We start from the raw sequence: 57,671 nt of genomic DNA, 5'->3' as shown, positions 1-57,671 counted from the left end.
GGAGAAAATTATGTCGCTTTCTTGCTAACCGGTTTAATTCCATGGTTGTGGTTTTCAAAAACGATTAGTCATACAATGAGCAGCATTTTACATGGTAAGGAGTTGATGAATCAGCTTTACATTCCAAAGTTATTTTTTCCATTAACATTCGTCGTACAAGATTCAGTTAAACAGATTATTGTATTTATTCTGCTATTAAGTTTCCTTTTTCTTTACGGTATTTCACCATCACTAGTTTGGTTACATAGTATCCCAATTATATTTGTTCAATTTTTATTGATTATTGGTTGCTCATTGATTGCGGCATTGTTGGTTCCTTTTGTGCGTGATATGTCTTTTATTATTCCAACAGGGTTGCAATTTATGATGTTCTGTTCGGGCATTTTTTTTAGCCATCACGACATTCCAGAGATTGCGATTAATTATTTTTTCTTAAACCCTATGGCTGTTATATTAGTGGCATTTCGTGATGTTTTAGTAGATGGAGTTACTCCAAACTATGAACGGCTTGGTTTTGTTGCAATATTTAGTATGGCTTTGATTGCGCTGGCTACATTAGCATATAAAAAGTTAGAATATATCTTGCCTAGAGTGGTTTTAGAATAATGGCAAAAGAACAAGACAAAATTATTGAACTAAAAAATGTTGGCGTAACATACAAAGAACGAAAATCATTTTTTAAATATGAATATTACCAAGCGTTGAAAGATGTTTCTTTTGATGTATACAAAGGTGAAACGCTAGGTGTTATCGGTAGAAATGGTGCTGGTAAATCAACATTATTACGTTTACTTGCTGGAATTATTAAGCCTGATAAAGGTGCGGTGATTCACCATTGTAGAAGTGTTTCTTTGATGGCATTGGCTGCAGGATTTGATCCTAATTTATCTGGTCGTCAAAATGCAATTATTAGTGGTATGTTAATTGGCTATAGCAAGAGGGATATTATAGAAAAGCTTGATGAGATTAAGCTATTTTCTGAACTGCAAAATTTTTTTGAAAAACCAGTTAAAATATATTCTTCAGGCATGAGAGCCAGGCTTGCATTTTCAATAGCAATATATGTATCTCCAGATGTACTTCTGATTGATGAAGTGCTAGGTGTTGGTGATGTAAGTTTTAAGCAAAAAGCAGAGCAGGCTTTGGAAGAAAAAATTGCATCCGATATTACTGTTATTATTGTAAGTCATTCAGAGCATCAAATAAGTCGCCTCGCACCAAGGGTTGTATGGATTGATGCTGGTAAGGTTCGCAAGCAAGGTTTAGCCGAAGAGGTCTTTGCTGAATATAATTTAAATAGTAAATTCTCAACTTTTGGCCTTCAGGTTGAAAAATTTACTCAAAATTATGATTATTTATTTTGGTTTGAACAACTAGAGGTTGTAAATGATCAAATTCGTTTTAATTGTGTTGTCATCGACCAAAAAGATAGGCAGTTAGGCCATTTTACTTCGATGGTACTTGATAAAAAAATATCAGAACTTAAAGGACCAACTCAAACACCTGGTTATAAAGCTCGTTATCCACATTTACAACAGGCTACTAAGGCTCGTTATCATAATGGTTTGATAAATATTGGCCAAGAAACCATATTAATAATAGAAGCCGATGGAGTCGAAGCTGAATTATTAAGAATTAAGATTAAATCAAGTTAAAGGTATATTATGAAATTATTAGTGACAGGTGGTGCTGGTTTTATTGGTTCTGCCGTTGTGCGTCATATTATTCAAAAAACGCAAGATTCTGTAGTTAATGTTGATAAGCTTACTTATGCTGGTAACTTGGAATCTTTGACTTCCATCGCTGGAAATAATCGTTACATATTTGAGAATGCGGATATTTGTGATAAAGCTGAAATGGAACGTATTTTTTCACTGCATCAACCCGATGCGGTAATGCACTTGGCTGCAGAATCCCACGTAGATCGTTCAATTGATGGACCGGCAGAATTTATCAAAACTAATATTTTTGGTACTTATACTTTACTTGAGGCTACACGTAGTTATTGGAACAAACTAGATGGTGATAAAAAATCAGAATTTCGGTTTCACCATATTTCTACAGATGAAGTATATGGAGATTTAGAGGGAACTGATGAATTATTTACGGAGAAAACACCGTATGAGCCATCATCACCATATTCAGCCTCAAAAGCATCAAGTGATCATTTAGTTCGTGCCTGGTTACGAACTTACGGTTTACCAACGATTGTGACTAACTGTTCTAACAATTACGGACCGTACCATTTCCCTGAAAAATTGATTCCACTAGTAATTCTTAATGCATTGGATGGCAAAGCATTGCCGGTTTATGGTGATGGCATGCAAATTCGTGATTGGTTATTTGTCGAAGATCATGCCCGTGCTCTTTATAAAGTTGTGACAGAAGGAAAAATCGGTCAAACATATAATATTGGTGGTCACAATGAAAAAGCAAATATTGAAGTAGTGAAAAATATTTGTTCATTACTAGAAGAGTTAGTTCCAAATAAACCAGAGGGTGTAGATTATTATCAAGATCTTATTACTTATGTGAAAGATCGCCCTGGGCACGATGTTCGTTATGCAATTGATGCGAGTAAAATCGAACACGAACTTGGTTGGAAACCGCAAGAAACCTTTGAAAGCGGTATCCGTAAAACAGTTGAATGGTATTTGAATAACAAAATGTGGTGGAGTCGTGTGTTAGATGGATCGTACAGTATGGAACGCTTAGGAGTAGGAGAACAACAGTGAAAGGTATCATTTTAGCCGGTGGTTCAGGTACTCGCTTATACCCACTTACACGTGGTGTATCTAAACAACTTTTGCCAATTTATGATAAGCCGATGATCTACTATCCACTCTCAACACTAATGCTAGCTGGAATTCGGGATATTTTAATTATAACCACACCTGAAGATCATGACAGCTTTGTCCGGTTACTTGGTGATGGTAGGAATTTTGGCATAAATTTACAATATGGTGTCCAGCCAAGCCCTGATGGATTAGCTCAAGCCTTTTTGATTGGTGAAGAATTCATTGGTAATGATTCGGTATGCCTAGTACTTGGTGACAATATTTTTTATGGTCATACGTTTAGCCAGACGTTGACAAATGCTGCTGCAAGAAAAATGGGGGCAACCGTATTTGGTTATCAGGTTAAAGATCCGGAACGTTTTGGTGTTGTTGAGTTCGATAGCAATATGAAGGCAATTTCTATCGAAGAAAAACCCGTCAAACCCAAATCTAATTTTGCAGTAACCGGGTTATATTTTTATGATAATCGAGTCATTGAATTTGCAAAACAGGTAAAACCTTCACATCGAGGCGAGTTGGAAATTACTGCGATTAATGACATGTATTTAAAAGATAGTTCTCTCAATGTTGAGTTACTAGGCCGTGGTTATGCGTGGCTAGATACAGGAACTCATGAAAGCCTCCATGAAGCATCTTCATTTGTACAAACAATAGAGCATGTTCAAGGCTTAAAGGTGGCATGTTTAGAAGAGATTGCTTGGCGCAAAGGATGGTTAACTGATTCTGAGATAGAGATGATTGCAAAACCAATGCTTAAAAATGAATATGGTAGATATTTGTCAAAAATAATATCAGGATAAAGATACTGTGAATAAAATTTGTTATTTACATCTAGGTATGCCTAAAACAGCATCGACCTCAATTCAAGACACTTTATATAAAAACAAAAAAAAAATAAAGGAAAAATTTGGGATTCATTATTTTTTTGAATGTATTGATGGTTTGGAAAGTTCAACGAATTGCGGTTTGACTTTAATGAAAGCATTAAGGTTTTATAATCGAGAAATTAAAATAAAATTATTTTCTGGCTTTTTAAATCCTAGTTGTGATAGAGATATAGATCATTATGAAAATTTTATAAGGCAATTGAAAGAGAATGAAAAAATACTAATCTCTAGTGAGATTTTATTTTATGAAGATAGTTCAGTCTTGATTGAGTTAAATAAGATAATTTTAAGTCACGGGTATGAAATAAAACCAATAATATATGCCAGAGAGCCTAGTTCATATTTATCTAGTATATTTCAGCAAATGATAAAAGTAACACCTCCCAATAGAAGCTTAACTGTGCAATTAAAAAATCAATTATGCCATATGGAAAAAATAATAAAGCTATATGATGGTCAATTGATTTTAAGAGAGTTCAATAAAAAAATATTTCATTGTGGTAATATCATTTCCGATTTCTTGAATATTTTAGGTGTAAATGACGGTTATGATGAAATCGAAGAGGTTAGGTCAAATGAGGGTTTAAGTAGACTATCAGTATCAATTGGTTACATGTTGCATAAGCATCAGATTCCAATGGATCTTGATATTGAAAAAAGGTATGACCCAGTACATACATTTTTTCTAAATGAATTAAACTCTAGCGTATTAAATAAACATTCTAAATTTGAATTAGTTAATAATTGCTTTGATGAAGAGTATGGAATCTCAAAATATAACAGTATTTTGATGTCAAAATATAAAGTTTCATTTGATGAAAAGCAGAAGTATAAAAGTGTTGATTTTGATGAATTATTAACAGTGTGTGATTCGAATTTGATTGAATTGTTGGAGGAGGCTGAGAGTAAACTAAATGATCTAGGGTATTTAGTAAATAGAGTAAAGTATAAAAATAAAATGAATACTTATGAGTTGCTTTTAAGGATAAAAAGCACATATAAATTAATATATGGGATCAGAATGGAAATGTATTTATCTAGTTTAGAGAAAAAAAATATAAAAATATATACCACTCATTATAAAAAGGATCAAATAATCGACTCAGGCATAATTACTCCAATTCATGTTGGATGTAATACTTCAGATAATTCTTATTATGAAGTTGATGATTGTTCTGGTGATAATATATCACAAAGAAATGCAACTTTCTGTGAATTAACTGCCCATTATTGGGTTTGGAAAAATAAATTAGATTCTAATTATATTGGGTTTATGCATCACCGTCGCCATTTGTGTTTTAATGAAAATAATCATGATAAAAAAAATGCATGGGGTTTAATGTGTTATCAAGAAATCAATGATGATTACATAACGCGTTGTGGTCTTGATGATAAGACGATTCAAAAATGCTTAATGAATAATGATATATTGATTGCAGAGCAATGGGATGTGAGAATAACCGGAAATAAAAACAATTATGATCTCTATAAAAACACTAGTTTTTTACATATTGAAGATTATGATAAAGCTTTAAATATTCTTATACACAAATACCCCGAATATAAATATTATGTGGATGAATATAATAATAGTCATTCTGGATTTTATACAAATATATTTATCATGCAAAAAGATATATTTGTAGAATATGCCGAATGGATTTTTTCTATTCTTTTTGAACTGGAAAAATGCATCGACACATCAAAATATTCTGATGATGAAAAACGAGTAATTGGCCATGTGGCTGAAAGATTAGTCGGAATTTATATGTTAAAACTTCTACGTGAAGGTAAGTATAGAATTAAAGAATTAAAAAGGACAATAGTACAAGACACAACACCTAAAAATAATAAATTATCTAAGCTAGATGTTAAAATAAAAGCAATAGCAAGCTTTACTCAAGATGAAAAATATGTACCAATTGTTGTTAATTTTAATGAGGATTATGCTTTTGTAGCAGCTGCTTGTATGCAGTCAATAATATGCAATATTTCTAGTAATCATAATTATGAAATATTTATTCTAGGTAATAAGATTAGTGATAAATCAATCCGTCGATACCATGAAATGGTAGAGTTTATTCCTAATGTCGTATTGTCATACATTGAAATTGGTAATCAATCATTTGTTGAACAGCTTCAAACAAATCAATACTTTTCAGTTGAAACTTATTTTAGATTATTTATTCCAAAGATTTTTTCTAATTTTAAAAAAGTAATATATTTAGACGTAGATATGATTGTTAATAAAGATCTATCCGAGCTATTGCAAGTGAATTTAAGTGATGCATGTATTGCTGCTGTACCGTGTTATGTAATGAAAAGTTTTGTAGAAAATAAAGTAGTTTCAAATAATGAAACTGGGAATTTATCCGCTTCTGATTATTTAAAGAATATATTAAAAATAGAAAATACGCATAACTATATTCAAGCTGGTTTGATTGTTTTTGATAATTACAAATTAAATGATTTTAATTTTATTGAGAAAGTTATTTCAGAGGTTAATTGTACTTATTGGTTTTTAGATCAGGATATTATTAACAAAATATTGTCTGGAAGAATAAAGACATTGCCATATAACTGGAATGTTATGCATGGAAATGAAGATGTGACTCAGTTCATAAAATTACTTCCTGAAAATGAAAAGCATAAATATTTAGAAGCAAGAAAAGAACCTTATATAGTGCACTATGCAGGACCAGCTAAGCCATGGGATAATAAAGATGTTGAGTATTCTGATTTATTTTGGAACTATTTGCAAAAAACAATATGGTTTACTGATATTGTTTTCTACTCTCTGCATTCAGGCAATAATAAATCATCAGGGGCTATATCAATCTATAAAAAAATCGCTAGAAAAATATTTGAAATGATTTTTCCTTACGGATCAGAGCGAAGAGTGATTTTTTCTCGATATTATAAACGCATTAGGGGTCTTTGAGATAATGAAGGAAAGGGTTTTAATTACTGGAGCTGGAGGTTTCATTGGTAAATCTTTAGTTCGTTTTTTATCTGAATTAAATTATGAAGTTATTTGTTTAGATATTTGCCCATGCCCAAAGTCTTTAGAGTTTTTTAAAAAAACGTGGTACCAGAAAAGTTTTATTGACTCCGACATTGGATGCATATTAAAGAGTGTTTCACCAAGTGTTGTTATTCATTTAGCAACCACTTTATTTCCTAATGAATCATTAAAATCTCCTTTGAAAGATTGTTACGAAAATCTTTTTAAAAGTTTAATTTTTTTTGAAGAGTGCTATAAAAATGGAGCGCGTAAGATTATTTACACATCATCTGCCGGAACGGTTTATGGGGAAAGTAGTGATGTGCTATATGAAAATAATCCAACATATCCCAATATTAGTTATGGTGTGACGAAGTTATGTGTTGAACATTACTTGAGAATTATATCTGACAAATATAATAAAAGTTCTATCAGTTTACGTATATCTAACCCATTTGGTGAAGAACAATCCATTATGGGTAATCAGGGTGTTATTCCTATTTTTTTAAATAAAATCTTTAATAAACAACCAATAGAAATATGGGGTGATATAAATGCAACTAGAGATTACATATACATTGAACAATTAGTCAATGCATTTATAGCTGCTATTGATTACCAAGGAACATTCAGAGAATTTAATATAGGTAGTGGAACTAGTTATTCACTAAAGGATATTATAAACATTATTGAGATTGTTTTAGATAAAAAAGCCAAATTAATCATGTCTAATAGAGAGTTTAATAAGCCTAAAAATGTTTCATTATCAATAGATAGAGCTGTTTCAGAATTATCTATTAAAAGAGGTGTGAATATTGAGCATCACATTGCCTCATTGGCTAAATATCATGGTTTTATAAAATTTTAGGTTTGAATATGAATGACAGGAAAATATTAATTGTTGGTGCCGGTTTTAGTGGTGCAACGATTGCTAGAAAATTAGCTGAGCATAATTTTAAAGTAACGGTAGTTGATGAGCGCACTCATATTGCTGGAAACTGTTATGATGAAAGAGATTTAAAGACAGGCATAAATGTACATGTTTATGGTCCACATATATTCCACACTGATAATATAAATGTATGGAATTTCGTAAATAGTTTTGGTTTTTTTAAACCGTATATTACTAGAGTCAAGGCAACTTCTAATGGGCAAGTTTATTCATTGCCAATCAACTTACATACAATTAATCAATTTTATGGTAAAGCACTAACACCAAATGAAGCTAAAAATTTAATATCTAAGGTATCAGACTCTTCGATTAATGAGCCTAAATCATTTAAAGAACAAGCCATTAAATTTGTTGGTCGTGACTTATATGAAGCCTTCTTCAGAGGTTACCCAAAAAAGCAGTGGGGACTTGATACTGACGAGATACCTGCTTCAGTGTTAAAAAGGCTTCCTGTTCGATTTAACTATGATGACAATTATTTTAATCATCAGTATCAGGGGATTCCTGAAAATGGTTATACCTACATTTTTAAAAAAATGCTTGATCATGAGAATATAGAAGTTATTCTTAATACAAAAGTTAACTATAGCTTAATATTGGATAAGCTAGATGGTGCCTATGAGCATGTTTTTTTTACAGGGGCTGTAGATAAACTTTATAATTATAAATTTGGGGTGTTAGAATACAGAACTTTAGATTTTGAGAAGTTTTACGTTAAGGGAGATTATCAAGGTTGTGCTGTGATGTCATATTGTGATGAGGAGATTCCGTATACTCGAATTACGGAACATAAATATTTTACTCCTCACGAGCAACATGATTATTCGGTATGTTATAAAGAGTTTAGTCGATTAGCCGAAAGAAATGACATTCCTTATTATCCAGTTCGGCTAACTAATGGTAACGCCTTGTGGGAAAAATATGAAGAGCTAGTAAGAGGTGAGATAAATATTACATTTGTTGGTCGCTTGGCAACATTTCGCTATATGGACATGGATGTTTGTATTGCCGAGGCATTATCTGTGGTTGATGAATATATAAAAAACAATGCGTAAATTAATTTGTATAATGGTGTCGTTTAACCGGATTAGTAAATTACCGATGGCGATTGGTAATTGTCTGTCTAATGGTGCGGATCATATAATTATTGTGGATAATAATTCTAATGATGAAGTTATCGATTATCTTAATTCGATCAAAGATAGCAACAACATTACAGTTATATTTAATGATATTAATGTAGGCGCATCAAAAGGGTTTATGCAAGCAATAGAGTCTTTGAATGAGGTTTGTGATGTTAAAAATAGTGATGTCATTTTTTTAGATGATGATTCTTATCTATCTAAAGATTTTAAATCTAGACTTTATTACGATGGCGCAAACTTTATATCACCTAGAGTGGTAGATGAGCGTGGTCATATTTTAAAAATGAATCTTCCACTTGTTAAATCGCCATCATCATTTCTTGATGTCCTATTCTATTTATTAAGACGACCAGTGCCTGATGATATCACTAAAAATGTAAATATTGTTTCTGCTTCATTTGTTGGTTTGACAATGCCTGCTGATTTTGCCTGTGAGAATAAGAAAAGCATACCTGAAGATTTCTTTATATATTTTGATGATGTTTATTTTACTTTGAAACTAATAAATGATGGGTATTCAGGAAAATATATTCCATCATTAAATATAATACATGAAACCACAGATTATAAACGTGTTAACTCTGTTATTGTGATTTATCATCTTTTTAGAAATGCAGTTGTAACTCACAAATATATGACATCTTGGTGGTGGATTATTATCTTTGCTAAATTTATAGCTTATAGTGTGGTTATTTTAATTCGTGCTGAGGCAAAAATAGAAATGCTCAAGTATATGTGTTTAGGTATTGTGGATGGAATTAAGCGTATTGGGCGGTAATGATAGTAAAATAATCGTCTTTATTGTAAATGTAGGTTGGTATTTTAATCTGCATTGGTTGGAGCGTGCAGAGTATTTTAAGTCATGTGGTTATTGTATTCATATTATTGGTAATTTTAATGATGTGGAGGTTAAAGATGAGTTAACAGCTAAGGGTTATGTTTGTTATCATTTGGCTATTAAACGAAAAAGTATTAATCCTTTTAAAGAGATTACTAATTTAATTCAGCTTAAAAATTTGTTATCCACAATAAAACCAGATTTGATTCATAGCATTACAATTAAACCAAACATTTATTCTGGGATATTGAATAGGATTATTTTTAATAAGCCAATAATTTACAGTGTTACTGGGCTGGGGGCGGTTTTTAGCTCTTCTAAACTTAAATTTTTCGTGCTGAGGTTCATTGTTGTTAAATTGTATAAACTTGTGTCTGCAGAGAGCGCGCATTTTATTTTTGAGAACAGTGAGGATTACGATTTTTTCAAAAAAATAGACATTTTAAAATATCGTAATGGTTCAGTTATTAAAGGGGCTGGAATTGATTTGATCAAGTTTAAGCCTTCCATCCCACCTATGAATAAAACTATTCTTTTTGCTGCTCGTTTATTAGAAGATAAAGGGTTACGGTGTTTGATAGAGGCGAGAAGGCAACTAGAGGAAAAGGGATTTCAATTATCATTGAATGTCGCAGGGATCATCGATAGTGATGTATCATCAGCGATTCCAATTAAGCAAATTGAACGGTGGTCACAATCCGGTGATATTAACTGGTTGGGTAATGTGAAAGATATGCCTAATTTAATCAGTATGAACGATGTCGTTTGCTTGCCTACAACTTATGGTGAGGGAGTTCCTCGGATTTTGATTGAGGCAGCTTCATGTCAGCGGGCTATTGTGGCAACTGATGTTGCTGGTTGCCGAGAGATTGTTTCTCATGGTGTCAATGGTTATCTAGTGACCCCAAATGATGATATGTTACTTGCCTGTTTTTTGCAGAATTTACTTGAAGATACAAATAAACTGCTTGAATTTGGAATAAATGGAAGAAAAAAAGTAGAAGAAGAGTTTTCTCAAGAGGTTGTTTTTGAAAAAACTCTGCATATATATCAGAAACTTTTAGGAGAATAGCCCGTAGGTGCATTAAGTAAAATACGCTTAATGCATTCCACATCGAAATTATGACAACATACATCAAGTTTTGTCAGTAGATCTTCCATCGCATCACAACTCAGCTTTTCTTCACATGCTGCCATGATTTTTTGATGGCTGGTGCCCTCGACATTCTCTCCGATAAGTAGTTCTTCGTAGAGCTTCTCTCCTGGGCGTAAGCCAGTAAACTTTATTTCAATATCGCCTTCATCACTTTTGCTATCGTAGAACTCTTTCATACCCATCAAGTGGATCATACGTTTGGCCAGGTCGACGATTTTTACTGGCTCTCCCATATTCAGTACAAAAACCTGTCCATTATTACCCATAGCACCAGCCTGAATCACCAACTGTGCAGCTTCTGGGATCAGCATGAAATATCGGATGATATCAGGGTGAGTAACGGTGACTGGCCCACCTTCGCGGATCTGTTTTTTGAATAAGGGTACAACAGAACCTGAAGAGCCTAAAACATTACCGAAACGTACCATGGTAAAAATGGTTGCACTATTTTTATCGGCTAGGGCTTGCAGAACCAGTTCTGCCATCCGCTTGCTTGCACCCATGACATTGGTTGGTCGCACTGCTTTATCCGTTGAAATCAAGGTGAAGTTTTTTACACCCGCTTCAATAGCTGCATTGGCGCAGGCTAATGTGCCAAAAACGTTGTTGCGAATGCCTTCGATAACATTATCTTCAACCAGGGGTACATGTTTATAAGCCGCGGCATGGTAAACCGTTTCAACCTGATGAGCTTGCATGAGTTTTTTGACGCGGTTTTCTCGTTGTACCGAACCAAGTGCCGCAACAATTTTCGTGTTGAGTTTTAAGTTCTGTTTGATTGCTTGTAATTCCTGATCGATGGCATACAAGTTATATTCGTTAAGTTCAAATAACAGTAAGGTTTTAGGTTTTTGAGCTAAGATTTGTCTACACAGTTCCGAACCAATCGAACCTCCCGCGCCAGTGACCATCACAGATTTCTCCGTAATGTTTTTTTGTAGCAGCGCTAAATCAGGTTCAACTGGTGCGCGCCCCAGTAAATCGGCAACATCGAGATCTTGCACATCAGTCGCTTTTGCGCGTCCAGCGGCAATATCTTCCACAGAGGGGACTGATTGAATTTCAATTGGCCAGTGGGAGAGTCTTTCGAGCAGTTTTAGGCGCGCTTGTCTACCGATATTGTTAATCGCAATCAGTAATTTTACTGGTTCATAAAGATTACGTAGTGATTCAAATTCACGGCTGTGATGGACTCGTACTCCAAAAATAATTTCTCCCGCTTTGGCTGGATCATCATCTAGGAAAATTACCGGATGATACTCATCGCCCTGAATTAAGGCATAAGCTAAATCACGTCCGGTTGCACCTGCACCATAAATAAATACATTCGGTTTTTGACGTTTGTAATAGTGGTAGTAGAGGGTGCGGATGAAAATTCTGGGGCCGCCTAGGGTGAGCGTTGCCAGCCCAGCGTAAATGAAAGGTACACTACGAGGAATAAACGCACCAAAGAAAAAGCCACTTAATGCTAGGGTTACCGCAGATATAATGACAGATAAAAAGATATAACCGATGGCGGGTAGCATCATGTAACGCAACACAGCACGATACATTCCGAGCCGAATAAAACAGTATAAAGTGACGCCAGTCGTCACCAGCATACTCAGTAGCTCAGCCCAACCAAAAGCAAATACGAAAGTATCTAAACGGAGTGCGATGGCGGCGTAGAGGGAAAATATTAGTGCCAGCACATCATAAGCTACGGTAATCATACGTTTATGATGGCGCTGTGCGTTTAAGAGTAATTGTATGGGGGTAAACATTACTTCGCAGTTTGCCTTATAATTAGCCAACCCAACAGGTTGATATTGTTATGTGTATTTATTGGTATCGCTCGATTGTAGTTGGCTTGAGAGGCGTTTGCTAGACTGATGATGCCGCTCATTGATAGGGTTTTATAAAAAGATAGGTAAAATGGGATCAAATAATCAGACGTTATTAAAAATTCTTGTGACTGGCGCTTCGGGTTTTGTTGGCTCCCACGTGCTGAGTGTGGCGCATAATAAGGGTTATCAGATGATTGCTCAGTCACGTAGTCAGCAACAATATAAATATGCTTTTGAGCAGGTATTACTTGATATCACGCCAGAGACAGACTGGCAGAGTGCGTTGGTAGGTATCGATTGTGTGGTTCACTGTGCGGCTAGAGTTCACCAAATGGCGGAAACAGAAGCTGATGCTCTTAAGGCTTATCGTGATGTGAACACGCTAGGTACGCTGAATTTGGCGAGGCAAGCTGCATTGGCTGGCGTTAAGCGCTTCATATTTTTAAGCTCGATTAAAGTTAATGGTGAACAAACCAAAGCAGGGGCTGCTTTTCAGCATGACGATGCACATATTCCAGTCGATCCTTATGGCTTAAGTAAGTTTGAAGCTGAAGTTGGCTTGAAAAAAATTTTGGCAGAGACCGAAATGGAAGTGGTGGTTATTCGTCCTACTTTGGTGTACGGACCCGGTGTAAAAGCCAATTTTGCTTCGTTACTCAACTTGGTTTCAAAAGGTCTTCTACTGCCATTAGGTTGCATTACGCATAATAAACGCAGCCTTGTTGCTATCGATAATCTGGTTGATTTAATCATCACTTGTATTGATCACCCTAAAGCGGCCAACCAAGTCTTTCTGGCTTCGGATGATCACGATATTTCCACCTCTGAAATGGTGCGTGAAATGGCCATCGCATTGGGCAAGCCCACTTGGCAACTTCCGGTGCCGATTTGGTGCTATAAGCTAGCGGGCAAACTTTTCAAAAAATCAGAGGTCGTCGAGAGATTAACCGGCTCGTTGCAGGTTGATATTACCCATACCAAGCAAACGCTTGGCTGGAATCCTCCGCAAACCTTACAGCAGGGCTTTCAGCAGACCGCCGAAGCCTTTCTTTATTCAAAAAATAATAGTGGTAAATCATGATCCGTTTATTCGATTTTCTGGCCGCATTTTTTGGCCTGTTGTTTTTATGGCCAGTGCTGTTAGTGGTGACTATCCTCGGTCTGTTTGATACTGGCTCACCAATTTTCGTGCAGGAGCGAGTCGGGCGTAATAAAAAGCCGTTTAAGCTGATAAAGTTTCGTACCATGTCGGTGGATACTCACTCCGTTGCCTCACATCTCGCGAGTACCTGTTCAATTACTAAATTGGGTGCCTTTTTACGTAAAACTAAGCTGGATGAACTGCCACAACTGATTAATGTGCTAAAAGGGGAGATGAGCTTGGTTGGCCCGCGTCCGAACTTGTTTAATCAAGAAGAGCTTATTCAACAGCGTGATACGCTTGGGGTATATAACGTGTTGCCAGGTATTACTGGCTTAGCGCAAGTACAAAATATTGATATGTCAACGCCTGCGCTTTTAGCTAAAACCGATAAGCAGATGATTGAGACTCTTACGCTCAAAGATTATTTCTGCTACATATTAATGACGGTAACCGGCAGTGGCTCAGGTGATGCGGTAAAGTAGAGTCATATAGAAGATAGAGTGCGAACTGGTGACCAGCTTGTGTTCGAGCATGCTTTTAATCGCAGGCACAATCAGTAGGGAACGGAGCGCAAATCTGATAAAATCCGCGCCTTCCAGTAATCAAGTTGATAGAGCTGGATTTACCTAACACTAGGAACTATTTTGACCAATAATGATATTTTGCGCCGTGTACGTTACACCTTCGATTTGAAAGATGAGCTAATGGCTGAGATTTTCTCTTTAGCCGATTTTGCTGTGACCAATTTACAAATCACGAGCTGGCTGAAAAAAGAAGATGATCAATCGTTTGTGAAACTGAGTGATGCCGAGCTTGCCGCCTTTCTCAATGGTTTGATCAATTTTAAACGTGGTAAGCGCGAGGGTGATCAGCCCAAGCCAGAAGAGTCGAAGCCAGAGCAGCCACTCACCCATAATATGGTGTTTCAAAAGTTGCGCATTGCGTTGAACTTGAAGTCGGAAGAGATTATTGAAATTCTGCAACGGGTCGATTTTCGTTTAAGCAAGCATGAACTGAGTGCATTTTTCCGTAAGCCGGACAATAAGCATTACCGAGAGTGCAAAGACCAAATTCTGCACAATTTCTTACTCGGCCTGCAGCATCAATTTCGTCCAACGAGTGACGAATCTGCGCTATAACCAGAGACTGAATCGCCACTACTTCACTATTGGCACGCTACATTTCCTGGCTTTTCGCTGGGTGTGGTGTGGTTTTCGGCAATAAAAAACCAGCTTGTTCAGCTGGTTTTAGCATCCATCTTATTGCGCGGCTTTAACCCGGATCTTACTTTTTGCCACGTTGGTTTGGTTCAGCGCCGCAATCGCCGCTTTGGCTTCGGCCGCTTCGGGCATTTCCACGAAAGCAAAGCCTTTTGATAAACCGGTTTCTTGATCTAACACCAGCGTGCATTCTGCGACTGAGCCATGTTCAGAGAACAGTTTACGAATTTCGTGCTCTGTTGTGCTGCGAGCAAGGTTGCGAACTAACAGTTTCATAGTGGTCCGTTGAGGTAGGGATAATCGCAATGATTGTCTCAATAAAGCCGGTGACGACCAAGCGATAGTTTGGCTTTAGCATAAAATATCCCCTTCCTACTTGAAGCTGCAGTGGTGTTGGCTACGCTCGTTCACCCCAATACATTGACTGAAAGAGTGATGATATTGCGTGGTAAACCGCGGCCTTGACCGCGGTTTTTGCGTATTTTGGCTTGGCCGTGGCGGAAAAACGCTATCATCATTGGGGTAATTGGTGTGCGAAGGGGCAAGGGTATGCAAGTGATCCATCATGGTGGTAAAGATAGCGTTACTGGTTCATGTCATGAATTGCGGGCCGATGGGCAAGCCGTGCTGATTGATTGTGGTTCGTTTCAAGGTGCGGATGAGCGCCCGCTGGCGGTCGAGTTTGCGCTGGATCATCTTGATGCTTTATTACTGACTCACGCGCACATTGATCATATTGGTCGTTTGCCGTGGTTACTGGCGGCTGGGTTTCAGCAGCCGATTTATTGCACCGCGGCCACCGCAGAGTTAGTTCCTCTGATGTTAGAAGATGGCCTTAAGCTGCAATTTGGCATGTCACCCAAACAATGTGAGCGAGTACTTACTCAAGTGCGCCGTTTGTTGCGAGTGCAGGAGTATCATCAATGGTTCGACTTACCGATCAAACATTCGTCAAGCAAGCATTCATCGATCAAGCAACCATCGAGCAAACATTTACCTAGTAAGCAGTCAGTCAATCAGCCACTGGCGGTACGCTTTCAACCAGCAGGGCATATTTTGGGCTCGGCGTATCTGGAAATTTGTCTCGCTAACGGTGAAGTGGTGGTGTTTTCCGGAGATTTAGGGCCAAGTCACACGCCACTGCTGCCCGATCCACAACCCCCAGAGCGAGCTGATTATCTATTTATTGAAACCACTTACGGCAATAAACAGCATGAAGATGTGCAAAGTCGTGGTGAACGGCTGCGCGCGATTATTGAGCGCTCACTGAGTGATGGTGGGGCAATTTTAATTCCGGCGTTCAGTGTTGGCCGCACTCAAGAGCTGTTGTTTGATATTGAACAGTTGATCTTTAGCGAGCAGATTGCTGCCAATTTGCCGATTATTCTCGATTCTCCGATGGCACAACGTGTGACACGTTCTTATCGTCGTTTTAAGCAGTTGTGGGGGCAAGAAGCCAAAGCGCGGCTGCAAATGCAGCGCCATCCGCTGGCGTTTGAGCAATGCATTACGGTGGAAGATCACCGCACGCATCAACGTTTGGTTAACCGTTTGGCTTCAACCGGCGAAGCCGCGATTGTGGTTGCTGCATCGGGTATGTGTCAGGGTGGACGCATTATCGATTATTTAACCGCGCTGCTGCCCGATAGTCGCACCGATGTGATTCTGGCCGGTTTTCAAGCTGAAGGCACGCTAGGGCGAAAAATTCAAACCGGTGAGTCACCAGTGTTGATTGATGGTGAGCCGGTGCCAGTCAATGCGCAGATCCATACCATGTCGGGTTATTCCGCCCACGCCGATCAAACCGATCTGCTGCGTTTTATCATCGGCATCGCGGTAAAACCGAAACAAGTGCATCTTATCCACGGGGAAGCAGCGGCCAAACAAGCATTCGCTGCCGAGTTGACTAAGCTTGGTTATAGGGTGGTTTGAGTCGTTGTACTACTTAACATTGCTAGCGGGGGGTGAATAAGCGCACTGGTGTTGGGTGATCGGTTTGGAATATAAAAATTGATGTTGGTCAAGTTTTTCAATCGGGAAGGAAATACCGAATGCTCCCATACGAAAATATATTCACTTCATGCCTGGTAAATTAAAACAAACAATCCTACTACAGCCATGATTGTTATTCAGTGTCACAGGGTTAATTACCTGCTTAATTTTTAATGAAAATTATCTGTGCGAATTAAATAAATATTTAAATATATCCAATAAATAATGGCTTCTACGTCTTAATGATAAGAAGCGTAATAAAAGTAATTATTTCAGACATTCTGTCTCATAAATGAGAAGGTGCTGCTAAAGTTACGATTACCACAACAAATGAGCATACTTTCGATGGACATCTTGTAATAGATTGATAGCATTAATTAAGAAGTGCTGATTTTGTGATGTCACTTCAAAATATATTAATAAATTGAAAAGGAAAATCTTATGTTGACTAAAGCTTATGTAAAAGCGCGCTTGCTGGTGGAATCTTTTGCTCAAGACCAACGTGGCGTGACCGCGATTGAATACGCGATTATCGGTGTGGCGATCTCTGCCATTGTGTTGGCTGTGTTTAGTGGTGAAAATGGATTAAAAGATGCTCTAGAAGGTGCTGTAAGTTCGATTACTAAAAATATTAATGATGCAAGTGGAATTGTTCCTGACGGCAACTAATTATTCATTGAGTGTTTTAATATTTTTAGCATTGCTACTAATTGCTTTCAGTGATATTCGCACTAGAAAAATCAGTAACACTACGCTGCTTATATTGGCATTGTTATTGCTATTAGGCTGGTTTAGCCAGCCTAACTGGCAGATTTGGCCTTACAGCTTAACCATCCTGCTGGTCGGTTTAGGCTTGTTTAAACTTGGCGTATTAGCCGCTGGTGACACTAAATTGCTGGCGGTGCTCAGTTTAGGCATTGATCCACTTTATATGCCGTTAACCTTAGTCGGGATTGCCATCGTCGGCGGATTGATGGCTCTGGGCTATTTACTGTATGGCTTGGTGACCGATTTGCAGCAAGTGCGTCAGCGCGGCATCCCTTATGGGGTACCGATTTGCTTGGTCGGTGGCTTGGCGGTCTATGTGTCGGCACTTTGAACGATACCCGGTTAACTTGTGCAAGATGGATGCGCTTCACTTGGCGAGTTAATTAAGAATAATCTTATTAAACAACTGGTTAATCTTGCTGGTTGTTTAACTATTTTAACCCTTTTTCAGTTTATGGTGGTGTCGCTTTATTGCCATAAATGGGCTTGTCTTCGATCGGTGTAAACCAAACGGAAACGGCATTTCGCATCATGCTGTGCCTGCGCTAGGGTTTGCCATTCATCGAGATAGGTTATCTTTTTCTCACTTGGGACGGTGAAATGAATTCCAAGCTTTTAATTGCACTCGCGATCATTGTGATTGGTATTGGTGGGTATGGATTACTCACTCCTGCGCCCGCGCCGATTGCGGCCGATCCTGTTGCCCCTGTGGTGGTGGAAGTCGCTCAACCGGTCAAACAGTATCAAGTCTGGTTCGCTAAACAGTCACTGCACAAAGGCCAGCTTATTACGCGCGCCGATCTTGAATTGCAGCGGATTGATGAAGAGCAAGCGCTGCGCCTTGGTGTCACCGAGGATCTGGCATTCGATTTTGCGGCCGAGCAACGCATCAAGCAAGATCTCGCCGCTGGGCAAGTGTTGTGGCCTGAGCTGTTGGTTAAATCTGATCACGCGGCTTATGTCGATCTGATTTTAAGCCCACAGCGGGTACCGTTCGCAATCCAAGTCAATTCTGAATCGGTGGTGGGTGGCGTGATCCGTCCTGGTACTTTGATCGATATTTTGGCGCTCTCTTCGTTAAAACAAAATCTCGCTACCGATGAAACGGTGCGCAGCTTTGAAACCGTGTCTCTTACGCCGGTGTTGATGGGAGTCAAAGTCTTACAAGTTAACCATCCGGATCAGCCAACCAGCGTGATTGTCGAATTGACCCGTAAGCAAGTCGCGACCTTAACCATTGCTCGCCACATTGCCCAGTTAGAAATTCATCTTTCCACTGGCGATAGTTTAGCCAGCGAACTTTCCGCCAACGCCGGCGATGTATTAACCGATTATAAAGCGATTCAGGAGTTTCGTGCCGGCAGCACGACAATACGTTAAGGATAAAAAATGATGCAGCGTTATGTTTATGGCTTATTGGCGGTGCTGGTCAGCGCAATAGCCCTGCCGGTTGCGGCGCAAAGGATACTCAATTTAGCGGAAGGGGATGCGCACACCTTACGCACCCAGCAAGAGATCCAATCGGTATTTATCTCAGATCCTAAAATTGCTGATTATCAAGTGATTGACCGGCAAACGGTGGTCATTTTCGGTAAACAGGTGGGAAACGCCAGTTTATTGGTGTTCGGTGACAACAGCGAAACTCTCGCCAGTCGGCGTTTAGTGGTCAACACCAGCATGGTGCATATTCAGCAGCAAATTGCGATCAAATACCCTTATGCGGAAGTCTCTATCGCCAATTTGGGTCAGCAAGTGGTGCTCTCCGGTACGGTCGCGACCGAAAAAGAGCGCGACGAAATTAATATTTTGGTCGGCGAATTATTAGCGAAAAGCTCGAAAGATACCGATGTCGAGTGGGATATCGGTGATGACCAAGACTATAAGTTAGAATTTATGCAAAGACGCCGTTTTGAAGGCGTGGTCAACAATATTGAAGTGGCGACGACTAAGCAGATCAATGTCAAATTGTCGATTGCCGAAGTTTCCCAATCGTTTATGGAAAACTTTGGTATTCAGATGAACAGCAGTGGGCAAAGTAGCGGGATCTTCGTTAACCCACTCAGACACTTTAGCAGTAGTGATATCGTGACCTTAATTACCGCGATTGGTGATGACAGCGTCGGACAAATTCTTGCCGAGCCCAATTTATCTGTGATCTCCGGTGAAACCGCGAGCTTCTTAGTCGGTGGTGAGTTACCGGTGGTGACGATTATCGATGGCGGCACCAACGTGTTGTACAAAGAGTTTGGGGTGCGATTAGAAATCATGGCCAAAGTGCAACGGGATGACAAAATACGCTTGGCATTAATGCCAGAAGTCAGCTCGCTAGATAGCCAATACGCCAACGCGACTTACAATTTGCCAGCGTTAAAAACTCGCCGTGCCCGCACAACGGTTGAACTCGGTGATGGGCAGAGCTTTGTGTTGGGTGGCTTGCTCAATAAAGAAGAAACCGAATCGCTGCGTAAAATTCCTTTTATTGGTGATATCCCAGTGCTTGGTGCGCTATTTCGCCATAGTGAAACCACGCGTAATAAAACCGAATTGGTGATTGTTGCTACGGTGAATTTGGTGCAGCCGATTGAGCCTAACAGTGTGCAATTACCGAGTATGCAGCGCACTTCAACCCTTGAGCGCTTTTTTGCCCTACCGGCCGCCAACTCAACCATTGACCAGCAGCTTAGCCAGCAGATCCTAGCGACAGGAGGATTTAAGCAATGAAACATCCGATCTTGATCATTATGTTGTTGAGTTTAACCCTGGTAGGTTGCAGCTCCGGCTGGCCAGATAAGGCTGGCCCTGCGATTGATATTTACCCAGTACACAGCAGCTTAGCTTTGCGTGCGGATGGAAAAAATCATGCGCAAGCGCAAGCCTCTTTTGAGCAATTTTTAGCCGAGCAGCGTCATCAGTTACTTACCCAAAATAGCGTGCTGTATTGGCGCACCAACAGCGGCGAAAAATTTGCCCTTAACGCGCAAAAACAGCTGCGCAAATTAGGCGTGGCACCGGAAAGTGTGCGGCTAGAAAAAATGCCAGCCCAATTTGGCGATCGGTTTGATTTCAAAATCGAGATCGTTACTCATCGGGTCGTGGTGCCGATTTGTGCTGCGGCACAAATTGGTCAATTTGGCCAAGAAGGGAGTGGCTGTGCGAGCGAGTCGCTACGCTGGCAATCGATGGTCAACCCGCAAAAAATGTTAACTAATCATCGCTCCGTCTCACCAGATACTGCAGTAGGGGAATAACGGCCATTATGTTTGATTTAGTCGATCTATTAAGTAAAAAACAAGCCACTGAGGTGATTGAGCAGCAAAAAATCACCACGGTCGTGTTTTATCAAACGGAACAATGCCAAGAGTTAGTGATGGAGGCGTATCGCTTTGAAGGGATAGTGCCACCGGTTGCAGTAAAAAATTGCGATGAAGCGATAGCGGCTCATGTGCGTCAATCGGATATCGAAATTGTGATCATTGAGCTTAATGACAGTCACAATATCAGCCAAGATGCCGAGCGCATTAGCCACCTACTGCCAAACCATGCTTCGGTGATTATTATCGGTAGTGAAGATGCGATTTCGACCATTCGTAATCTAAAAAGCATGGGCTTTTACTATGTGTTTTGGCCAGTGACCAAGCAAGAGCTGATTGATTTTGTGAAGAGTGTTTATGATAACCGTCAGCGCAGTAGTCATCGCGGTCCGGGTCAAAAACGCCGCGCTAAATACGTGAGTTTGCTCGGTAGTAAAGGTGGGGTAGGCACCAGTTTGATCACTGCCGAAATCGCCTATCAGCTCTCTAGTGTGCGCAACACTTCTTGTTTAGTGGTCGAGCAGCATTTTCAAGGTGGCAACTTAGATATTTTGCTCGGCATTCGCAAAATGGAAAAGCGCCGCATCCAAAAAGGGGCGTTTTCTTCTTCGCTCGACAGTGCTTCAGCACAAAGCTTGCTGTATAAGCACACTCCAATGTTGTCGATGTTGGCACTGACTTCAGAACATCTTGATACGCTATCGTTGCTTGATTATAGCAATGCGGTGGTCGACCAACTTTCGGAAGAGGTAAACTTTATCCTAGAAGATTTATCCGCTTCGGTAGGTTTTGCGGTTGAAGCTGATAAATTTTTATCTCAAGCCGATGTGATAGTGCTGGTGATTGAGCCGACGGTCTCTTCGGTACGTGAAGCAGCAAGATTAAAAGAGCGCATCAGCAAAGCCAATACCAATCCTGCTCTGCGTCTACTGACAGTGTTTAATCAATCCTTGCCGGTTAAATTGCACTCCGCGACCAAGCAAGATGCGGAAAGTATTTTAAAGCAGCCCATCGATATCGATATTCCATTTTGTGACACCATCAACCATACCGTATTAGAAAATCAGCGTTTGGTGACTTCTAAGTTAAAAGCGGCTGAGCCGCTACAAAACCTCACTGCGTTGATCTTAGGTGAAACAGTCAGTAGCAAGGCTGGTATGTTGGATGCACTTAAACAGAAGTGGTCTCGTAAATGATCGGCGCCAAAGCAATCTACGTTGGCCTGCGCAAACAAATTTTTGATGCGTTAGAGCCGGAAGCGATTGCTCAAATGAGCAAAGAGCAGCTCGCCAAGCAACTTGACGGCGCGGTGGGTTTATTGATCGAACGCGAGCGCTTAACCGTGCCGAAAGTGATCCGCGCTGAGTTTGTCAAAAACTTGGTCGATGAACTGGTTGGGCTCGGGCCATTACAGACCTTAATGGACGATGATTCGATCAGCGACATTATGATTAATGGCCATCAAAGCGTGTTTATTGAACGGGGTGGTTTGGTTGAAAAGGCGCAAATCGATTTTATTGATGAGCGCCAACTGTTGGATATTGCTAAACGCATCGCGTCTCGTGTTGGACGGCGGGTCGATGAATCCTCGCCGACCTGTGATGCGCGCTTACAAGATGGCAGCCGGGTCAATATTGTTATTCCACCGATCGCGATAGATGGCACCGCGATCTCGATCCGTAAATTCAAAAAGCAGAGCATTGATTTTACTAAGCTGTGTGAATTTGGCGCGATGAGCCCAGAGATGGCGCAAGTGCTGATGGTCGCAGCGAGATGTCGTCTCAACATTCTGATTTCCGGTGGTACTGGCTCAGGTAAAACCACCATGCTGAATGCGCTATCACAATTTATTGGTGAAAATGAACGGATTATCACCATTGAAGATGCCGCGGAATTGCGTTTACAGCAGCCGCATGTGGTGCGTTTGGAAACTCGGACTGCAGGGATTGAAAATACCGGCATGATTAACCAACGTGATCTGGTGATTAACTCACTGCGGATGCGTCCGGATCGAATTATCGTCGGTGAGTGTCGTGGTGGCGAAGCGTTTGAAATGTTGCAAGCGATGAATACCGGCCACGATGGTTCAATGTCAACCTTGCACGCCAATACACCAAGAGATGCTTTAGCTAGGGTTGAGTCAATGGTGATGATGGCAACCAGCAGTCTGCCGCTAGAAGCGATCCGCCGTACCATTGTCAGTGCGGTAGATCTGATCATTCAGATCAGTCGCTTGCATGATGGTAGCCGTAAAGTGATGAGCATTACCGAAGTGGTGGGGCTAGAAGGCTCCAGCGTGGTGTTGGAAGAGATTTTCCGCTTCCAACCGAGCGCCCGCCAAAGTGAAGAGGGTAAAGTTAACGGGCATTTTATTACCTCGGGTTTAATGCAGCGGTCGGTGCTGTATGAAAAAGCGCGCTTCTTTGGCTTAGAAGATCATTTGACCAAGGCATTTCGTGCGCTAGAGGAGAAATCCGTATGATCTGGTTGCTGCTGCTTGGAGTGGGGATGGTTTTGCTGCTGGTTGGGATCCGGCAGCGCAAATATGATCGCTATGATTATTTGGCTGAAATGGCGAAAACCGTACACGTTGATTCGATGATCTCTGAACATCAAGCGATTGATATCAAATCGCTCTCTTACCGTACTTTACAGGATCGGATTGAGCAGTTCTGGAAAAACTTGAGTAAGCAATTGGGTAAATTAGCTCTGCTGAAAGTGGTTGGTTTTATTGCTGGGCTAATTTTGTTTGGCATTGAATTTAATCAACGTTTTGTGCGTGGTTCCGTGGCGATTGTGGTGGCGTTCTGGGTGGTGGCTGGGGTGACGTTTGCGTATTTCTGGTTGCAAAAACGTCAGCAGACTGAGTTTGAAGAGAGCTTTCCTGATGCTTTGAGCATGCTCAGCAGTGCAGTTTCTTCTGGTGAAAGTATTACTCATGCGATCATGTACGTGGGTAATTCGCTCAACAGCGAAGTGGGGAAAGAATTTAAAATTATGGGCAAGCGCTTGCAGCTTGGTGAATCGCCCGATGATGTATTCCGTAAAGCCTGTTTGCGTTTTCCATACCCTTCTTTTCATTTTTTTGTGATCACCTTGCGCGCCAATATGCAGCGTGGTGGGCAGTTGAAAGACGTTATTTTGCGCCTCAATCGGTTATTGTTTAATGCCCGTTCAGTTGAGAAGAAGAAATTCGCCTTAACTTCAGAAGCGCGAACCTCGGCCAAGATTGTTGCTGCTATCCCCTTTTTCTTTCTATTCATGCTGCAATACCTTAGTCCAGAAAACTATGAGTTTGTGATGTTTGATCCGGCTGGGCGGCCAATCCTTTACTACGTCCTGATCAGTGAAGCGATAGGGATTTCGATTGTATGGGGGTTAATGAAGAGTGTTCGCTAATTTTTCATGGGCCGCGATTGCCAAGGCTGGGCCGCTGTTTCCTATCGCCATACTGGCGTTTGGAGTGCTGCTGCTGATCATCTCGATGCGCCAAGAGAAGAAAAGCCAATTTTGGAAAGATTTTTATCTGCACCAAGCAAGCCGTCAGAGTGAACAAAAAATCACCCTGCTGGAGCGTTTATCGGCCACATTGAATCGGTTGTTTTCTTCAGATAAAACGCTGCAACAGCAGAAAATGTTAGCTGCGGGTTTTTACCATCCGCAATTGGCAACTTATTTTATGCCACTCAAATATGCCTTGTTGGTGCTTGGTGCGCTAGGCATTTATCTGCTTTCGCTAAAGGTCAGCTGGTTAGCCAATCAGTTATGGTTGGTTATGGCGCTATGGTTGGTGGTGAGTTTGATTTTTCCGGATGCTTATCTAGCGATGCGCGCTAAGAGCCTCAGCCATAAAATTTCCAACAAGCTGCCTTATCTACTCGATTTGATGGCGGTTTGTGTGCAAACCGGTATGACGATTGAAGCGGCGATCAGCTACCTCGCCAAAGAAATGAAGGGCTTCGATAAAGATATCAGCTACTTATTAGTGAAAACCGACGATAGATCAAGACTGGTTGGCTTAGATCTGGCGTTGGATGAGTTATACGCACGGGTGCCGTCGAATGAGATGCGCAGTTTCGTGATGACCTTAAAGCAAAGCTTGCAGTATGGCAGTTCGATATACAGTGTGTTGACGACCTTGTCGGCCGATATCCGTGAAGTGCAAATGCTGCACATCGAAGAGAAAATTGGCAAATTGGCGGCGAAAATGTCTATCCCATTGATTGTATTTATTATGGTGCCGATTGTGATTTTAATTGCGGCCCCAGGCGTGATGAGGATGATGATCAATGCATAAAGGAATCTTGCTGCTCAGTCTCATGCTGCTTACTGGTTGTAGCAGCTTGTTGCCTCTTGATAGTGCCAGTAAACCCGCTACTCAGAATTACGGCCAGCCACTGGAGTTTGATGAAGAGCAATTACTGATCAAAACCAATAATCAAGCCGGTTTGATAGCGCTGTATAAGCGTCAACTGCAGCAACAACAAAACCCAACCACCCGGTTTAAATTGGCACAAGCTTACTTTGATAGTGGTGATCCCGAATCAACCTTGTTTACGCTCGCCCCGCTGACCAGTGGCAGTACGGCTTTGCCGCGCGACGAACTGTTTTTTCTGCAAGGGCGCGCGCAATATCAACTCAATTTAGCCGAGCCGGCACATGAGTCGTTGCTGGCTGCGTTACAAGCGAACCCTGATAGTGGCAAAACACTCAATTTGATTGGGATCTTGTATGCCCAACAAGGCGAGCGAGTTAAAGCTCGCGCTAGTTTTAACCGTGCGCGTGAACTGATGTTTGATGATGTCACGATTAAAAATAATTTAGCTCTGCTCGATATTTTTGAACAGGACTACCAAAGTGCGGCGGCACGTTTACTGCCAATTTATCTTAATGGTCAAGCTGATCAAACGGTTACTGCCAATTTAGCCTTAGCCATGGCACAAATTGGCAGCTATGAGCATTTGCGTTCTTTCTATGGTCAGCAATATGGTGATCAAGAGCTTTATCAGTTGTACCTTAACTTGCGTCAAGTGCAGTTGATCAATCCAGTGACTGAGGCGGCAACCACGGAGCCATTGACCAGCCATGACTCGTTAAGCCATTCATCGGTCAACCTACAAGCAGAGGAGCAAGTCGATGCGTCTTTTGTTTTCTAAAAAGCAATCTGGGGTGGCAACCATTGAGTTTGTTGGTGGTTTTTTTGCCTTTTGGCTGATGTGTATGGCTTGGGTCGAAATGAGCTTTCTCTCTTATGTTTCCAGCCTAGGTGACTTAGCGATTGCTAGCGCAGCCAGAGAAACCAAAAAAGTCGATGGTACTTATTATCAAGCCCAGTTTAAAACCATTTTAGAGCAGCAAGACAGTTTATGGTCTCATATCGTGAGTGCTGATAAATTTCAATACAGTATCCAGTTTGTGAAGAAATTAGATGATTTGCACGATTATGAGAAAAATTGCCTTGGTGAAGATGGTGATCAACTGAATTGTAATGATCCTAAAAATATGGCGATTGCGGTATATAGCATAACTTATGATTATCAGCCGATTTTTAATTTCTTTTTAAATGATAAAACGGTGTTTGCTCGGGAAGCTATTGTTATTCAGGAGTATCAACGTGAAAAATTTACCCGTTAAATTACAACAAGGTAATTTTACCGTCGAGTTTGCGATTATTGGCGTATTCTTTGCTCTGCTGTTGGTATTTAGTGCGGATATCGTCGTCAAACTGGCTTATAAAGGTAAACTAGAGCGGCTTTCTTATTCTGCGGCAGCGATTATTAAAGAGCGTACCGAAGTTTATGATACGGATCATTTTGACTTTGAACCTAGTAAAGAGATTGGAACTGAAGCAACGCAGTTATATGACATTACCTTGGCATCATTAAAGCGTACTACCAATAATTTTGACCCGGAAAAATTTGGTTTTCAGATCCGGATGATACGTGAAAATAAAAATGTACGAGCGCCTTTTTCTGGAGGTTACATCAATTGTAACAATACTCAATCCTTGCAGGATCTCGACTTTATTACCACCTTCGGTCGCCATGCGACACTTTATGAAGTGACGCTCTGTTATGACACGCCAAGTTGGTATGGGAATTTAATTGGCCAACAATTTTCACGTGTCAGTAGTCGCTCTGTCAGTATGGGGAGATAAATATGCACACTTATTCGCGTTTACACCATCAATCCGGCCATGCGGCGATTCTATTTTCGCTATTTATTCCGGTGTTATTTGGTATTTTTACACTGGGTACCGATGGCGCACGGGCCATTCAAGATAAAGCGCGTTTATTAGAAGCGGTTGAGGTTGCCAGTCTTGCGGTAGCTGGCCAAGGTTCAGATAATGTAAAGCTCGCCAAAAATTATCTTGAGTACTATTTCCCAGTTGCGACGATTCAAGATTCTGATATTCAAATCAAAAAGATCAACTGTGAAGATAATAATCGTTGTAAAGACGATGAAAGTCGCTTTTTTGAATATCAAGTGACCGCTAAAATCAGTCAGCCAACCTGGTTTCCGGGTAATGAGGCTGTTATTGGTTTTGGTAAAGACTATGATATTGCCAGTCATTCGGTAGCAAGAAAATTTCACTCGGAAACGGTGGATGTCATTTTGGTGGCGGATTTTTCAGGTTCTATGAGTTGGCGCTGGGACAGGTATGGTGCAAATAATAATACAACTAATCCTGTACGGTATGTGATGATGAAGGAGATTATGAAAGAAATTGCCGATGAATTAAATGAATTTAATAAAAATATGGTGAAGAAAAATAAATTGGCAATTGTGGGCTTTGATTTTTTTACTGTTGAGAAAAAAAATGATGGTTCATATAATCACTATGACCATATAATTTGCCCTAGGGGTCGTTGTAATAGTCAGTATAAACCTGGAGAGAGTAAAGATGTCTCTGCTGATGTAGTAGTGAATAATATTTTTAATCTTAGTCATGTTTCTCATTCCGCGGAGAGATTTAATTCTAAGGGAAGTGTTTCAGGGTTCTCTACTTTTTTTAATATTAATCTGACCGATGATTTTTATAGTCTAAAAAAATCCATTGATACCTTTGTTATAAAAAGCAGCTCAATAAGTGGAACGTCATCTTATGCAGGAATAATTAGAGCTGCACAATTTGCAAACGCAGGAACTAATCCAAGAAGACTTATTATTATTTTGTCTGATGGGGAAGATAGTTATACTACTAATACCAACAATTTAATCGCTAAAGGTTTGTGCAGTTCTATATTAGAAAATTTGAACTCTCAATATGTTGGTGACGATAAAGTTAAAGCTAGGATGGTCGCAGTTGGGTTTGCATACAAAATAAATGATTATCCGCAAATGAAAAACTGTGTAGGTCAGGATAATGTTTTTTCTGCCCAGAATAGAGATGATATAAAAAATAAAATTTTGGAACTGATTTCTGAAGAGATCGGCCATTTAGCTGAATAAAAACACTTATATTGACTGAGAAATTTATTTACACGATATATTTTCCCTGTACCGAGGAATTCTGATAATGAAAACACTTTTCCGCCAGCTCTCGATGATTGTACTGCTTGTTGGCTTTGGTATGACTAATGCGCTGGCGGCATCTAACGCGAGTCAAAGCGCGTTTCATCACTACTGTAATGGCCCTGAACTGGAGTTTGAACAGCAAGTTCAGGTCGGCTCTGGTCGACGCGTATTAGTCAATCACGCTGCATTTCCCTACATTGAGCAAGCGGGGCAATTTCAAGCCAGTGCTGCATTTATTGAGCAACAAATGGTTGCGGCTGGAGTGCAAGCAAACTGTGCTGAATACTTGTTAAGCCATGCCAAATCTTGGCAAGCAGGATCGCAAGAGACGCTGGCCAGAGTCTATTTCTCGTTTGATAGTGCTGAGCTGACTTCGGCTTCGCGTTATCTGCTCGATCAACTCTTGGTAAGCTTAAAAGATAATCCGACCCTGATTGTCGAAGGACATACTGATAATACAGGAAGTGATGCGTATAACTTTGCGCTTGGCCTGCGCCGAGCAGCCAGCGTGGAAGCTTATTTGCAGCAATCTGCACAAACACCATTACAGTTGCAAAGCGTGTCTTACGGCGAAGCTCGCCCTATTGCGAGCAATGCGAATGAGGCTGACCGAGCACAAAACCGCCGAGTAGAAATTAAATAACCCCATCTATGTATGGCTTAATTGAGCGAGATAATGAGCGATCGCATTCACCCAGCGGCTGGTGATGCTAGCTTCAACCCTTATTCAGCAAGGTGTTTATCCTCTGAGGCTAAACCCAGTTTGGGCAGGAGAAGTAACAAATTGTGAGTTATTACTCATATTGCGGTTAAAAGTGCGTCATAAAAGCTAAAGTTGCGCGACAAACCTTTGCCAGAGCAGGCAGTTATGTTTTAGAGTGAGCTCGATTCGATAACCTATTGAGAAGGGAAACCTAAATGAACAAGACCCAATTGATCGACTTTATTGCAGAGAAAGCGGACCTGACCAAAGCACAAGCCAAATCAGCTCTCGAAGCGACTCTGGGTGCGGTTGAGGGTGCTCTGAAAGACGGCGACCAAGTACAACTGATTGGTTTTGGTACATTCAAAGTTAATCATCGTGCTGCGCGTACTGGCCGTAACCCAAAAACGGGTGAAGAGATCAATATTGCGGCAGCTAATGTCCCTGCATTTGTGGCAGGTAAAGCGCTGAAAGACGCGATCAAGTAATTGCTTTATACTACGCCGAGATGAAAACTCTCGGCGTTTTTTTATTTATGAAGCAGCGATTATCCCTCCTTTTTTTCGTATCTGGCTTATTGGCTGGCTGCGGTTCCACTCCTAATCCAAATCTTGAGCAGATCAATCAATTTACCGGTGGTAAAGCGATCAGTGAGGCGACCAGTTTTTACTGGTATACCGAGCGCTTTCAAAAACCGAGTTCGGCGGCTGATTATGTGACTTCTGGCAATCATGGCCGTTATCAGTCCAGCTATCGCTGGGAAGAGGGGCGAGTGCGTGAAATTCGCCGTGAAGGTGAATACCTTGAAGGCAAAAAATTACAGCCATTTCGAGTGCATATTCGCTTTAGTAATCAAGGGGAAGCGGTGTATCAGCAATATCGGCTCGCGGGTAAAGTGCTGCCGATGAGTGATGAGCAACTGACGGACTATGTGCTGCAAGCCAAAGCGGTGGCTGAGGTGTCTAAACAGCAAGACAAGCAAGGCTTAGAGTTGCTGCAAGGCTATTGGAATGGCAAGGTGTTTGAAACCTGTAGCGGTGTTGAATACCAGCGGGTGGAGTTTAACCAAACCTTGCCCAGCTTTATGCTCAATCGTCTTGCTTCGATTGAGAGCTACGTAGCGTTCCTCGGCAAAATTCGTAACGGTACGGTACATATTGATGAGTTACTGCTGCTTGAGGCGGCAAACTATGATTGCGTGAAACGCCCAGCGTTGCTTGATTAACTCAACCCGCCGCCGCAGGCAATATCCCCTTCCTACTTGAAGCTGCAGCGGTGTTGGCTACGTTCGTTCACCCCAATCACATAGTGTGTCTATGCTCATGGGGATTCACTCACTTGCCGCCTACCTGCAACTCCAAGTCGTTTGGGTATAGTGTTCGTTGCTGGCTAATGGCTTCTCACGGCGGTATCACCACAACCTCGCCGTTGCATGAGAGCTGGGTTATTGAGCCTGCTCGCGTGCAATCGCGCGATAGCCGATATCGCGGCGGCAGAACATGCCGGTACAGCGAATTTGATCGGCCAGTTGATAAGCGCGTTGCTGCGCCTCTAGTACCGTGTTACCGAGTGCGGTAGCACACAGCACTCGACCGCCATTGGTCACCACATGATCGCCTTGCATTTCCGTACCGGCGTGGAACACTTTCTGCCCCTCGATCTCTGCTGTCGGTAGACCTGAAATCACTTCACCTTTTGCGTAATCCCCCGGGTAACCTCCCGCGGCGAGAACCACACCAATTGCGGCGCGTGGATCCCACTTCGATTCCACTTGATCAAGTTGACCCGCAATCGCGGCTTGGCACAGTTCGACCAGATCCGATTGCAGACGCATCATGATGGGTTGCGTTTCGGGATCGCCAAAGCGGCAGTTGTACTCAATCACTTTGGGCGCGCCAGTTTGGTCGATCATCAACCCTGCGTATAAGAAGCCTGTATAAGTGTTGCCTTCTGCAGCCATACCGCGCACGGTTGGGTAGATCACTTCTTGCATCACTCGATCGTGGATCGCTTGAGTCACGACCGGAGCCGGCGAGTAAGCGCCCATTCCGCCCGTGTTCGGGCCGCTATCGCCATCGCCCACACGTTTATGATCTTGGCTGGTGGCCATAGGTAGCACGTTTTCGCCATCTACCATCACGATAAAGCTGGCTTCTTCACCATCGAGAAACTCTTCAATCACCACTCGGCTGCCGGCGGCGCCAAATGCATTACCCGCCAGCATATCGTGGATCGCCTCTTCTGCCTCTTGCAAGGTCATCGCAACAATCACGCCTTTGCCGGCCGCTAAACCATCGGCTTTGACCACAATCGGTGCGCCTTGTGCACGCACATAAGCCAGTGCGGGCTCAATTTCAGTGAAGTTAGCGTAAGCGGCGGTTGGAATGTGGTGACGGGCGAGGAAATCTTTGGTGAACGCTTTTGAGCCTTCAAGCTGCGCTGCGCCTTGGGTTGGACCAAAAATGGGCAGGCCTGCGGCACGAAATGCATCGACCACTCCAATCACCAGCGGCGCTTCAGGACCAACGATGGTGAGCTCAATCGCCTGTTGCTGAGCAAAAGCGACCAGTGCGGGAATATCGGTCACTTCAATATTGACGTTGTGTACTTTGTGCTCAAGGGCGGTCCCTGCATTGCCGGGAGCCACATAAATTTTCGTCACTTGTGGATTTTGCGCGACTTTCCACGCTAGGGCGTGTTCACGACCGCCAGAGCCGATGATGAGAACTTGCATGTTAACATCCTTAATAAATGGATTAGTTACTAGAACCAAGGCCTAGCTCCTAGACCCTAGGAGCTAGAATCGAGAACCAATTAATGACGGAAATGACGCATACCGGTGAAAATCATCGCCATGCCGTGTTGGTTGGCAGCATCGATCACTTCTTGATCGCGCATTGAACCACCCGGTTGGATCACGCAGGTAATGCCTGCCTCGGCCGCGGCATCAATCCCATCACGGAATGGGAAGAAGGCATCGGAAGCCATAACACTGCCGGCCACTTGTAACCCTTCATCGGCGGCTTTGATACCGGCAATTTTCGCCGAGTAGACGCGGCTCATTTGACCTGCGCCGATGCCAATCGTCATATCGCCTTTAGCGTACACAATCGCGTTGGATTTAACGTATTTAGCCACTTTCCAGCAGAATAGTGCATCGCGTAGCTCTGCTTCGCTAGGTTGACGAGTGGACACCACTTGCAGATCCGCTTGGGTCACCATGCCTTGATCACGCTCTTGCACTAGCAAACCACCGTTGACGCGTTTCAAATCAAAACCCGTGGTTTGGCCTTGCCATTCACCGCATTCGAGCAAGCGCACGTTTTGTTTCGCTGCCACCGCTTCGATCGCCGCTTGAGAGACTTTCGGCGCGATGATCACTTCGACAAATTGGCGTTCGATGATCGCTTGTGCCGTTGCGCCATCTAACTCGTAGTTAAACGCGATAATACCGCCAAAGGCCGAAGTTGGGTCGGTTTGGTACGCGCGGTTGTAAGCTTGCAGTAGATTATCGCCCAGTGCCACACCACATGGGTTGGCGTGTTTAACAATCACACACGCTGGCTCACTGAACTCTTTAACGCACTCGAGTGCCGCATCAGTATCGGCAATGTTGTTGTAAGAGAGGGCTTTACCTTGGATTTGGCGCGCGGTGGCGACGGAGGCTTGTTGCGGCTGCGCTTCAACATAAAATGCCGCGGCTTGATGACCGTTTTCGCCATAACGCATATCTTGCTTTTTGATGAACTGTGCGTTGAACGTGCGTGGAAAGTGAGATTCTGCATCACCTTCTTGGTTGTCACCATACGATGGCACTAAGGTGCCAAAGTAGTTGGCGATCATGCCATCGTAGGCGGCGGTGTGTTCAAACGCAGCAATTGCCAGATCAAAACGGGTAGCGTGGGTGAGTGAGTTTTGGTTGGCATCCATTTCACTAATGACGCGCTGATAGTCTTTAGCATTAACCACAATTGTTACATCTTTATGGTTTTTCGCCGCAGAACGGACCATAGTTGGCCCACCGATGTCGATGTTTTCGATGGCATCTGCGAGCGTGCAATTTGGGTTGGCTACGGTTTGTGCGAAAGGATACAGGTTAACCACCACCATATCGATCGGTTGGATGCCGTGGCTGTTCATCACTGCGTCATCTTGGCCACGGCGGCCTAGAATGCCACCATGTACTTTAGGATGCAGCGTTTTTACCCGTCCATCCATCATTTCTGGGAAACCGGTGTAATCGGAAACTTCGGTGACAGCTAGGCCTTGTTCGGCCAGTAGGCGAGCGGTACCGCCGGTGGAGAGAAGTTCCACTCCACGCTCTGCAAGCGCGGTTGCGAACTCAACAATGCCGGTTTTATCTGATACGCTGAGAAGCGCACGATGAATAGGACGAGCGTTGTTCATGCTTCCATTTTCCTTTAAAAGATATTTGCCGAAAGTGATCTGTCGCGTGGGAGGGGAGTGAAGCACACTTCAACACCGTGTTCAGCACAATCAACAGAGCCGTTTGGGAAAAGACCTTAGCCGCAGCGATTTGGATGGCGCGTATTCTAACCAATCTATTACAAAAGATCTCGCGCAATCGTTTGGCATGGGAAAAATAATCGCTAAAAAACGCTTTTTCAAGCATAAATTTTAACGAAACGGTAAATAGGAGCAGTTATGTTTCAGATTGGAGAGTTAGCCAAACGCAGTGGGGTTTCCAGCGATACGCTGCGTTTCTATGAGAAAAATGCACTACTGGTGCCTGTCGCGCGCAGTGACGCGGGCTACCGAATGTATGATCAGTCGAGCTTGGTTCAGGTGAACTTTATCTTAAAAGCCAAACAATTAGGCTTAAGCTTGGAAGAGATCAAAGAGCTGCTGGACATTCGTCTCGAAGCCACCGCACATAGCTGTGCTGAGGTCAAAGCGATCACCAGCGCTAAGCTCGCGCTCATTGACCATAAAATTGCCGAGTTAACCCGCATTCGCAGCGCACTCAAGCGCATCAATGATGCTTGCTGCGGACATCTGGAAGACAACGCCAGTCACTGCTCCATTTTAGCCGCGTTGGAATAAGTTGTTGTATTGCAAAGCTTGAATTGAACGGTGATTTATCACTGGTTGATGTGGTTTTTAATGTCGCCAAGCGGGGGCATTAGCGTACATCAACCCCAAAATACCAAACCCAAAAGACCAAGCTTGGCGGCTTGGTCTTTTGTCGTTATGCGGGGAACTTATACGTTACGGACTAATTCCGCGATCGCATCCCAATTGCCTTGATCCATCAGATCGGTAGGCACCATCCAGGTACCACCACAGGCGATCACCGATTTAAGCGCCAGATAGTCTGGGGCGTTGGTCGGGTTGATACCGCCAGTTGGCATAAAGCTAATCGGGTACACCGCACACAGCGCTTTGAGCATCGGTAGGCCACCTGAAGGTTCAGCTGGGAAGAATTTCAAGGTACGCAGACCCATTTCCATCGCTTGTTCAACTAGGCTTGGGTTGTTGACGCCTGGGATGATCGGGATGTTGCGCTGCTGACAATATTTCACTGTGGTTGGGTTAAAACCTGGGCTAACAATGAAATCGGCACCAGCGGTGATCGCTTGATCCACTTGGGCGCTGGTGAGCACGGTACCGGCACCAATCAACAGCTCTGGATACGCATCACGCATGATGCGTATCGATTCGGCTGCGGCTGGAGTGCGGAAAGTGACTTCTGCGCAAGGCAAGCCATTTTCTACCAGCACTTTAGCCAGCGGCAGTGCGTGGGCGACATCATTAATCGCAATCACAGGGACGATTTTGATCGCTCGTAAGCGTTGTTCAATGGTCATAAGTCCATACCTCTACAGAATAAAGCTGAGTGTTGCCACAATCAGGAAGGCGATACCGCCCAATAGGGTTTCCATCACAGTCCACGTTTTCAGAGTGGTTTTTTCATCCATCTCCATCAAACGTGATACCAGCCAGAAACCAGAATCGTTAAAGTGGGAAAGCACAGTAGCACCGCCGGCAATCGAAATCACGATAAAGCACAGGTCAAACTCCGATAAACCGGTGGTCGCAGCGACGGTCGGTGCAATCAATGCTGCGGTGGTGGTGAGAGCGACCGTGGCTGAGCCTTGCGCCACTCGCAAACAAGTGGAAATCACAAACGCGGCAATTACAATCGGCATTCCGGTGTCAGACAGCACGCCAGCCAGTGCGTGGCCAATGCCGCTGGCGCGTAATACGCCACCAAACATACCGCCCGCGCCGGTGACTAAGATCACCGCACAAATTGGTGCCAATGAATCACCACACAGTTTTTCTAGACGCGCCATGCCGTAATCTTTGGCAAAGGCGGCCAAACAGACCAGTAGGGTGATCAGCAAGGCGACCGGCGTTTTACCCAGCATGCGCAGCAATTCGACCAGTGGCGTTTTGCCATCAATCACACCCGCTACCGCTAAGGTGTTTAAACCGGTATCCATGAAAATCAGCAGCACGGGTAGAACCAAAATGATCATGACCGTAGCAAATTTTGGCAGTTTTGCTTCATCGATGATCGCATCGGTATTGAAGAATGCTTTTGAGAGCGGAATATCGAATTTTTTGCCCGCGTACAGGCCAAATAGGTAAGCGCCGAAGTACCAAGTTGGGATAGCAACCAAGATCCCGACAATCAGCAATAAACCGATGTTGGCGCCAAGCAGTTCAGCCGCAGCCACTGGGCCTGGGTGAGGTGGCACAAACGCGTGCATTACCGCAAAGGCACCTGCAGAAGGCAGTGCGTATTTGAGTGGTGAGCCACCAAAGCGTTTCGCGACACTGAAGATGATCGGCATCATCACAATCAGGCCGGCATCAAAGAAGATCGGAAAGCCAAACAGCAGTGAGGCGACACCGAGTGCAAACGGTGCGCGCTGCTCACCGAAGCGACCAATTAAGGTGTCGGCCAGTACTTTCGCGCCGCCAGTCACTTCTAAGACTTTGCCAATCATTGCGCCAAGGCCGACGAGGAGTGCGACCGAGGCCAGCGTGCCACCAAAGCCGCTCATCATGGTCGGAACCACTTGATCGGAGGCCACGCCGGTGGCGATGGCGGTGCCTAAACTGACTAAGGTCAGCGCAGCAAATGCGTGAATTTTAAAACGGATGATCAGCAGTAATAGGGCAATAATTGCCACTACGGCTACTGAGAGTAGGTAAGTCGGATCAGAGGTTTGTAGTAGGGGGTTCATAAGTTCACCGTCCAGATTTTATAGTTTGTGTTATAGCTCACATTTAGTAAAGTTACCGGTAACATGTTACCCATAACATGAATAAGATAAACCCATATTTTGAAGTGAATTTTAAAAATGCGATCACGCGCAAGTTTGGTATTAAGGAGTCGTTATGGCTGGTAGTAGCATCATTGTGATGGGGGTTTGTGCTTGCGGAAAAAGCACTATTGGTGAGTTATTGGCAAGGCAGACCGGGCGCAAATTTATTGATGGGGATGATCTGCATCCACGCGCCAATATTCAAAAAATGGCGTCTGGCCAGCCGTTAAACGATCACGATCGCACGCCTTGGTTAGAGCGGATCCGCGATGCCGCTTATAGCTTAGAGAGTAAAAATGAGCACGGGGTGATTGTGTGCTCGGCGCTGAAAAAGCAGTACCGTGATCAGATCCGTGAAGGCAACCAAAACGTGACCTTTCTGTTTTTAGATGGTTCTAAGGATTTGATCATGGAACGCATGCGCGCTCGTCAAGGCCATTTTATGAAAGAGAATATGGTCAATAGCCAGTTTGAAGCGTTAGAGCGTCCCGATGGTGAGCCGCAAACCCTGATCATCCCGATTGATTGCTCGGTGGAGCAAGTGGTGAGCTGTGCGATTCAAGCGCTGCAAGAGCAGGAGGGGTTATGATCCATCCAATTTTAGCCAAGGTAACCGACAATCTGATTGAACGTAGTCGTGAAGCGCGCGCAGCATTTATCGCCCGCAGTCAAGCGCAGCAACAAGCGGGCAAAGGCCGTGCGGCACTCTCTTGCGGTAACTTAGCCCATGCGGTTGCCGCATCTTGCAGTACCGAAAAGAACACCATTTTGGATTTTACCCGCAGCAATGTAGCGATCATTACTGCATACAACGACATGTTAAGCGCGCACCAGCCTTATCAAGCCTATCCAGATCGCATCAAAACGGTGCTGGCGCAGTTAGGTCACTCAGCTCAAGTTGCGGGTGGCGTGCCAGCAATGTGCGATGGGGTGACGCAAGGCCAGCCTGGTATGGATATGTCGCTATTTTCAAGAGATTTGATTGCGCAAGCGACTGCATTATCACTTAGCCATAATGTGTTTGATGCCACTTTGCTGCTCGGAATTTGTGACAAAATTGCTCCAGGGCAACTGATGGGCGCGCTCTCTTACGCGCATTTGCCCACCGCCTTTATGCCGGCAGGTTTAATGGCCACCGGGATCAGCAATGATGAAAAAGTCGAGGTGCGCCAGAAATATGTGGCCGGTCAAGTCGGTAAAGAGGCGCTGCTGGCGATGGAGTGTCAGGCTTACCATGCGCCGGGCACCTGCACGTTTTATGGCACGGCCAATACCAACCAACTGGTGTTTGAAGCGATGGGGCTGATGCTGCCAGGCTCGGCGTTTGTGCATCCACACAGCGAGCTGCGCCAAGCACTCAACGATGATGCAACGCTTAAAATTGCCAGCATGACTCAAGGCTCGGCGAACTATCGCCCACTGTATCAAGTGGTGACCGAGAAAAGTCTGCTTAACGGGATTGTTGCGCTGCTGGCCTCGGGCGGCAGTACCAATCACTCGATCCATATGCTCGCGGTCGCGCGTGCGGCGGGGATTTTGCTGACTTGGCAAGACATTAGCGATCTGTCGGATGTGGTTCCGTTACTGGCCAAGGTCTACCCTAATGGTCCAGCGGATATGAACGCGTTCCAACAAGCGGGTGGTGTACCAGCCTTAATGCAGTGTTTGCATGAGGCCAAACTACTGCATGCCGATGTAACTCCAGTGTTTGGTGAGTTTAGCGATCAACTGAGCTTGCCTGAGTTGATGGATGGTGAGCTGCGTTGGGTGGCGTGCCAAGGCACGCGCGATGCGCAAGTGATTGCGGCACCGGATCAAGCTTTCCAAGCCACTGGTGGCACCAAAGTGCTGAATGGCAATTTAGGTCGTGCGGTGATCAAAGTGTCTGCGGTAAAGGCGGATCAGCAAGTGATTGAAGCGCCTGCAGTGGTGTTCCAGTGTCAACACCAAGTGGAAGCGGCTTACCAACGTGGTGAACTGAACCAAGATTGCATCGTGGTGGTGACTCATAATGGTCCAGCGGCCAATGGTATGCCAGAGCTGCACAAGTTGATGCCGATTTTAGGTAATGTGCAAAAAGCGGGTTTTAAAGTCGCGTTAGTGACCGATGGTCGTCTATCGGGCGCTTCGGGCAAGATCCCATCGGCGATCCATGTGTCACCGGAAGCGGTCCGTGGTGGCGCGATTGGTTTGGTTCGCACCGGTGATCGACTGCGGCTTGATTGCACTACTGGCACGCTGGAAAACTTAACCGAGATAAGTCAACGCCAGCCGCTCAGTTTAGATACTGAGCGCGATCAGCAGATGTGGGGGCGTGAGTTGTTTAAAGTGATGCGTCAGGCGGTTTCTTCGGCTGAGCAAGGGGCGAGCTTTATTGTCTAGCCTTAGATTATCTAACATGGTCAGATAGCACAGACAAAAAAAGGCGGTATCACCGCCTTTTTTGATCTCTCTTTATCATTTAACGTCTGAACACTGAATATCGGCTCACTGAACGCTAGGCGTTACACACTGCCACCTTGTGTAAAACGATAGCCCATATCCACCACTTTATTGGCTTGGCGTTGGCCTTTAAGCGCGGCAATTAGCAGCTCGGCACTTTTCTCGCCAATCGCATAGCGTGGCGTATCCACACTGATCAGTTTGGGGCTGATGGCTCGGCCGATATCCAGCGCATTGTAACCCACGACTGCCAGTTGCTGCGGAACGCAAATCCCACGTTGCTGGGCGACCAGTAAAGTACCAATTGCGATATCATCGTTGGTGCAAAAAACCCCATCCAGATCAGGATAACGCGCTAAAGCCTCATCAAGTAACTGTGCTGCGAGTGAGAAACTGGAATGCGAGCCAGTCAGGACGTGTTTAATGCTCAAGCCCGCTTCTTGCATCGCACGATCATAGCCCTGCATACGTAGCTTGGTGCGGGTATCAAGCCGTGCTCCAAAATAAGCAATCGAGCGTTTACCGGCGGCGATGATTTTTTTCACCGCCTGATAGGAGGCTTCCACGTGATCCATACCGACCGCCATATCAATCGGCTGACTTGGCAGCTCCATGGTTTCTACCACCGGTAAGCCCGAGTTGGCGATCATCTGTAACGTGCGTGGGGTGTGATGGCTTTCGGTCAAGATCAGCCCATCAACCTGATAGGCAAGTAAAAACGCTACTTTGCGCTCTTCTTCTTGCTCATCATAGCCAAAGTGGGCGAGTAGGGTCTCATAGCCATGGGCTTTGGTGACCGCTTCAATCCCTTGTACAAAAGAGGCAAAAATTTGGTTGGACAGCGAAGGCAGCAAGATTCCAATCGTGTTGCTCGATGCTTTCGAGAGCATGGCGGGGGCACGGTTTTCTATATAACCTAGGGCTTCCACCGCCAGCGCAATTTTCTCTCGCGTGGCAGCGGCAACCGAGTCTGGATTACGCAGATAGCGCGACACGGTCATTTTGGTTACGCCAACTTGATCGGCCACATCTTGCAAGGTTGCCCGCTGTTTTTTTGTCATAGGTGCTTGAGTATTTTATAAAATGTTATGAGTAACATTATGACCAAGTGCCTAAAGTTGCACAACCGCCACGTTGAGTTGGCTTCGCTTTCGTGCCCCCTATTATGGGGGATTAATTTCTCAGCGCCCGAAAATCATTGCCAGTTGGTGCTTGTGATACGCAGAGGCCAAATTCAGGCAGCACGGCAAAAATATGATCAAAAATATCGGACTGAATACGCTCATATTCCACCCAAACCGTGGTGTTGGTAAAACAGTACACTTCCAGTGAAATACCATCATGAGTGGGGGCTAACTGACGTACCATCAGCGTCATATCTTGATGAATATATGGATGGTTGCGTAGATAGCGTTCTAGATAAGCGCGAAAACTGCCGATGTTGGTCAGACGGCGGCCATTGATCCGACAGGCTAAATCCCACGGTTTTTGCTGGTTGTAGTGGCTGATCTCTTGCTCTTTTTCGCTCAAGTAAGGTTCGAGCAGTTGGGCTTTTTTCAGCGCCTGTTTCTCCTCTTCCTGCAAAAAATGTACGCTGGTGGCATCGATCAACATACTGCGTTTGATGCGTCGACCACCGGACTCTTGCATACCTTTCCAGTTTTTAAACGAATCGGAAATCAATGCGTAGCTTGGAATGGTGGTAATAGTCTTATCCCAGTTTTGTACTTTGACTGTGGTCAGGCTGATATCAATCACTGCACCATCAGCGCCGTATTTGGGCATTTCTAACCAATCACCGACCGAGAGCATTCTATTGGCCGAAAGCTGTACGCCGGCCACCAATCCCAAGATCGGATCTTTAAACACCAACATGACTACCGCGGTCATTGCGCCTAAGCCGCTGAGCAGGATCACCGGCGATTTACCAATCAAAATAGAAGTAAAAAACAGCGCAGCGATAATAAACACGATCAGTTTGATACTTTGCAAAATACCGCGGGTGGGCAGATTTTTTCCCACTTGGGTGCGGCTGATCAGGATCTCCAGCACATTGAGCAAGGAATACATTGCCAACATGCCAAATGCCACAATCCATAACGAGGTGACGGTGTGCAGCACATCGTAAATCAAGGTCTCGGGACGCAGCCACAACTCGGTTTGGACCGCGATGACGATGCCTTGGATCAGTAGCGCAAAACGGCTAAACAGGTGCTCTTTAAATAACGCATGGCGCCAAACGCTCTGTTCATGGTGAGCATAGCGTTTGAGCCACAGCAGCACTCCGCGATGTAACACCAAGTGGATGGCAATCGAAATCGCAGCGATCAATCCTAGCGCTTCAGCCAGTTGGATCACGCGTTCAAGCTCAATATCGTACTGCTGTAACCATAGGGTCAATGTGTCAAGCATGGCTTACTCCTTAATCAATCTGCCGCTCATAGTATCTTAAGCGCAGATCGCTTGCCACGCTAAGCCCGCGAGAGAGTTTTAATAGCCTTTGGCAAAATCAATCGCATTGCGTAGTGGGCGCTGCTCTCGCCAGCGCTGATAATTATCAGCAAAGATATCGATCACTTGCTCAGGAAAACTGACTGCCGCAATGTGCGGTGTCACCGTAATGGCGGGGTGCTGCCAAAAGGGGTGTTCAGTGGCGAGAGGCTCGTGCTCAAAAACATCCAAAAAGGCGTGACGGATGTGTCCTGCCGCCAACAAAGCGGGCAGATCTTGCTCAACTAAGGTGGCTCCTCGTCCGACGTTAAACAGCAGTGCCTGATGACAGTGGCGTAAGTTGGCATGATTGAGCAATCCGGCCGTTGCCAACGTATTGGGTAAGGTATTGACCAGCAAATCGGCGCGCGCGAGTGCCAATGACAGTTCGCTGATTGGGTAAGTGGCATCGAAATCGCCTTCGCAGCTAGGCACACCAGTGCGGTTGACACCAATTACGCGCAGCCCAAACAGTTTGGCCACTTTGGCTAAATGGCTACCAATTGAGCCAGTACCAAGGATCACCATGGTTTGATTGGCCAGTGATGCGTAAGGGTGCGGCTGCCAGTATCGTTGTAACTGTTGGCGATGGTAGATGGCAAAATCCCGTTGCTGCTGCAGAGCGTAACCCATCACATATTCTGCGATTAACTGGCCAAAGATGCCTTTGATATTGGTCAGTTGATAGTCTTGTCGCAGCTGCGGTTTGATTAATGTATCGACGCCCGCATAGGCCGATTGCAGCCATTGCAAGCGCGGGAAATCATCAAGGCAGCGTGCTGCGAGCGGTGGCGCGGCGAGTAAAATCGTGGCTTGAGTTCGATCATCGGTCAACCTGAGCTCAGGCAGTTGGCGCTGCTTGAGTAGCTCGCGGTAGTGTTGATCATGTTCGGTAAGAATGTAGAGATAGTGGAAATTGTTCATAGGCGCGTCTTTTTTCCCTTATGGTTATCCAGTACACTTCCGCTGTCTTTTTCCGCAACGATTTGAAGTGACTATGTTACAAAATCCTTTACAACTTCGTCTTGAGAAGTTTGAACCTTGGCAACAGATTACCTTTATGGCCTGTTTGTGTGAACGTATGTATCCTAATTTCGCGATGTTCTGTCAGCACACACAGTTTGCTGAGGCACGTATTTATCGTGACATTCTCGACAGTGTATGGGAGTTGATGACGGTAAAAAATGCCAAAGTTAACTTTGAGCATCAGCTTGAGAAGCTTGAAGAGCTGATCCCGACCTCGGATGCGTTTGATCTATATGCGGTGTATCCGGCAATTGACGCCTGTGAAGGGTTGGCCACTTTGCTGCACGGCTTGCTTGATCGTGATGATTTGGCGCAATCGATGCTTAAAGTGAGTCAGATTTCGGTACAAACCGTAGCTCAGCTTGAAGAAGCGCAAACCGGAGAAGCGATCACCAACCACAACCAGAAAGATAACCAAGCGGTCTGTGCCGAGTGGGATGTCCAGTGGGCGATTTTCCGTCCGCTACGTGAAGCGGTCGAGCGCGATATTGAGCTGATTAAAGATCTGCGCAAAGAGCTGCGCGAAGAAGCAGTCAGCAATATTGGAGTCGGAGTGTAAATCACTCAGCGCGTCAGCCTCTGCTCAGCAAGGCTGCTTGGATATAAAAAAACCGCCTCAAATCAATTGAAGCGGTTTATAAAATAACGCGTTAACTAATATTAATTAGTTCATGCCGTATTTTTTCAGTTTCTTACGAAGAGTACCGCGGTTGATACCCATCATGGTTGCTGCGCGAGTTTGGTTGCCACGCGTGTATTGCATGATGGTGTCCAGAAGTGGTTGCTCAACTTCAGCTAGAACTAATTCATACAGTTCAGTCACTTCTTGACCATTCAGTTGTGCCAAGTAGTTTTTAAGAGACGCTTTAACAGAGTCGCGCAGTGGCTTTTGCGTGATTTGGTCTTGTGAAGTCACGGTAGTAACGGTTAAAGCTTCTGAAGTCAGATTTTGTTCGAACATATTCGGTCTAGCTCTTCTCTTAATTATGATGCAACGTTATCAAAATACCCTTCGAGCACATCAAGTTGCTGCTCTGCAGTCTCAATGGCATTGAAGGTACGGCGAAACGCACTCGCTTGTTCATGCTGTTGCAGGTACCAGCTCACGTGTTTGCGTGCAATCCGTGGGCCTAAATACGCTCCATAAAATTGATGGAGTGCGTTGACATGACCAAGCATGATGTCTTTCACTTCCGTTAACGGAAGCTCTGGCATTGTGGTGCCGTGTTCCAAATAGTGTTGGATTTCCTGAAAAATCCATGGTCGTCCTTGGGCTGGACGGCCAATCATTAAAGCGTCGGCACCGGTGTACTCCAGTACATAGCGAGCTTTTTCCGGGCTATCGATATCACCGTTCGCGATAACCGGAATGCTCACCGCCGCTTTGACCGCTTTAATGCTGTCGTATTCCGCCTTACCTTTGTACATGCAGGCACGAGTTCGCCCATGGAGCGCCAGTGCTTGGATGCCGCAGTCTTCGGCTAATTGAGCGATTGAGAGACAGTTCTTGTTGTCTGTATCCCAACCAGTGCGGGTTTTGAGTGTTACAGGAACATTCACCGCATTGACTACTGTTTTCAGGATATTTTCAATCACATCCGGATAGCGTAGCAGTGCAGACCCCGCGAGTTTTTTATTTACTTTTTTGGCTGGGCAGCCCATGTTGATATCGATGATTTGCGCACCGTTTTCAACGCTGAACTGTGCAGCGTCAGCCATCAGCTGTGGATCGCAGCCCGCAATTTGTACTGAGCGAATGCCCGATTCGCCTTGGTGTACCATGCGGTTTTGCGATTTGGCCGTTTTCCACAGTGCAGGATTAGAGGACATCATTTCGCTGACCGCCATTCCTGCTCCGTAACGTAAACACAGCTCTCGAAATGGTCTGTCGGTGACACCCGCCATTGGGGCGACGATCAGATTGTTCTTAAGTTGATGGTTTCCGATTTTCAAAACGTCTTCACAGCTTCGTACTAGCAAGGGCGCGCATTTTACGCATTTTTTTGATGTCTGAAAAGACTAATATTTGAGCATTGGCGATTTGTTTTGCTAAATAGCCGATTTATCAGTCAATTAGACCACAAAGTCTTGTCTAGCCTAGCTTGCGACCAGAAATGCGGCACCATTCGCTTTTCTCGGCGATCGGGTCAAGCTCGACATCGGCGCGATAGAATTCTGCTACGCTTTCGGCTTGGGTATCTAAGATGCCGGACATCGCCAGTTGGCCGCCGGGTTTGAGTAGTCCTTTGATAATCGGTGAAAGCTCACGCAGTGGACCGGCCAAAATATTAGCCACCACCACATCGGCCAGTAAGCCTTCTGGTTGGTCTTTTGGTAGGTAAACTTCGATTTGATCTTCGACGCCATTACGTGCGGCGTTATCTTTCGAAGCCAGTAAGGCTTGTGGATCGATATCAATCCCGATCACTTTTGCTGCGCCAAGTTTGATCGCAGCAATCGCGAGGATGCCGGAGCCACAACCAAAGTCGATCACGGTTTTGCCACTCAGATCGAGATGATCCAGCCACTCTAAGCACAACGCGGTGGTAGGGTGGGTGCCAGTTCCAAACGCTAAGCCAGGATCAAGCATCACGTTGACCGCTTGAGGATCGGGCACTTCACGCCAGCTTGGACAGATCCAAAGGCGACGGCCAAATTGCATTGGGTGGAAGTTGTCCATCCACTCGCGTTCCCAGTCCTTGTCTTCCACTTGTTCGACTTTGTAAGCAAAATCTTGCGCCAGCATGTTGCTGGTTTTGATTTGTTCAAGGATCAGCGAGGTATCCATATCCGCTTCATACAGTGCGACCACATCGGTATCGCCCCATAGGCGGGTTTCGCCCGGTAGCGGTTCAAAGACCGGCGTATCTTTGGCATCGAGGAAAGTGACTGACACGGCACAGGTTTGTTCCATCAGCATATCGCCAATCGCTTCGGCGTTGTCGTTGGTCGCATTGAGTTTAATTTGAATCCAAGGCATGGCTTAAGATCTCATCGGGTTTAGATTGGCGCAGAGTGTAGCAGATTTGCCACTGATGTTCAGGCCAGAAAGTGGTCAGAGATAAAACAAAAAGCCCACCGAAGTGGGCTTTGTTCCCTGCCAACTTGAAGCTGCAGCGGTGTTGGGCTAGGTTCGTTCACCCCAATCACATAGTCTGCCTATGCTCATGGGGATTCACTCACTTGCCGCCGACCTGCAACTCCAAGTAGTTTGGGGATCGTTAATTTGGCGATGCGCGATGAGAATAAAACCGCGGCTTATTTGATGCCGAGTTTTTTCTCCAGATAGTGGATGTTAGTACCACCATGTTGGAAGTTTTCATCTTGCATGATCACTTGTTGCAGTGGGATATTGGTTTTGATCCCCTCCACAATCATCTCATTGAGTGCGTTACGCATGCGCGCAATCGCGACATCACGGTTTTCACCGTAAGTGATGAGTTTGCCGATCATCGAATCGTAGTGCGCCGGTACGGTGTAGCCAGAGTAAATGTGCGATTCCCAACGTACGCCCATGCCGCCAGCGGCATGGAAACGCTCAATCTTGCCTGGGCAAGGTAGGAAACGTTCAGGATCTTCCGCGTTGATCCGGCACTCGATGGCATGGCCACGGATTTTGATATCGTCTTGGGTGAACGACAGTGGTTGGCCTGCCGCAATTCGCAACTGCTCTTTGATCAGATCAACACCAGTGATCATTTCCGTCACGGGATGTTCAACCTGAATACGGGTGTTCATCTCAATGAAGTAGAATTCGCCGTTTTCGTACAGGAATTCAAAGGTACCTGCACCGCGATAGCCGATTTCGACACAGGCACGAGTACAACGCTCACCGATGAATTTACGCATTTCTTCGGTGATGCCCGGTGCTGGTGCTTCTTCCACCACTTTTTGGTGGCGACGCTGCATGGAGCAGTCACGCTCACCAAGATGGATTGCGTTACCTTGGCCATCGGCGATCACTTGCACTTCAACGTGACGTGGGTTTTCCAGGAATTTCTCCATGTACACCATGTCGTTGTTAAAGGCGGCTTTGGCTTCGGCACGCGTCATCTGGATCGATTTAGTCAATTCAGCTTCGTTGCGTACCACGCGCATCCCACGACCACCGCCGCCACCTGAGGCTTTGATGATCACCGGATAGCCGATGCGTTTAGCGTGCGCTTTATTTTTCGCTTCGTCGTTATCGAGTGGGCCGTCTGAACCCGGTACACAAGGGACACCGGCTTTTTTCATTGCAGTGATGGCAGACACTTTGTCACCCATCAAGCGGATGGTTTCCGCTTTCGGACCGACAAAGATGAAACCGCTACGCTCGACTTGCTCTGCAAAATCGGCATTTTCCGACAAAAAGCCGTAACCTGGGTGGATCGCGACAGCACCCGTTACTTCCGCCGCCGAGATAATGCGTGGAATATTCAGGTAACTGTCGATGCTTTTCGCGGGACCGATACAGATCGACTCATCCGCCAGCAGGACGTGTTTTAAGTCACGGTCTGCGGTTGAGTGGACGGCGACAGTTTTGATGCCTAATTCTTTACATGCGCGCAGAATTCGTAGGGCAATTTCGCCTCGGTTTGCGATGACTACTTTATCTAACATAGAAGTGGCCTCGATTATTCGATAACAACGAGCGGTTGATCGAATTCTACTGGTTGACCATCTTCGACTAGAATCGCTGTTACTACGCCGGATTTGTCCGCTTCGATCTGGTTCATCATTTTCATCGCTTCAACAATACACAGTGGATCGCCGGCTGAAACTGTTTGACCTACTTCGATGAAGGATTTGGCTTCTGGACTTGGTGAACGGTAGAAAGTCCCCACCATAGGAGAAAGGACTTGATGACCAGCTGGTACTTTGGCTGCCGGTGCTTCGGTTACCGCCGCTGCTTGAGCTACAGGCGCTGGCGCGGCAACGGGTGCAGGTGCTGCGGCATAGTGCACTTGAGCGGTTGGAGCTGGCGCACCGTAACGACTGATGCGTACTGACTCTTCACCTTCAGAAATTTCCAGTTCTGCGATGCCAGACTCTTCAACCAACTCGATAAGCTTTTTGATTTTGCGGATATCCATTATTTCTTTCTCTTTCATCTTGTGAGTAAGACAGCCCCGCAGGGCTGTAGAGTTTCTTGTTTACTGAGTCTGCAATGCGTGGATCGCGGCAGACAGAGCAAATTGGTAACCTTGCGCACCTAAACCACAAATCACCCCTTGTGCTTTATCTGACAAGTAGGAGTGATGGCGGAATGGTTCGCGAGCATGAACATTCGATAAATGCACTTCAATAAACGGAATTGCCACCCCAAGTAGTGCATCGCGTAGCGCAACACTGGTATGGGTGAAAGCCGCGGGATTGATGATGATAAAATCCACCTTGCCGTAGGCTTGGTGAATCGCTTCAATCAGCTCATATTCGCGGTTCGATTGCAGATGTTGTAACTCAATGCCAGCATTTTGCGCTTGATCGCGCAATTGGGCGACGATCTGCTCTAAGCTTTGCGAGCCGTAATGGGCAGGCTCACGCAAACCTAATAAATTGAGGTTTGGTCCATTTAGAACAAGAATGCGAGAGTTTGCAGTCATTGTGTAGCCATCTTCCTTTATTGTGTGGTGAATAAGCAGTTTCCCATAAATTGACTTATTCGACATAAAGTTTTTGTCAAAAGTTCGCAGATTTTAGTAAATTGCCCACGATTATAGCCAATTCATAACAAATGGCAGCAATTTACTGGTCTAATCACCTAGTTTTACCGTTTGATTGTGCCGTCGAGTTAACAAAATTAGGTGCTGTGGGTGAGAACTAGGAAATCTGCAGTCTGCGAATCTTCCCTTTTTGATCAACTCATCGCCATGCATAATGTGCGCGTTTTCTCTCCCTTTTGATTAGGAATGATCATGTTAACCCCCTCCCCTTATGGCTGGATTTCGCAGTATTTCATCGGTTTTTTCTTTGCTTATGGCGTTTATTTGCCATTTTGGTCACTTTGGTTTGCGGAACAAGGTGTTTCGGCAACCGATATTGGTATGTTGGTGGGGATTGGCTTTGCCACTCGCTGTGCTGCTAATTTATTGTTGACCCCACGTTTGCATCGCGTTGAGCAGTTGATGCCAGCCTTACGTTGGCTGAGTTTTGCTGGCTTGTTATTTGTTGGCTTGCATTTTTTTACAGGTGGAAGTTTTTGGTTAATGGCGCTGGCTACGGTGTTATTTAACCTATGCTGTGGGCCGATTTTGCCACTTTCAGATGCTTTGGCGAACTACTACTCTAAGCTAAAAATGCTGGATTATGGGCGCACTCGCCTGTGGGGATCAGTGGCGTTTATTGCCGGATCTACTGTGGTCGGTTTTTTGGTCGCCCAATGGGGAAGTCATATGATTTTGTATACGGCTTTGGTTGGTATGGCGGCCTCGTTGTTGCTTGGTTTTCGTAAGACCACGCCGATGCCAGTGACCGAACAGCAAGATGATATGCAGCGCCCTAAGTTGCCCCAATTGCTGACCGAATGGCCAATTGTTAAGTTTCTGTTGTTGATCGCACTGCTTCAAGGTAGTCACGCCGCGTATTACAGTCTTGGTTCGATCTATTGGAAGCAGGCTGGCCACTCGGAAGATATTATTGGTTATTTGTGGAGTCTAGGAGTGGTCTCGGAAGTACTGGTGTTTGCGTTTAGTAAGCGCTGGTTTGCGGGATGGAGTCTGCGCTCGCTATTTATTGTGGCTGCCCTTGGGGTCATGGCTCGTTGGGGGCTGACCGCTTCGACCACGATGATTGTGGCTTTAGTCGCCATTCAATTATTGCATGGTGTGACTTTTGCGATTGCGCATATTGCCGCGATTCAATATATCCAGCAAGTAGCACAAAATAAGATGGTGGCTTTGCAAGCGTTGTATAACGCAATCCCACTTGGCGCGGTGATTGCAGGGATGACAGCGTTGAGTGGCTGGGGTTATGAGCATTGGGGGGCTGCCGTGTTTTGGGTGATGGCGGCAATGGGGGCTTTAGCATTATTGCTGCCGATTGATAACCCGACATCGGCAGCGTCAGAAGGCGACACGGTGCATGCACAGCCTGAAACGTCGCTTTAAAATGGTTGGTGATTAATTACCAGCACTCTATCGAGAGTGGCCAGCCAGTATCGGTTTGGCGATTTGCCTCAAGCTCGAGTTCGGTACGCGTGAGAGGGTTTTTGGCTAGCCAGCAGCCATCAATCCTCAACGTCAAGTTATCGTCTTGGGCGCTGAGTTTGATGTCCGGCTCTAGTGAGGCATTGCGACGATGACTGAGTAAGACCGCAAGGCGCAGCAGACGTAGAACACGCTTAGCGCTGGTGGCAGAGAGTGCATATTGCTCAGGCAATAGCGTTAGTGGCTCACGATAGCGGCGTACTACTTCGGCTAAATAGTGCTTTTGTGCGCGAGTGTAGCCAGGAAGATCCAGATGCTGCAGTAGATAAGCGCTGTGTTCACCGCCTTTTTTAAAATCGATGGTGAGACCAATTTCATGCAGCTGTGCCGCTGTGCGTAGTAACATCTCGGCTTGTGGTTCGCTGACCCAGCAAGCACCGCCACATTGGGCAAGCAGTTTGCTCGCGAGTGTGGCGACTTGCTGACCATAAGCACGGTCAATTTGATAGCGGGTTTGCAAACTGTGTACAGTGCGCGCTCGAATATCATTTTGACGTAAACTCTGCACCATTTCATAGACTAAGCCTTCGCGCAGTGCGCCGCCAGCCAGAGTCATTGCTTCAATATTGAGCGATTCAAAGATTGCTATCAGGATTGATAAACCGCTTGGAAAGACCAACGCACGTTCAAGGGTTAAGCCTTCGATATCCAGTTCTTCCAGATGATTGGCTTGCATGGCTTGTTTTTGTAACCGCTTGAGTTTGGCAAGCGTGATCACTTCATCCATGCCTTGCGCTAGCATGATCTCTTGCAATGCCTGTACGGTGCCACTTGCACCTACACACACATTCCATCCGAGCTGAGTATAGTGTGCGAGGATCGGCTCAAGCATCTGTTTGGCGGCACTAATTGCGTGCTCAAAGTTGCTGGTGGTGAGTTGACGATCTTTAAAATGACGCTCTAACCAAGTGACACAGCCCATTTTTAAGCTGGTCAGTGCCTTGGCATCAAAATCTTCACCGATGATCAACTCAGTACTCGCGCCACCAATATCCACCACGAGGCGACAGCCTAAGCCACCAGAGGTATGCGCCACCCCTTTGTAGATGGTTGCCGCTTCAGTTTCACCAGAAATGATTTCGATCGGATGACCTAAAATTTGGTTAGCGGTGGTGAGAAAATCCGCTGCGTTGCAGGCGGTGCGTAGTGTTGCGGTGCCGACAATGCGGATATTATTGCTGGGAATATCTTGCAGTCGTTCAGCGAAGAGGCTGAGACAATCCCAACCTCTTTGCATTGCTTCTAAGCTCAAGACGTTATGTTCATCTAAACCTGCGGCTAGACGTACTTTGCGTTTGATTTTGGCCATCGTCTGCACGCTGCCATCGATATGACGCACGACCAACATATGAAAGCTGTTGGAACCTAGATCAATCGCAGCATACAGCGGTGAAGAAACGACTTGGCTCATAGCGACATCACGCGTCCTTTTTCGGACGAGGCGCGCGTGGGCGGCGTTGCTGCGGTTTACGATTGCCGTTATTGTTGCGTGAGCCTGCTGTGTTGTTGCGTCGCTGTTGTGGCGATGAACGCAGGCTTAGTGGCGCAGGTAAATCAGTTAATAGCGCGCTTGGATCGTAATCTGATACTGGAATTGAGTGTTCAATATAGCTCTCAATTTCAGTCAAGTTAATCGCGTACTCTTCACAAGCAAAGCTGATTGAGTGACCGCTTTCCCCAGCACGCCCAGTACGACCAATGCGGTGAACGTAGTCTTCACAATCATCCGGTAAATCGTAGTTAAATACGTGGGTAACTTGCGGAATATGCAAACCACGCGCCGCGACGTCGGTGGCGACCAGAATATCCACTTCACCTTGGGTGAATTGCTCTAATATACGTTCACGCTTTTTCTGAGGGACATCACCAGTCAGAAGGCCAACACGATGGCTATCTGCCGCTAAATGCGCCCAAATTTGCTCACAGCGATGTTTAGTATTGGCGAAGATAATCGCGCGATCTGGCCATTCTTCTTCGATCAGCGTTTGTAGCAGCGCCATTTTATGATCGTTCGATGGATAGAACAGCTCTTCTTGAATGCGATGACCCGTTTTTTGTTCTGGCTCGACCACCACATGCTCAGGATTGTTCATATGCTCAAACGCCAATTCTTGTACACGATAAGAGAGTGTCGCAGAGAACAGCATATTGAGACGATCTTTTGGCTCAGGCATGCGGCGGAACAAAAAGCGAATGTCTTTAATAAAGCCCAGATCAAACATGCGATCGGCTTCATCAAGTACAACCGCTTGAATGTGGTTGAGGTCAAACACGCGCTGTTTGTAGAAATCGATGATCCGTCCGGTGGTGCCGATCAGAATATCCACGCCACTTTGCAGCTTAGTTAACTGCTTATCATAGCTTTCGCCACCATAAGCCAGTGCGGCTTTTAGACCAGTACTTGCCAATAGTGGCTCCGCATCATTAAAGATTTGGATCGCCAGCTCGCGAGTGGGAGCCATAATAATCGCACGCGGTTGATTTTCCGCTCGACCTTCAGCTGCTGGTGTGGTTAATAAATGGTTGAAGGTAGCAGTGAGAAACGCGAGCGTTTTACCAGTCCCAGTTTGGGCCTGGCCTGCGATGTCTTGGCCGGAGAGCAGTACCGGCAACGCCAATGCTTGGATAGGGGTGCAGTAAACAAACCCTTTTTTTTCCAGTCCATCAATGACTTGTGGTTGTAAACCAAAGTCGGCGAACTTATGCTCTGTGATATGCGTCTTTTTCATCGCTATAGAATATCAGCTTACGCTTGCAATACGGAAGTAAATACATTCCAATAGAGCATCTATTTACTGGTTGAGTTATCACCAGTGCAGAAAATTACATTGGAGTGAAAGATGAGTGACAAAATTTTGCAGCTAACCGATGACGGTTTCGAGAACGATGTAATCAAAGCTGCAGGCCCGGTTCTAGTCGACTTCTGGGCGGAGTGGTGTGGTCCTTGTAAAATGATTGCGCCTATCCTAGATGAAGTTGCGGATGAATACGCAGGCAAACTCACTATCGGCAAACTGAATATTGACCATAACGCTGGAACGCCACCGAAGTTTGGTATCCGCGGCATTCCAACCCTGTTACTGTTTAAAGATGGCAGTGTGGTAGCCACCAAAGTGGGTGCGCTATCCAAGACTCAACTGAAAGAGTTCCTTGACGCGAACCTGTAATCAGTCAAACCGCCAAACCGTACATAGCAATATGTACGGTTTTGTTTTTGGCAAAAAACAATTTCTAGACTAGGCTAATATTTAGTGCTAGTTTATCGCACGTTAATTAAACAGTTGTTCACTTCTTGGTCAATCCTAAGGCCATGTCTATCTTAATTTAACAACAATCCTTTTTGACTAAATAAGTATCCACCACAATGAATCTAACAGAACTGAAGAACACCCCTGTGTCTGATCTGGTTAAGCTGGGCGAAAGTCTGGGCCTTGAAAACCTGGCACGCCTACGCAAACAAGATATTATTTTCGCAATTCTCAAAGCACACGCAAAAAGTGGTGAAGACATTTTTGGCGATGGGGTTCTGGAAATTCTTCAAGACGGTTTTGGTTTCTTACGTAGTGCAGACAGTTCATATCTGGCTGGTCCTGACGACATCTATGTGTCACCTAGCCAAATTCGTCGCTTCAATTTACGTACTGGCGATTCAATTGCCGGAAAAATTCGCCCACCTAAAGAAGGTGAGCGTTACTTTGCGCTGCTCAAAGTCAACACGGTCAATGATGATCGCCCAGATAACGCACGCAATAAAATCCTGTTTGAAAACTTAACTCCTCTGCATGCCAATGAACGTATGGTGATGGAGCGTGGTAACGGTTCAACAGAAGATATCACTGCGCGTGTTCTCGACCTTGCAGCACCAATCGGTAAAGGTCAGCGTGGTTTGATTGTTGCTCCGCCAAAAGCGGGTAAGACCATGTTGCTACAAAACATTGCGCAAAGCATTGCTAACAATCACCCTGAGTGTGTGTTGATGGTGCTGCTGATTGATGAGCGTCCTGAAGAAGTAACCGAGATGCAGCGCTTGGTCAAAGGCGAAGTGGTTGCTTCAACCTTTGATGAGCCAGCGTCACGCCATGTACAAGTGGCAGAAATGGTGATTGAAAAAGCCAAACGTCTGGTTGAGCACAAAAAAGATGTGGTGATCTTACTTGATTCGATTACTCGTTTAGCGCGTGCTTACAACACGGTCGTACCAGCATCCGGTAAAGTATTAACCGGTGGTGTGGATGCCAACGCATTACATCGTCCGAAGCGTTTCTTCGGTGCGGCACGTAATGTTGAAGAAGGTGGTAGCTTGACCATCATCGCAACAGCGTTGGTTGATACTGGTTCGAAGATGGATGAGGTCATTTACGAAGAGTTCAAGGGTACCGGTAACATGGAATTGCACCTGAACCGTAAGATTGCCGAAAAACGCGTATTCCCAGCTATCGACTTTAACCGTTCAGGTACCCGTCGTGAAGAGCTGCTCACCAAAACGGATGAGCTACAAAAAATGTGGATCCTGCGTAAAATCGTTCACCCAATGGGCGAAAGTGATGCAATGGAATTCCTGATTGATAAATTGGCGATGACCAAAACTAATGATGAGTTTTTCGATGCGATGCGTCGTCAATAGTTGTTACTGATTAATCATGTTCTCAAACACCACCCTTGCGGTGGTGTTTTTGTTTGATCTGAGATTGATCGATCTCAGATCAATAAAGCACGCGGAAAAATTATAGGCTTTGTTATACTGAGAATATCGCTGTCAATGAGTATCAGACCTATGAATTTTAAGGACTTACGGGATTTTCTTGACTATTTAGAGCAACGTGGAGAGTTAAAACGCATCACCGACCCGATTGATCCGCATTATGAAATGACCGAGATCAGTGATCGGACCTTGCGTGCCAAAGGGCCAGCGTTGCTGTTTGAAAATCCGTTAGGTTACGATTTCCCTGTGCTGACCAATTTATTTGGCACCCCAGAGCGAGTCGCGATGGGCATGGGGCGACAGCAGGTGCAAGAGCTGCGCGATGTGGGCCAGTGGTTGGCTTATCTTAAAGAGCCTGAGCCACCACGTGGCCTAAAAGAGCTGATCGAAAAGCTGCCTATTTTCAAACAAGTGTTGAATATGCCAGTCAAACGACTACGGCGTGCCGCTTGCCAAGAAATTGTATGGCAGGGAGATCAAGTCAATCTTGATAAAATTCCCGTGATGAGTTGTTGGCCTGAGGATGTTGCGCCACTACTCACCTGGGGTTTGACCATCACTCGAGGCCCACATAAAAAGCGCCAAAATCTGGGGATCTATCGCCAGCAAAAAATTGCGCGCAATAAAGTGATCATGCGTTGGTTGGCGCATCGCGGTGGGGCGTTGGACTTACGTGACTGGATGGAGAAACATCCCGGAGAACGCTTTCCAGTCAGTGTCGCGTTTGGTGCCGATCCTGCCACGATTCTTGGGGCAGTAACACCAGTGCCGGATAGTTTATCTGAATACGCTTTTGCAGGTCTGCTGCGAGGTAGCCGTACCGAAGTGGTTAAGTCGATCAGTAATGATCTCGACGTGCCAGCCAGTGCTGAAATCGTGCTCGAAGGTTATATCGACCCTAACGAATTTGCCGCTGAAGGTCCGTATGGCGATCACACCGGCTACTATAATGAGGCGGAACACCATCACGTGTTTACTGTCACTCATATTACCATGCGTCAGCAGCCAATTTATCACAGTACTTATACCGGACGTCCACCGGATGAGCCTGCGGTGCTCGGTGTGGCGCTTAATGAAGTCTTCGTTCCTATCTTACAAAAGCAATTTCCTGAAATTGCCGATTTCTATCTGCCTCCTGAAGGCTGCTCGTACCGCATGGCGATAGTGACACTCAAGAAGCAGTATCCCGGGCATGCTAAGCGAGTCATGCTCGGAGTGTGGTCGTTTTTGCGTCAGTTTATGTATACCAAGTTTGTCATCGTATGTGATGAGCAAGTGAATGCACGCGATTGGTCACAAGTGATGCAGGCGATGGTGGGCAATATGTCACCGCAGCGCGATACGTTGTTTATCGAGCATACGCCAATTGATTCGCTGGACTTTGCTTCACCAGTGGCGGGCTTAGGCTCAAAGATGGGGTTAGATGCGACCCGTAAATGGGATGCCGAGCTCGCGCTGGCGACAAACGCTGAAATCCCTGGTCATGCAGCGCTGACGGTTGACCTCATCAAAAGTCTACTGGCAGATGAACCGGATATTTTGGACGTGGCGTTACCCGATGCTGGCCAAGGTCAGCTCGCACTATTGCTAATCAATAAGCGACAAGCAGGGCAGGGGCAACAGGTACTGCAGCGTGTGATCGATAAGTTAGGCGCTTATACACCGCTTAAGTTTGTGATTTTGTGTGATGACGATGTGGATATTGATGACTGGAATGATGTGATCTGGGCGATGACGACACGCATGGATCCGGCGCGTGATAGTCTGCGGATCGCGAGTCAAGATCTGCTCGGGTTTGATGCCACCAATAAGCTACCGAGCGAGGTGACTCGCGAATGGGGCAAGCCGATCCGCAAAGATCCCGCGTTGGTCGCTAAAATTGATCATTTATGGAGTAAGCTTGGGATCGAATGATGAACAGCGTCCGCTTACTGCCTAGCGAAAAACAATTTACAATCCATCCGGATCAAACGGTGCTTGATGCTGCGCTCAACCAGCAGATAGCCTTTCCTCACCGCTGCCAAATTGGAGTTTGTACGGCTTGCTTATGTAAGTTGGTTGACGGTGAGGTGGAGTATCAACTCGAACCGTTACTGACTGAACAAGAAAAAGCCACAGGTTGGATGCTCGCCTGTCAAGCTTACGCGACCACTGATTTAGTGCTGACTTTTAAAGAGTAAGCCAGAGGAAGTTCAATGATAATTCAATGCCAAGTCAAGTCTGTGCAACCACTCGCAATCCATACTTACCAAGTTTTACTGCAGCCAGAGTTGGCGATCGCTTATCAAGCGGGACAGTATTTAATGGTGGTAATGGATGACAACGATAAGCGACCGTTTTCGATTGCCAATAGCCCATCGCGGGCGAGTGGGGAATTAGAGCTGCATATTGGTGCCGCGGATCACAGTCCCTTTGCACACCAAGTGGTGGAGGTGTTTCAGCAAGCATATCTCAATCACACGACGATTAAAATTGACATGCCACATGGCAATGCAGGGTTGCAACAGAGTGATCGCCCATTGCTGTTGATTGCGGGGGGCACTGGCTTTAGCTATGTGCGATCCATTTTAGATGCTTGTCTGATGCAAGGTAAAACTCAGCCGATCCACCTTTATTGGGGGGCGCGTGATGCGGCGCAGCTTTATGCACTGAATGAGTTGCAAGAGCTTGCCAAGCAATATTCTCACTTGCAGGTTGTCCCTGTGATCGAGCAAGTGCAAGATGGCTGGACAGGAAAAGTCGGCAATGTACTGCAAGCAGTGAATGGTGATTTTGTCAGTTTGGCTGATTTTGACATCTATATAGCCGGGCGTTTCGACATGGCTGCGGCGGCACGTGAACAATTTACTCAAAACAAACAAGCTCGCCGTGATCGAATGTTTGCCGATGCTTACGCTTTTATTTAAATACAGCGCCTAAGTATAGGGAATGAGATAGGAGCCTTACTGGAAAGACAAGGCTCTTTGTTGTTTATTATTGTTTAAATAACCACAGAATAATTTATCTGTGGATAACGTGTGCTTAATCTATGAGTAAAGTGGGATAAATAAGCCTTTGCGCGTAAGTTAAGCGCTTGAGCGTTATTTTTGTATTTTTTCTCAAAAAACACTTGCCAGTGTGAAGTTGATCTCTATAATGCGCCCTCACTGACACGGCAGACGCCGCAAGGCTTAAGAGCCAGTCAGTGAGGCAAAACGCTTCGATGCAAAAAGATGAAAAAAGTGTTTGACACTGACAATTATCTCGCTAGAATGCACAGCCTCT

Annotated in this window: 56 protein-coding genes and 1 pseudogene (1 of these 57 running past the window's edge); 39 read left to right on the top strand and 18 right to left on the bottom strand. The window is 44.9% G+C overall.

The features are described from left to right. The 9 genes in view from PUN32_RS11085 to PUN32_RS11045 are tightly spaced (at most 9 nt apart) and all read left to right on the top strand, a layout consistent with a single transcriptional unit that may run on beyond the window. Positions 1 to 606, top strand: the 3' portion of a protein-coding gene (locus PUN32_RS11085; protein WP_274723274.1) for an ABC transporter permease. The gene continues 171 nt to the left of window position 1, outside the view; the window shows 606 of its 777 coding nt (coding positions 172–777); its start codon lies off the left edge, out of view; it ends in the stop codon at positions 604 to 606. Next, positions 606 to 1,655: an ABC transporter ATP-binding protein gene (locus PUN32_RS11080; protein WP_274723273.1), complete on the top strand. Its 1,050-nt coding sequence runs from the start codon at positions 606 to 608 to the stop codon at positions 1,653 to 1,655. The genes PUN32_RS11085 and PUN32_RS11080 overlap by 1 nt, the downstream gene beginning before the upstream one ends. A 9-nt stretch (positions 1,656 to 1,664) precedes the next feature. Further along, a complete protein-coding gene (gene rfbB, locus PUN32_RS11075) occupies positions 1,665 to 2,735 on the top strand; it encodes a dTDP-glucose 4,6-dehydratase (RefSeq protein ID WP_274723272.1) in 1,071 nt (356 codons plus the stop codon). Next, positions 2,732 to 3,598, top strand: coding sequence for a glucose-1-phosphate thymidylyltransferase RfbA (gene rfbA / locus PUN32_RS11070; RefSeq protein ID WP_274723271.1), 867 nt, complete (start codon positions 2,732 to 2,734; stop codon positions 3,596 to 3,598). The genes rfbB and rfbA overlap by 4 nt, the downstream gene beginning before the upstream one ends. 7 nt (positions 3,599 to 3,605) lie before the next feature. Continuing rightward, positions 3,606 to 6,626 carry a DUF4422 domain-containing protein gene (locus tag PUN32_RS11065; RefSeq protein ID WP_274723270.1) on the top strand — a complete coding sequence of 1,007 codons (3,021 nt, stop codon included), beginning with the start codon at positions 3,606 to 3,608 and terminating at the stop codon, positions 6,624 to 6,626. 4 nt (positions 6,627 to 6,630) lie between these two features. Further along, positions 6,631 to 7,557, top strand: coding sequence for an NAD-dependent epimerase/dehydratase family protein (locus tag PUN32_RS11060; protein ID WP_274723269.1), 927 nt, complete (start codon positions 6,631 to 6,633; stop codon positions 7,555 to 7,557). An 8-nt stretch (positions 7,558 to 7,565) separates the two neighbouring features. Next, positions 7,566 to 8,696, top strand: coding sequence for a UDP-galactopyranose mutase (gene glf, locus PUN32_RS11055; RefSeq protein ID WP_274723268.1), 1,131 nt, complete (start codon positions 7,566 to 7,568; stop codon positions 8,694 to 8,696). Beyond that, entirely contained in the window at positions 8,689 to 9,564 is an 876-nt protein-coding gene (locus tag PUN32_RS11050; RefSeq protein ID WP_319946309.1) for a glycosyltransferase family 2 protein, read from the top strand. The genes glf and PUN32_RS11050 overlap by 8 nt, the downstream gene beginning before the upstream one ends. Next, positions 9,539 to 10,696, top strand: coding sequence for a glycosyltransferase family 4 protein (locus PUN32_RS11045; RefSeq protein ID WP_274723267.1), 1,158 nt, complete (start codon positions 9,539 to 9,541; stop codon positions 10,694 to 10,696). Before PUN32_RS11050 ends, PUN32_RS11045 begins: the two co-directional genes overlap by 26 nt. Here PUN32_RS11045 and PUN32_RS11040 read toward each other — a convergent pair. Next, complete coding sequence (locus tag PUN32_RS11040) at positions 10,675 to 12,543, bottom strand: polysaccharide biosynthesis protein (protein ID WP_274723266.1); 1,869 nt, start codon at positions 12,541 to 12,543, stop codon at positions 10,675 to 10,677. The genes PUN32_RS11045 and PUN32_RS11040 overlap by 22 nt on opposite strands. Before the next feature lie 151 nt (positions 12,544 to 12,694). Between PUN32_RS11040 and PUN32_RS11035 the strand changes: the two genes are divergently transcribed. The 3 genes from PUN32_RS11035 to PUN32_RS11025 all read left to right on the top strand — a co-directional run bounded on the left by PUN32_RS11035 (position 12,695) and on the right by PUN32_RS11025 (position 14,889). Then, a complete protein-coding gene (locus PUN32_RS11035) occupies positions 12,695 to 13,687 on the top strand; it encodes a UDP-glucose 4-epimerase family protein (protein ID WP_274723265.1) in 993 nt (330 codons plus the stop codon). After that, positions 13,684 to 14,232: a sugar transferase gene (locus PUN32_RS11030; RefSeq protein ID WP_274723264.1), complete on the top strand. Its 549-nt coding sequence runs from the start codon at positions 13,684 to 13,686 to the stop codon at positions 14,230 to 14,232. The genes PUN32_RS11035 and PUN32_RS11030 overlap by 4 nt, the downstream gene beginning before the upstream one ends. A 162-nt stretch (positions 14,233 to 14,394) precedes the next feature. Further along, entirely contained in the window at positions 14,395 to 14,889 is a 495-nt protein-coding gene (locus tag PUN32_RS11025) for a YehS family protein (protein ID WP_274723263.1), read from the top strand. Positions 14,890 to 15,009: 120 nt separating this feature from the next. Here PUN32_RS11025 and PUN32_RS11020 read toward each other — a convergent pair whose 3' ends face one another. Beyond that, positions 15,010 to 15,246 carry an RNA recognition motif domain-containing protein gene (locus tag PUN32_RS11020; protein WP_166013882.1) on the bottom strand — a complete coding sequence of 79 codons (237 nt, stop codon included), beginning with the start codon at positions 15,244 to 15,246 and terminating at the stop codon, positions 15,010 to 15,012. A gap of 273 nt (positions 15,247 to 15,519) precedes the next feature. Here PUN32_RS11020 and PUN32_RS11015 point away from each other — a divergent pair, with 273 nt between their 5' ends. The 17 genes from PUN32_RS11015 (at position 15,520) to PUN32_RS10935 (ending at position 30,487) form a co-directional block, all read left to right on the top strand. Beyond that, the gene (locus PUN32_RS11015) at positions 15,520 to 16,902 is read left to right on the top strand and encodes an MBL fold metallo-hydrolase (protein ID WP_274723262.1); all 1,383 of its coding nucleotides are present in this window, start codon (positions 15,520 to 15,522) and stop codon (positions 16,900 to 16,902) included. A 501-nt stretch (positions 16,903 to 17,403) separates the two neighbouring features. Next, complete coding sequence (locus PUN32_RS11010; protein WP_274723261.1) at positions 17,404 to 17,631, top strand: Flp family type IVb pilin; 228 nt, start codon at positions 17,404 to 17,406, stop codon at positions 17,629 to 17,631. Next, positions 17,597 to 18,061 (top strand): A24 family peptidase, encoded by a 465-nt coding sequence (locus PUN32_RS11005; RefSeq protein ID WP_319946308.1) that lies wholly within the window; start codon positions 17,597 to 17,599, stop codon positions 18,059 to 18,061. The genes PUN32_RS11010 and PUN32_RS11005 overlap by 35 nt, the downstream gene beginning before the upstream one ends. A 269-nt stretch (positions 18,062 to 18,330) precedes the next feature. Continuing rightward, positions 18,331 to 19,110, top strand: a complete 780-nt coding sequence (gene cpaB / locus PUN32_RS11000; protein ID WP_274723260.1) for a Flp pilus assembly protein CpaB — start codon at positions 18,331 to 18,333, stop codon at positions 19,108 to 19,110. 12 nt (positions 19,111 to 19,122) lie between these two features. After that, a complete protein-coding gene (locus tag PUN32_RS10995; protein ID WP_274723291.1) occupies positions 19,123 to 20,451 on the top strand; it encodes a type II and III secretion system protein family protein in 1,329 nt (442 codons plus the stop codon). Continuing rightward, positions 20,448 to 20,978, top strand: coding sequence for a hypothetical protein (locus PUN32_RS10990; protein ID WP_274723259.1), 531 nt, complete (start codon positions 20,448 to 20,450; stop codon positions 20,976 to 20,978). Before PUN32_RS10995 ends, PUN32_RS10990 begins: the two co-directional genes overlap by 4 nt. An 8-nt stretch (positions 20,979 to 20,986) precedes the next feature. After that, on the top strand, positions 20,987 to 22,237 hold the full coding sequence (locus PUN32_RS10985; RefSeq protein ID WP_274723258.1) for an AAA family ATPase: 1,251 nt from the start codon (positions 20,987 to 20,989) through the stop codon (positions 22,235 to 22,237). Further along, positions 22,234 to 23,523 (top strand): CpaF family protein, encoded by a 1,290-nt coding sequence (locus PUN32_RS10980; protein ID WP_274723257.1) that lies wholly within the window; start codon positions 22,234 to 22,236, stop codon positions 23,521 to 23,523. Before PUN32_RS10985 ends, PUN32_RS10980 begins: the two co-directional genes overlap by 4 nt. Next, a complete protein-coding gene (locus tag PUN32_RS10975; protein WP_274723256.1) occupies positions 23,520 to 24,440 on the top strand; it encodes a type II secretion system F family protein in 921 nt (306 codons plus the stop codon). Before PUN32_RS10980 ends, PUN32_RS10975 begins: the two co-directional genes overlap by 4 nt. Continuing rightward, a complete protein-coding gene (locus PUN32_RS10970) occupies positions 24,430 to 25,338 on the top strand; it encodes a type II secretion system F family protein (protein ID WP_274723255.1) in 909 nt (302 codons plus the stop codon). Before PUN32_RS10975 ends, PUN32_RS10970 begins: the two co-directional genes overlap by 11 nt. Beyond that, positions 25,331 to 26,197: a tetratricopeptide repeat protein gene (locus PUN32_RS10965; protein WP_274723254.1), complete on the top strand. Its 867-nt coding sequence runs from the start codon at positions 25,331 to 25,333 to the stop codon at positions 26,195 to 26,197. Before PUN32_RS10970 ends, PUN32_RS10965 begins: the two co-directional genes overlap by 8 nt. Then, positions 26,178 to 26,675 (top strand): TadE family protein, encoded by a 498-nt coding sequence (locus PUN32_RS10960; protein WP_274723253.1) that lies wholly within the window; start codon positions 26,178 to 26,180, stop codon positions 26,673 to 26,675. The genes PUN32_RS10965 and PUN32_RS10960 overlap by 20 nt, the downstream gene beginning before the upstream one ends. Then, complete coding sequence (tadF, locus tag PUN32_RS10955) at positions 26,656 to 27,198, top strand: tight adherence pilus pseudopilin TadF (RefSeq protein ID WP_274723252.1); 543 nt, start codon at positions 26,656 to 26,658, stop codon at positions 27,196 to 27,198. Before PUN32_RS10960 ends, tadF begins: the two co-directional genes overlap by 20 nt. 2 nt (positions 27,199 to 27,200) lie before the next feature. Next, positions 27,201 to 28,493, top strand: coding sequence for a TadE/TadG family type IV pilus assembly protein (locus tag PUN32_RS10950; RefSeq protein WP_274723251.1), 1,293 nt, complete (start codon positions 27,201 to 27,203; stop codon positions 28,491 to 28,493). 67 nt (positions 28,494 to 28,560) lie between these two features. Then, a complete protein-coding gene (locus PUN32_RS10945) occupies positions 28,561 to 29,202 on the top strand; it encodes an OmpA family protein (protein ID WP_274723250.1) in 642 nt (213 codons plus the stop codon). A 275-nt stretch (positions 29,203 to 29,477) separates the two neighbouring features. Further along, the gene (hupA, locus tag PUN32_RS10940) at positions 29,478 to 29,750 is read left to right on the top strand and encodes a nucleoid-associated protein HU-alpha (RefSeq protein ID WP_166013866.1); all 273 of its coding nucleotides are present in this window, start codon (positions 29,478 to 29,480) and stop codon (positions 29,748 to 29,750) included. A 47-nt stretch (positions 29,751 to 29,797) separates the two neighbouring features. Next, on the top strand, positions 29,798 to 30,487 hold the full coding sequence (locus tag PUN32_RS10935; RefSeq protein WP_274723249.1) for a DUF1481 domain-containing protein: 690 nt from the start codon (positions 29,798 to 29,800) through the stop codon (positions 30,485 to 30,487). A gap of 219 nt (positions 30,488 to 30,706) precedes the next feature. Here the strand turns inward: PUN32_RS10935 and purD are convergent, their stop codons facing one another. The 3 genes and pseudogenes from purD to PUN32_RS10920 form a co-directional block, all read right to left on the bottom strand. Continuing rightward, positions 30,707 to 31,996, bottom strand: a complete 1,290-nt coding sequence (gene purD, locus PUN32_RS10930) for a phosphoribosylamine--glycine ligase (protein ID WP_274723248.1) — start codon at positions 31,994 to 31,996, stop codon at positions 30,707 to 30,709. Positions 31,997 to 32,076: 80 nt separating this feature from the next. After that, complete coding sequence (gene purH, locus PUN32_RS10925; RefSeq protein WP_274723247.1) at positions 32,077 to 33,669, bottom strand: bifunctional phosphoribosylaminoimidazolecarboxamide formyltransferase/IMP cyclohydrolase; 1,593 nt, start codon at positions 33,667 to 33,669, stop codon at positions 32,077 to 32,079. Between the two features lie 91 nt (positions 33,670 to 33,760). Beyond that, a pseudogene (locus tag PUN32_RS10920) lies at positions 33,761 to 33,895 on the bottom strand (phosphoribosylamine--glycine ligase); the annotation flags it as partial. A 32-nt stretch (positions 33,896 to 33,927) separates the two neighbouring features. On the opposite strand from PUN32_RS10920, the gene zntR reads away from it, so the two are divergent. Beyond that, the gene (gene zntR / locus PUN32_RS10915) at positions 33,928 to 34,326 is read left to right on the top strand and encodes a Zn(2+)-responsive transcriptional regulator (protein ID WP_166013859.1); all 399 of its coding nucleotides are present in this window, start codon (positions 33,928 to 33,930) and stop codon (positions 34,324 to 34,326) included. A gap of 158 nt (positions 34,327 to 34,484) precedes the next feature. On the opposite strand, the gene PUN32_RS10910 is transcribed toward zntR, so the two are convergent. Next, positions 34,485 to 35,090 (bottom strand): bifunctional 4-hydroxy-2-oxoglutarate aldolase/2-dehydro-3-deoxy-phosphogluconate aldolase, encoded by a 606-nt coding sequence (locus tag PUN32_RS10910; protein ID WP_274723246.1) that lies wholly within the window; start codon positions 35,088 to 35,090, stop codon positions 34,485 to 34,487. A 12-nt stretch (positions 35,091 to 35,102) separates the two neighbouring features. After that, positions 35,103 to 36,479, bottom strand: coding sequence for a GntP family permease (locus PUN32_RS10905; RefSeq protein ID WP_166013848.1), 1,377 nt, complete (start codon positions 36,477 to 36,479; stop codon positions 35,103 to 35,105). Positions 36,480 to 36,633: 154 nt separating this feature from the next. Here PUN32_RS10905 and PUN32_RS10900 point away from each other — a divergent pair, with 154 nt between their 5' ends. Both PUN32_RS10900 and edd read left to right on the top strand, forming a co-directional pair. Next, entirely contained in the window at positions 36,634 to 37,149 is a 516-nt protein-coding gene (locus PUN32_RS10900) for a gluconokinase (protein ID WP_166013847.1), read from the top strand. After that, entirely contained in the window at positions 37,146 to 38,942 is a 1,797-nt protein-coding gene (gene edd, locus PUN32_RS10895) for a phosphogluconate dehydratase (protein ID WP_274723245.1), read from the top strand. Before PUN32_RS10900 ends, edd begins: the two co-directional genes overlap by 4 nt. A 122-nt stretch (positions 38,943 to 39,064) precedes the next feature. On the opposite strand, the gene PUN32_RS10890 is transcribed toward edd, so the two are convergent. The 3 genes from PUN32_RS10890 to PUN32_RS10880 form a co-directional block, all read right to left on the bottom strand. Further along, a complete protein-coding gene (locus PUN32_RS10890; protein ID WP_274723244.1) occupies positions 39,065 to 40,063 on the bottom strand; it encodes a substrate-binding domain-containing protein in 999 nt (332 codons plus the stop codon). A gap of 112 nt (positions 40,064 to 40,175) precedes the next feature. After that, positions 40,176 to 41,414, bottom strand: coding sequence for a mechanosensitive ion channel family protein (locus PUN32_RS10885; RefSeq protein ID WP_274723243.1), 1,239 nt, complete (start codon positions 41,412 to 41,414; stop codon positions 40,176 to 40,178). Between the two features lie 78 nt (positions 41,415 to 41,492). After that, positions 41,493 to 42,416 carry a D-2-hydroxyacid dehydrogenase gene (locus tag PUN32_RS10880; RefSeq protein WP_274723242.1) on the bottom strand — a complete coding sequence of 308 codons (924 nt, stop codon included), beginning with the start codon at positions 42,414 to 42,416 and terminating at the stop codon, positions 41,493 to 41,495. 73 nt (positions 42,417 to 42,489) lie between these two features. On the opposite strand from PUN32_RS10880, the gene PUN32_RS10875 reads away from it, so the two are divergent. Continuing rightward, positions 42,490 to 43,077, top strand: a complete 588-nt coding sequence (locus PUN32_RS10875; RefSeq protein ID WP_274723241.1) for a YjaG family protein — start codon at positions 42,490 to 42,492, stop codon at positions 43,075 to 43,077. 105 nt (positions 43,078 to 43,182) lie between these two features. On the opposite strand, the gene fis is transcribed toward PUN32_RS10875, so the two are convergent. From fis to aroQ, 6 genes are all read right to left on the bottom strand, one after another. Beyond that, positions 43,183 to 43,479: a DNA-binding transcriptional regulator Fis gene (gene fis / locus PUN32_RS10870; RefSeq protein ID WP_000462885.1), complete on the bottom strand. Its 297-nt coding sequence runs from the start codon at positions 43,477 to 43,479 to the stop codon at positions 43,183 to 43,185. 23 nt (positions 43,480 to 43,502) lie between these two features. After that, entirely contained in the window at positions 43,503 to 44,471 is a 969-nt protein-coding gene (dusB, locus tag PUN32_RS10865) for a tRNA dihydrouridine synthase DusB (RefSeq protein WP_274723158.1), read from the bottom strand. A 139-nt stretch (positions 44,472 to 44,610) separates the two neighbouring features. Then, entirely contained in the window at positions 44,611 to 45,498 is an 888-nt protein-coding gene (prmA, locus tag PUN32_RS10860; RefSeq protein ID WP_274723157.1) for a 50S ribosomal protein L11 methyltransferase, read from the bottom strand. 278 nt (positions 45,499 to 45,776) lie between these two features. After that, positions 45,777 to 47,120 (bottom strand): acetyl-CoA carboxylase biotin carboxylase subunit, encoded by a 1,344-nt coding sequence (gene accC, locus PUN32_RS10855; RefSeq protein WP_274723156.1) that lies wholly within the window; start codon positions 47,118 to 47,120, stop codon positions 45,777 to 45,779. Between the two features lie 14 nt (positions 47,121 to 47,134). Further along, complete coding sequence (gene accB, locus PUN32_RS10850) at positions 47,135 to 47,593, bottom strand: acetyl-CoA carboxylase biotin carboxyl carrier protein (protein ID WP_274723155.1); 459 nt, start codon at positions 47,591 to 47,593, stop codon at positions 47,135 to 47,137. A 60-nt stretch (positions 47,594 to 47,653) separates the two neighbouring features. Continuing rightward, positions 47,654 to 48,103 (bottom strand): type II 3-dehydroquinate dehydratase, encoded by a 450-nt coding sequence (gene aroQ / locus PUN32_RS10845; protein ID WP_274723153.1) that lies wholly within the window; start codon positions 48,101 to 48,103, stop codon positions 47,654 to 47,656. Between the two features lie 312 nt (positions 48,104 to 48,415). On the opposite strand from aroQ, the gene PUN32_RS10840 reads away from it, so the two are divergent. Beyond that, entirely contained in the window at positions 48,416 to 49,606 is a 1,191-nt protein-coding gene (locus tag PUN32_RS10840; protein WP_274723152.1) for a 3-phenylpropionate MFS transporter, read from the top strand. A 16-nt stretch (positions 49,607 to 49,622) separates the two neighbouring features. On the opposite strand, the gene gppA is transcribed toward PUN32_RS10840, so the two are convergent. Then, positions 49,623 to 51,116 carry a guanosine-5'-triphosphate,3'-diphosphate diphosphatase gene (gene gppA, locus PUN32_RS10835; RefSeq protein WP_274723150.1) on the bottom strand — a complete coding sequence of 498 codons (1,494 nt, stop codon included), beginning with the start codon at positions 51,114 to 51,116 and terminating at the stop codon, positions 49,623 to 49,625. A 7-nt stretch (positions 51,117 to 51,123) separates the two neighbouring features. After that, positions 51,124 to 52,434, bottom strand: a complete 1,311-nt coding sequence (rhlB, locus tag PUN32_RS10830; RefSeq protein ID WP_274723148.1) for an ATP-dependent RNA helicase RhlB — start codon at positions 52,432 to 52,434, stop codon at positions 51,124 to 51,126. Positions 52,435 to 52,545: 111 nt separating this feature from the next. Here rhlB and trxA point away from each other — a divergent pair, with 111 nt between their 5' ends. From trxA to fre, 5 genes are all read left to right on the top strand, one after another. Then, positions 52,546 to 52,872 (top strand): thioredoxin TrxA, encoded by a 327-nt coding sequence (gene trxA, locus PUN32_RS10825; RefSeq protein WP_001280783.1) that lies wholly within the window; start codon positions 52,546 to 52,548, stop codon positions 52,870 to 52,872. 197 nt (positions 52,873 to 53,069) lie between these two features. Then, a complete protein-coding gene (gene rho, locus PUN32_RS10820) occupies positions 53,070 to 54,329 on the top strand; it encodes a transcription termination factor Rho (protein ID WP_274723118.1) in 1,260 nt (419 codons plus the stop codon). A 150-nt stretch (positions 54,330 to 54,479) separates the two neighbouring features. Next, positions 54,480 to 56,321 carry a 4-hydroxy-3-polyprenylbenzoate decarboxylase gene (gene ubiD, locus PUN32_RS10815; protein ID WP_274723117.1) on the top strand — a complete coding sequence of 614 codons (1,842 nt, stop codon included), beginning with the start codon at positions 54,480 to 54,482 and terminating at the stop codon, positions 56,319 to 56,321. Beyond that, positions 56,318 to 56,587, top strand: coding sequence for a 2Fe-2S iron-sulfur cluster-binding protein (locus PUN32_RS10810; protein ID WP_274723116.1), 270 nt, complete (start codon positions 56,318 to 56,320; stop codon positions 56,585 to 56,587). The genes ubiD and PUN32_RS10810 overlap by 4 nt, the downstream gene beginning before the upstream one ends. Positions 56,588 to 56,602: 15 nt before the next feature. Then, positions 56,603 to 57,313: an NAD(P)H-flavin reductase gene (fre, locus tag PUN32_RS10805; RefSeq protein ID WP_274723115.1), complete on the top strand. Its 711-nt coding sequence runs from the start codon at positions 56,603 to 56,605 to the stop codon at positions 57,311 to 57,313. The last annotated feature ends 358 nt before the right edge of the window (positions 57,314 to 57,671 follow it).

It is taken from the genome of Vibrio chanodichtyis (genome assembly GCF_028863985.1).
Classification (GTDB): Bacteria; Pseudomonadota; Gammaproteobacteria; order Enterobacterales; family Vibrionaceae; genus Vibrio; species Vibrio chanodichtyis.
This window is presented reverse-complemented; position numbering and strand designations above follow the sequence as displayed.

Coding starts and splice junctions, on each gene's coding strand:
- prmA (WP_274723157.1), bottom strand. CDS start 45,498: ATGCCTTGGATTCAAATTAAACTCAATGCGACCAACGACAACGCCGAA.
- edd (WP_274723245.1), top strand. CDS start 37,146: ATGATCCATCCAATTTTAGCCAAGGTAACCGACAATCTGATTGAACGT.
- PUN32_RS11020 (WP_166013882.1), bottom strand. CDS start 15,246: ATGAAACTGTTAGTTCGCAACCTTGCTCGCAGCACAACAGAGCACGAA.
- glf (WP_274723268.1), top strand. CDS start 7,566: ATGAATGACAGGAAAATATTAATTGTTGGTGCCGGTTTTAGTGGTGCA.
- PUN32_RS10965 (WP_274723254.1), top strand. CDS start 25,331: ATGCATAAAGGAATCTTGCTGCTCAGTCTCATGCTGCTTACTGGTTGT.
- PUN32_RS11015 (WP_274723262.1), top strand. CDS start 15,520: ATGCAAGTGATCCATCATGGTGGTAAAGATAGCGTTACTGGTTCATGT.
- purD (WP_274723248.1), bottom strand. CDS start 31,996: ATGCAAGTTCTCATCATCGGCTCTGGCGGTCGTGAACACGCCCTAGCG.
- PUN32_RS10875 (WP_274723241.1), top strand. CDS start 42,490: ATGTTACAAAATCCTTTACAACTTCGTCTTGAGAAGTTTGAACCTTGG.
- accB (WP_274723155.1), bottom strand. CDS start 47,593: ATGGATATCCGCAAAATCAAAAAGCTTATCGAGTTGGTTGAAGAGTCT.
- PUN32_RS10890 (WP_274723244.1), bottom strand. CDS start 40,063: ATGACAAAAAAACAGCGGGCAACCTTGCAAGATGTGGCCGATCAAGTT.
- PUN32_RS10945 (WP_274723250.1), top strand. CDS start 28,561: ATGAAAACACTTTTCCGCCAGCTCTCGATGATTGTACTGCTTGTTGGC.
- PUN32_RS10995 (WP_274723291.1), top strand. CDS start 19,123: ATGCAGCGTTATGTTTATGGCTTATTGGCGGTGCTGGTCAGCGCAATA.
- rfbB (WP_274723272.1), top strand. CDS start 1,665: ATGAAATTATTAGTGACAGGTGGTGCTGGTTTTATTGGTTCTGCCGTT.
- PUN32_RS10810 (WP_274723116.1), top strand. CDS start 56,318: ATGATGAACAGCGTCCGCTTACTGCCTAGCGAAAAACAATTTACAATC.
- hupA (WP_166013866.1), top strand. CDS start 29,478: ATGAACAAGACCCAATTGATCGACTTTATTGCAGAGAAAGCGGACCTG.
- PUN32_RS10885 (WP_274723243.1), bottom strand. CDS start 41,414: ATGCTTGACACATTGACCCTATGGTTACAGCAGTACGATATTGAGCTT.
- PUN32_RS10935 (WP_274723249.1), top strand. CDS start 29,798: ATGAAGCAGCGATTATCCCTCCTTTTTTTCGTATCTGGCTTATTGGCT.
- PUN32_RS10960 (WP_274723253.1), top strand. CDS start 26,178: ATGCGTCTTTTGTTTTCTAAAAAGCAATCTGGGGTGGCAACCATTGAG.
- PUN32_RS10900 (WP_166013847.1), top strand. CDS start 36,634: ATGGCTGGTAGTAGCATCATTGTGATGGGGGTTTGTGCTTGCGGAAAA.
- zntR (WP_166013859.1), top strand. CDS start 33,928: ATGTTTCAGATTGGAGAGTTAGCCAAACGCAGTGGGGTTTCCAGCGAT.
- gppA (WP_274723150.1), bottom strand. CDS start 51,116: ATGAGCCAAGTCGTTTCTTCACCGCTGTATGCTGCGATTGATCTAGGT.
- aroQ (WP_274723153.1), bottom strand. CDS start 48,103: ATGACTGCAAACTCTCGCATTCTTGTTCTAAATGGACCAAACCTCAAT.
- PUN32_RS10880 (WP_274723242.1), bottom strand. CDS start 42,416: ATGAACAATTTCCACTATCTCTACATTCTTACCGAACATGATCAACAC.
- PUN32_RS11050 (WP_319946309.1), top strand. CDS start 8,689: ATGCGTAAATTAATTTGTATAATGGTGTCGTTTAACCGGATTAGTAAA.
- PUN32_RS11040 (WP_274723266.1), bottom strand. CDS start 12,543: ATGTTTACCCCCATACAATTACTCTTAAACGCACAGCGCCATCATAAA.
- PUN32_RS10840 (WP_274723152.1), top strand. CDS start 48,416: ATGTTAACCCCCTCCCCTTATGGCTGGATTTCGCAGTATTTCATCGGT.
- fre (WP_274723115.1), top strand. CDS start 56,603: ATGATAATTCAATGCCAAGTCAAGTCTGTGCAACCACTCGCAATCCAT.
- PUN32_RS10905 (WP_166013848.1), bottom strand. CDS start 36,479: ATGAACCCCCTACTACAAACCTCTGATCCGACTTACCTACTCTCAGTA.
- rhlB (WP_274723148.1), bottom strand. CDS start 52,434: ATGAAAAAGACGCATATCACAGAGCATAAGTTCGCCGACTTTGGTTTA.
- accC (WP_274723156.1), bottom strand. CDS start 47,120: ATGTTAGATAAAGTAGTCATCGCAAACCGAGGCGAAATTGCCCTACGA.
- PUN32_RS10980 (WP_274723257.1), top strand. CDS start 22,234: ATGATCGGCGCCAAAGCAATCTACGTTGGCCTGCGCAAACAAATTTTT.
- PUN32_RS10990 (WP_274723259.1), top strand. CDS start 20,448: ATGAAACATCCGATCTTGATCATTATGTTGTTGAGTTTAACCCTGGTA.
- PUN32_RS11030 (WP_274723264.1), top strand. CDS start 13,684: ATGATCCGTTTATTCGATTTTCTGGCCGCATTTTTTGGCCTGTTGTTT.
- trxA (WP_001280783.1), top strand. CDS start 52,546: ATGAGTGACAAAATTTTGCAGCTAACCGATGACGGTTTCGAGAACGAT.
- PUN32_RS11080 (WP_274723273.1), top strand. CDS start 606: ATGGCAAAAGAACAAGACAAAATTATTGAACTAAAAAATGTTGGCGTA.
- PUN32_RS11060 (WP_274723269.1), top strand. CDS start 6,631: ATGAAGGAAAGGGTTTTAATTACTGGAGCTGGAGGTTTCATTGGTAAA.
- fis (WP_000462885.1), bottom strand. CDS start 43,479: ATGTTCGAACAAAATCTGACTTCAGAAGCTTTAACCGTTACTACCGTG.
- purH (WP_274723247.1), bottom strand. CDS start 33,669: ATGAACAACGCTCGTCCTATTCATCGTGCGCTTCTCAGCGTATCAGAT.
- rho (WP_274723118.1), top strand. CDS start 53,070: ATGAATCTAACAGAACTGAAGAACACCCCTGTGTCTGATCTGGTTAAG.
- PUN32_RS11045 (WP_274723267.1), top strand. CDS start 9,539: ATGGAATTAAGCGTATTGGGCGGTAATGATAGTAAAATAATCGTCTTT.
- ubiD (WP_274723117.1), top strand. CDS start 54,480: ATGAATTTTAAGGACTTACGGGATTTTCTTGACTATTTAGAGCAACGT.
- PUN32_RS11035 (WP_274723265.1), top strand. CDS start 12,695: ATGGGATCAAATAATCAGACGTTATTAAAAATTCTTGTGACTGGCGCT.
- PUN32_RS10950 (WP_274723251.1), top strand. CDS start 27,201: ATGCACACTTATTCGCGTTTACACCATCAATCCGGCCATGCGGCGATT.
- PUN32_RS10910 (WP_274723246.1), bottom strand. CDS start 35,090: ATGACCATTGAACAACGCTTACGAGCGATCAAAATCGTCCCTGTGATT.
- PUN32_RS10975 (WP_274723256.1), top strand. CDS start 23,520: ATGATCTGGTTGCTGCTGCTTGGAGTGGGGATGGTTTTGCTGCTGGTT.
- cpaB (WP_274723260.1), top strand. CDS start 18,331: ATGAATTCCAAGCTTTTAATTGCACTCGCGATCATTGTGATTGGTATT.
- PUN32_RS11005 (WP_319946308.1), top strand. CDS start 17,597: ATGATGCAAGTGGAATTGTTCCTGACGGCAACTAATTATTCATTGAGT.
- PUN32_RS10985 (WP_274723258.1), top strand. CDS start 20,987: ATGTTTGATTTAGTCGATCTATTAAGTAAAAAACAAGCCACTGAGGTG.
- PUN32_RS11010 (WP_274723261.1), top strand. CDS start 17,404: ATGTTGACTAAAGCTTATGTAAAAGCGCGCTTGCTGGTGGAATCTTTT.